Below are 55704 nucleotides of genomic sequence, written 5' to 3' on the forward strand. Positions count from 1 at the left end.
TATCTGTCGCCTGTAGCCATGGAGAAACTGGCGGCGTGAAACCTAAAGCGGTGTCCACTTTTACTTGACCAGTTCAGCCCGGCTCCTACAGGGATAGGCGCAGCAGGCTTGCCTTGGCCTACAGGTCGCAGGCCGCGACTTCCTGGGCGAGGCCAAGAAACGCTGCGGGCAGGCGGGCCTGGCGCCGTTCTTTCAGGCAATAGAGGTATTCGTACATGTGCGGAGCGCCCTCCAGGGTCAGCACGCGCAATTCCGGGTTATGCGGCACTTCATGGCGGGCAATGATGCTGATGCCGATGTTGCGCAGCACCCCCTCGCGAATCGACTCGCGACTGCCGATTTCCAACAACGAACCCGCCTTCACCCCGGCATCGGCCAGCATCTGTTCAGTCAGGCGACGCGTCGTGGAACCAAGTTCACGCATCAGCAGGCAATGCCCGCTCAAGGCGCTGAGCGGCACAGACCCGCGATTGGCCAACGGATGATTGCGATGCACCGCCACCACCAGCGGGTCGGTGCCAAGTACCCGCCGCACCAACCGGGCATCTTCGAGTAACTGCGAGGACGCCGCGAGGTCCACCCGGTAGTCTTCCAGTAACTCCAACACCTGTTGGGAATTGCCGATTTCTACCGAAACCTCAACCTGCGGCAAGCGTTCACGGAAGATCTTCACCAAGTCGAGAATGTAGTACGGCGCCGTCGCGGCGATGCGCAGGGTGCCCTGGGCCTGGCCGCTGTTACGCAGGAAGAACTCGATGTCCGCTTCCTGCTGCAACAGCACCTTGACCATCGGCAACAGACGCGCACCGTCGTCACTCAAGGTCAGACGACGACCGCCACGGTAAAACAACTCAACCCCGTACTGGCTTTCCAGATTGCGGATCTGCGTGGTCACGGTCGGTTGGCTGAGCCCGAGCTTCTTCGCCGCCAGGGTAATGCTGCCCAACCGCGCGACCATGTAGAACGCTTTCAACTCGGCACTCAACATACATCCTCATTTTCTCAGCAGACGTAGACCGTTGAAGACCACCAACAGACTGACGCCCATATCGGCAAACACGGCCATCCACATGGTCGCCATGCCAGCAAAGGTGATGCCCAGGAAGATCGCCTTGATCCCCAGCGCCAGCACGATGTTCTGCTTCAGAATCGCCGCGCTGTTGCGCGAGAGCCTGACGAAGGCCGGGATTTTGCGCAAGTCGTCATCCATCAACGCCACGTCGGCCGTCTCGATGGCCGTGTCGGTGCCGGCTGCAGCCATGGCAAAGCCAATTTCGGCCCGTGCCAGTGCCGGAGCATCGTTGATACCGTCGCCGACCATGCCCACCCGATGACCTTTGCTGTAGAGGTCTTCAATGGTCTTGAGCTTGTCGGCGGGCAACAGGTTGCCGTAGGCCTGATCAATGCCCACCTGGGCGGCAATGGCCTCGGCGGTATGCGGGTTGTCGCCGGTCAGCATGACGGTGCGGATGCCCAGTTCGTGCAATTGAGCGATGGCCTCACGGCTGCTGTCCTTGACCGTGTCGGCCACGGCAAACAACGCCACCGGGCCGGAGCCGTCAAGCAACAACACGACACTTTTGCCCTGACGCTCCAGAAGATCGAGACGGGCTTCCAGTTGCGGCGAGCACAGGCCAAGGTCTTCTACCAGCCGATGGTTACCCAGGTGGTACAAGGTGCCCTCGACCAGCCCGCGAACCCCTCGCCCCGGCAGAGCCTGGAAGTCATGAACCTCATGCACGACGATGCCCTGCTGTTCGGCCTGCTGCGCTACCGCATGGGACACCGGGTGGTCGGAACGGGCGGCGAGGCTGGCGGCGATGCGCTGGGCGGCGCTTTCGAACAGTGGATCGAGCAGTTGGAAATCGGTCTGCACCGGTTTGCCGTGGGTTAGGGTGCCGGTCTTGTCCAAGGCCAGGAAATCAAGCTTGCGACCGCCCTCCAGGTACACGCCCCCCTTGATCAGAATACCCTTGCGCGCAGCAGCGGCCAGGCCACTGACAATCGTCACCGGGGTAGAAATCACCAAGGCACAAGGGCACGCGACCACCAGCAAGACCAAGGCCCGGTAGATCCAGTCGAACCACGCGGCTCCAGTGAACACTGGCGGTACGACCGCTACAAGCAGGGCAAGGGCAAACACCACCGGGGTGTAAATGCGCGAGAACTGATCAACGAAGCGCTGCGTCGGCGCACGCGAACCTTGTGCCTGCTCCACGGCCTTGATGATCCGCGCCAGGGTCGATTGACCGGCGGGCGCTGTTACACGGAACTCCAAGGCCCCACCCTGGTTGATGGTGCCGGCGAACAGTTTGTCGCCCGGCCCTTTCTCGACGGGCAGGCTTTCGCCGGTGATCGGCGCCTGATCGACGCTGGATTGCCCCAGCAGTACCTCACCATCCAAACCGATACGCTCACCGGGACGAACCCGTACACGAGCGCCCAACGCCACGTGTTTGACCTCCATCTCCAGCCACTGGCCATCAGCCTGCTGCACGGTGGCGCGGTCAGGGCTCAACTGCATCAAGCCGCCGATGGCGTTACGCGCACGGTCCAGCGAGCGGGCCTCGATCAGTTCGGCCAAGGTAAACAGGAACATCACCATCGCCGCTTCCGGCCACTGACCGATCAGCACTGCACCGGTCACCGCGATGCTCATCAGGGCGTTGATGTTCAGGTTGCGGTTTTTCAGGGCGATCCAGCCCTTCTTGTAAGTACCCAGGCCGCCGCTGAGGATCGCCACCAGCGCGACCAGTGCCACCACCCAGTTCGGCGCGACCGCCGTGAAATGAATGACTTCCGCCACCAGGGCCGCGACGCCAGAAAGCGCCAGCGGCCACCAAGGCTTCTTCGCCGTTACACGCGGCTCATCCTGCGCCTCGGCGTTCTCTGTCAGCGGTTCGGCCTGCATGCCCAGGCCAGCGATGACCTGCTCGATAACCTTTGCCTCAACCAGGGTATGCCGCACGCCAAGCACGCGGTTGATCAAGTTGAATTCCAGTTGCTCGATCCCCGCCAGTTTGCCCAGCGCGTTCTGGATCAGGGTCTGTTCGGTCGGGCAGTCCATGGCCTCGATCCGAAAGCGGCTCAGGCGAGCGTTGGCACTGCTCGCCTCGCTCAACTGAATCAGCGCCGGCGCCTCGGCAGCCGAGCAACAGGCATGGCCGTGCGCTTGATGGCCATGAGCGTGGTCATTGTCGTGGTCATCATGCGCCTTATGGGCGTGGTTGTGGCTGACAGGCTGGTGCATACGGTTCATCCCTAAAGGTCCTGTTGCCAAGTACACACCCTGTAGCCACTATAGGGTCAAGCAATCTGCCGGGGAATGTGCAATGAAAATCGGTGAACTGGCCAAAACGACTGACTGCCCGGTGGAAACCATCCGCTACTACGAGCGCGAAGGCCTGCTGCCAGAGCCTGCGCGCAGCGAGGGTAATTACAGGCTCTACACCCAGGCGCATGTCGAGCGCCTGACCTTTATCCGCAACTGTCGAACCCTCGACATGACCCTGGATGAAATCCGCAGCCTGCTGCGTTTGCGCGACAGCCCGGAGGCTCAGTGTGAAAGCGTCAACGCGCTGATCGATGAACATATTCAGCACGTCAAGGCACGGATCGACGGGTTGCTGGCCTTGCAGGAGCAGTTGCTGGAACTGCGCCAGCATTGCCACGCCCAAGAGGAACAGTGCTCGATCCTGCAGCATCTGGAGGTCAACGGGGCGGTCACCGCGCCGGGCGCAGAGCATTCACACGTAGGCCGCAGCCACGGCCACTGATGGCCCTCACAGTGCCTGGGGATTAACCGCCAACTGCGCCTTGACCGCCTCTGCCTGCTGGCGCAGGGCGTCCTCGAACAGGCTGACCAACTGTGACGGTGGCCGATGCAGGGGTTTGACGATATTCACGGTAAAGGGAATCGGCACCGTGAAGGGACGGATCTGCACACCCTGGCCAACGAAGTCCAGGGCGGTCAGCGGGTTGACGATCGCCAGGCCAATCCCCTCGCGGACCATTGAGCACACCGATGCCGCACTGTGGGTGTCCAGTACCAAGCGCCGCTCGACCTGCGCTTGCCGGAAGATTTCGTCGATCTGCTGCCGGTAGGTGTCCAGTGTGGACAGGCTGATAAAGGGTTGCCCGGAAAAGTCGGCGGGCGCCAGGCGTTGCTTTTCCAGCAACGGATGCCCGTTGGGCAATACACAGACCTCATCCACAGTCATCAGCGGCGATAGCACGGTGCCAGGCGGCGTGCTGCTCACCTCGGTCAGGCCGATGTCGTGCCGCTGCGCGGAGAGCCATTCTTCCAGCAAAGGCGATTCTTGCTGGCTGATGGTGACACTGGCCTTGGGGAACTGCGCCAGAAAGCGCTGGCAGGTCTTGGGCAGCAGCGACTGGGAAAACACCGGCAGGCAAACAATCGACAACTGCCCCTGCTCGAACTCGCGCAGGGCGTCCACCGTATTGAGAATGCGATCAAGGCCAAAGTAGGCCCGCTGCACTTCCTCGAACAGCGCCAGCGCCTGTGAGGTCGGTCGTAATCGACCGCGGGCCCGCTCGAACAGCTTCAAACGGGACAGTTGCTCGAAGCGCGCCAGTTCACGGCTGACGGTCGGCTGCGAGGTGTGCAGCATGGCGGCGGCCTCGGTCACGCTGCCCGAGGTCATGACCGCACGGAAAACCTCAATGTGACGCAAGGAGATGGACATGGGCCGCTCGGGAGATCGAAAGCCATATCATAAATGAATAACCTCACGGCAAATTGATATTTTATGCCGCCCCCACCTTTCTCCATGATGCAGGCCATCCACGCCCCGCCACGCCGGGGCCGCGCCAAACCCCAGGGAGAACATCATTGGAACACGCCGCCGCACAACGTCCAGGCCCATGCCGGACCACCGCCATCACCGATAGCATGCTGACCCGGTTGGTCGCCGAACACGGCACCCCACTGTGGGTGTACGACGCCCAGGTAATTCGTCAGCGCATCCAGCAACTGGCGGGCTTCGACACCATCCGCTTCGCCCAGAAAGCCTGCTCGAACCTGCATGTATTGCGCCTGATGCGTGAAGCGGGGGTAGCGGTTGATGCCGTGTCACTCGGTGAAATCGAGCGCGCACTCAAGGCCGGCTTCAAAACCGGCCGCACCTCAGGTGCTGCCGAAGTGGTGTTCACCGCCGACCTGTTCGACCGGGCCACCCTGAACCGCGTGGTAGAAACGCAAATCGAGGTCAACGTGGGCTCGATCGACATGCTTGAGCAACTGGGCGAGCGCTCCCCTGGGCACCGGGTCTGGCTGCGCATCAACCCGGGCTTCGGTCACGGCCATAGCAACAAGACCAACACCGGCGGTGAAAACAGCAAGCACGGAATCTGGCACGAGCAGCTGCAAGAGGCGCTGGCCCAGGTTCGCAAATATCAGCTGCATCTGGTCGGCCTGCATTTCCATATCGGCTCGGGCGTGGACTACTCCCACCTGCAGCGAGTATGCAGCGCCATGGTGGAACTGATTGGCCGCCTGGACCACGACATCGAAGCGATCTCTACCGGTGGCGGGCTGTCGGTACCTTACCGCGATGGCGAGCAGGCCGTAGACATCGCGCACTACCTCACGCAGTGGCGTGAAGCCAAACAGCAGATCGAGCAGCAGTTGGGTCACCCGGTGCGCCTGGAAATCGAGCCGGGTCGTTTTCTGGTGGCCGAGTCCGGCCTGCTGGTCGCTGAAGTACGCGGGACCAAGCCGATGGGCGGCAACCACTTCACACTGGTCGATGCCGGCTTCAATGACCTGATGCGCCCCTCGATGTACGGCAGCTACCACGAGATTTCACTGATTCCACAGCCTGGCACCGCGCAGGCGCCGCGTCCGCCGCGCGCTACCGTGGTAGCAGGCCCGTTGTGCGAATCCGGTGATGTGTTTACTCAGCTTGAAGGCGGCATTGTCGAATCGCGCCTGCTGCCGTCGGCTCAGGTGGGGGATTACCTGGTGTTCCATACCGCCGGTGCCTATGGCGCGTCGATGTCGTCGAACTACAACAGCCGCGGGCATGCCGCTGAAGTACTGATCGACGGCGAGGCCTGTCGGTTGATCCGCAAACGCCAAAGCCTTGAGTCGTTGCTGGCGCTTGAACTGGACGCCTGAGGCTGTAACCAAACACAACACAGGCCGCAATGGCCTGTGTTGTGAGGCGGCGGTCAGACCGCCATTGGCGCGGTCATCGGCGCATGGTGCTCGTAGCCTTCAAGGCTGAAGTCGCTCGGCTCGATCAGTTCCAGCCACTCGGGCTGGTAAACGCCCGTCTTGGCGAATTCCGGCACACGGTCGGAGATCACCAGCTTCGGCGCGGCCAGTGGTTCGCGCTTGAGCTGTTCGTTGAGCATGTCCAGGTGGTTCTCATAGACGTGCGCATCGCCGATGAAGTAAGTGAACCAGCGTGGCGTGTAACCGGTCAGACGGCCCACCAGCGACAGCAGTGCAGCGCCTTCGGTGAGGTTGAACGGCGTGCCAAGGCCCAGGTCGTTGGAGCGGATGTAGAGGGTCAGGGAAATTTCCTTGGTCTCGACATTCGGGTGGAACTGGTACAGCAAGTGGCACGGCGGCAGGGCCATCTCGTCAAGCTGGGCACAGTTCCAGCCGTGGAACAGGATGCGTCGGCTGCCTGGGTCATTGATGATGGTGTCGACGCACTGGCGAATCTGGTCAATGGCCTTGTACAGCACCACGAACGCTTCACCGTCTTCCTCGGCCTCGGCAATCGTCTGGAAGCCCTGGCTTTGAGCGAGCGCGATGGCAGCCGGGTTACTCAGCGCAATACGCTTGTACGCCGGCCACTGGCGCCATTGCACGCCGTAGATTTCACCCAGGTCGTCGGCACCCTGACGGAACGGGTTGGCCAGCCACTGCGCATTCTCGTTGGCGTTCTGGTCCCAGACCTTGCAGCCCAGTTCGCGGAACTGCGCAGCGTTCTTCACCCCGCGCAGGAAACCGACCATCTCGCCAATGGCTGACTTGAACGCCAGGCGGCGGGTAGTGATGGCCGGGAAGCCCTCCTGCAGGTCGAAACGCAGCATGGCACCGGGGAAGCTGATGGTGCGGATGCCGGTACGGTTGCCCTGCAGGGTGCCGTGCTTGATCACGTGGGCGACCAGATCTAGATATTGCTTCATGACTTACCTGTTTCAAAACAGGCAGAGGCGCACCCCTGCCTTACACATTTAAAGCGCAGCGCCCTTGGCGGTCGGCGCGCGGCGATAGGCCCACCAGATCAACCCGATACCACCGAGGATCATTGGTACGCAAAGCAGTTGGCCCATGGTCAACCAACCAAACGCGATGTAGCCCAGTTGCGCATCGGGCACGCGGACGAACTCGACGATGAAGCGGAAGATGCCGTAGAACAGCGCGAACATACCGGAGATGGCCATCGTCGGGCGTGGTTTGCGCGAATACAGCCAGAGAACCAGGAACAATGCCACACCTTCCAGTGCAAACTGGTAAAGCTGCGACGGATGGCGCGGCAATTGTGCCGGATCACTGAAGGGCGGGAAGACCATGGCCCACGGCACATCGGTCGCCTTGCCCCACAATTCGCCGTTGATGAAGTTGCCGATACGCCCCGCACCCAGGCCAATCGGTACCAGCGGTGCAACGAAGTCCATCAGCTCAAAGAACGACTTGTTGTTACGCTTGCCGAACCACAGGGCCGCCAGCATGACGCCGATAAAGCCGCCATGGAACGACATGCCGCCCTTCCAGACTTCGAAAATCAACGCGGGATTGGCCAGGTACGCACTCAGGTCATAGAACAGTACGTACCCCAAGCGGCCACCGACAATCACCCCCATGGACAGCCAGAACACCAGGTCGGAAAGCTTTTCGCGGCTCCAGGTCGGGTCGAAACGCTTCAACCGGCGCGATGCCAGCAGCCAGGCGCCGCCGATGCCGATCAGGTACATCAGGCCGTACCAGTGGATTTTCAGCGGCCCGATGGCCACGGCCACGGGGTCGATATTCGGATAAGGCAGCATCAAACGTCCTCTATTCTTAAAGCAAAAAGCTCAGGCCGACACAAAACAACAGTGCGGCAAACAGCCGTTTCAGCAGGCGGGGCGACAGCTTGTGGGCCAGCCGCGCACCAAAACGGGCAAAAAACATACTGGTCAGGGCAATACCCAACAGCGCCGGCAAATACACGAACCCGAGACTATGCGCTGGCAACAACGGGTCGTGCCAGCCCAGAACCATGAAACTTAGCGCACTGGCCAGGGCAATCGGGAAGCCGCAGGCCGATGAAGTCGCCACCGCCTGCTGCATCGGCAGGCTGCGCCAGGTCAAAAACGGCACGGTCAGCGAGCCGCCGCCAATGCCGAAGATCGCCGAGGCCCAGCCGATCACACTGCCGGCAGCGGTAAGGCCGGCTTTGCCAGGGATACTGCGGCTGGCCTTGGGCTTGAGGTCCAGCGCCATCTGCAGGGCAATGATCAGGGCGAACACACCAATGATCTTTTGCAGGTTCGGGCCCTGGATCGCCGAGGCGGTTTTCGCACCAATGCCGGCGCCGATCAGGATCCCAAGGGTCATCCAGATGAAGATCGGCCACTGCACCGCGCCTTTGCGATGGTGTTCGCGAATGGCATTGACCGAGGTGAAGACGATGGTCGCCAATGAGGTGCCGACCGCCAGATGGGTCAATACCGAGGCGTCAAAGCCCTGCGCGGTGAAACTGAAGACCAATACCGGCACGATAATGATGCCGCCACCAACGCCGAACAGCCCGGCCAGCACGCCTGCACAGGCACCCAGCACTAGATAGAGCAGGAATTCCATTGTCGCCCCCGGAAAATTCTGTCCGGCATGGTAACGGAAGCCGGGGTAATGGCTCCAGTGGCTCGCAGCGAAGGCTCTGTTACAGTGAGTGAAAACCCAGGAAAGTCCAGCCATGTGCCTGATCGTTTTTGCCTGGCGACCGGGGCATCCCCAGCCGCTGATCGTTGCCGCCAACCGCGATGAATTCTATGCCCGCCCTGCCCAACCGCTCAGCCATTGGGCCGATGCGCCAGGGGTGTATGCCGGCCGCGACCTGGAAGCCGGTGGCACCTGGCTGGGCGTCGGACCTGCCGGTCGCTTCGCCGCACTGACCAACATCCGCGACCCCGACCAGCCTCTGGGCCAGCGCTCACGGGGCGAGTTGGTGTCGGGGTTTCTGACCGGCACGCAGCCTATCGAGGCCTATCTGGATCAGGTGGCCAGCCGTACCTCGGAGTACAGCGGCTTCAACCTGCTGCTGAGCGATGGGCAACAGTTGGCGTACTTGAGTGCGCGGGAGGCCACCCCTAGGCTGCTGGATACCGGCGTCTATGGCCTTTCCAATGCCGGGCTCGACACACCCTGGCCCAAGTTGCTCAAGGCCCGTGCTGCACTGCAGGCTCAATTGCATGAGCCTCAGCCAGAGGCATTGTTGACGTTGCTGGCCGATGGCCAACAGGCGGCAGAGAGCGAACTGCCGGAAACCGGCGTAGGCATGGCCACGGAGCGGCTGCTGTCGAGTGTGTTCATTGCCAGCCAGAGCTACGGCACACGGGCCAGCACGGTGCTGCTGGTGTCGGCAGATGGTTCGCGGCAGTTGGTAGAGCGCAGCTTCGGGCCCTTTGGCGGGCATTTGGGCGAGGTGGCATTGCACCTATGACCCTATGAAATGCGAACCTATGAAATGCGCGGTGCCTGAGAGACAGGCAGCGCGCAAGGTTATAGCGATGACACGGCGTAGCAGCCCCTACAAGGTCTTCGGCGACGCCGGGTTGATCATCCGCGCCAGGCCCAGGTTCTTCAGGGCCAATTGCAGCGAGCTGTGGATAACTTGCGGGTTGTCGATCTTCATGGCCTGGGCCAACAGGTCCTTGGACTGGCTCAGGCTGATCTGACGCAGCATCCACTTCACCTTGGGCAGGTTGGTGGCGTTCATCGACAGGCTGTCAAAGCCCATGGCCATGAGCAGCACCGCCGCCGCCGGATCACCGGCCATCTCACCGCAGATACTCACCGGCTTGCCTTCGGCATGAGCGTCGTTGACAACGTTCTGCAACGCTTGCAGCACCGCCGGGTGCAGGTAGTCGTACAGGTCGGCAACCCGCGGGTTGTTGCGGTCGACGGCCAACAGGTACTGGGTCAGGTCGTTGGAGCCGACCGACAGGAAGTCCACCATGCGAGCCAGTTCGCGGGTCTGGTAGACCGCCGCAGGAATCTCGATCATCACCCCCACCGGCGGCATCGGCACATCGGTGCCTTCATCACGCACTTCGCCCCAGGCGCGGTGGATCAGGTGCAAGGCCTCTTCCAGCTCATGAATACCGGAAATCATCGGCAGCAGAATGCGCAGGTTGTTCAACCCTTCGCTGGCCTTGAGCATGGCGCGGGTCTGCACCAGGAAGATTTCCGGGTGGTCGAGGGTCACGCGGATACCGCGCCAGCCGAGGAAGGGGTTGTCTTCCTTGATCGGGAAATAGGACAAGGCCTTGTCGCCGCCGATGTCCAGGCTGCGCATGGTCACAGGCTGCGGATGAAACGCCGCCAGTTGCTCGCGGTAGATCGCCAGCTGTTCCTTCTCGCTGGGGAAGCGCTGGTTGATCATGAACGGGACTTCGGTGCGGTACAGGCCGACACCCTCGGCACCGCGCTGCTGGGCGCGGGCGACATCGGCAAGCAGGCCGGTGTTCACCCACAGCGGCATGCGATGGCCGTCGGTAGTGATGCACGGCAGCTCGCGCAGGGCGTCGAGCCCCTGAGCCAACTGGCGCTCCTCTTCCACCACCTCGGCATACTGCTTGCGCAGTACCTCGCTGGGGTTGGTGTAGACCTCGCCGTGGTAGCCGTCGACGATCATCTGAATGCCGTCGACCTTGGAGTACGGCAGGTCGACCAGGCCCATGACCGTCGGAATACCCATGGCCCGGGCCAGGATCGCAACGTGGGAGTTACCCGAACCCAATACCGAGACCAGGCCCGCAAGCTTGCCCTCAGGCACTTCGCCAAGCATGGCAGGGGTCAGTTCTTCGCTGACCAGAATCGTGTTGTCGGGATAGACCAGCGTCTGCTGGCGGGCCTCCTGCAGGTAGGCCAGCAGTCGCCGGCCCAGATCCTTCACGTCGGAAGCCCTCTCCCGCAGGTAGTCGTCGTCCATCAGCTCGAAACGGCTGACGTGCTCGCCGACCACTTGGCGCAAGGCGCCCTGGGCCCACTGGCCGGTCTTGATCACCTGCACGACTTCACCGCCCAGGGCAGCATCTTCGAGCATCATCAGGTAGACGTCGAACAACGCCCGCTCTTCTGGGCGCAACTGGGTAGCCAGCTTGGCCGAGAGGGTGCGCATGTCGTTGCGCACGCCTTCAAGGGCGTTGTTGAACAGGCTTAGCTCGGCGTCGATGTCCGTGACGGTCTTATCCGGCACGACGTCGAGGTCGGCCGGCGGCAGCATGACCACGGCGGTACCGACCGCTGCACCCGGCGAACCCGGCACACCGACGAATTTGGCTTCCTGGATACCTTTGCCTTGGCGGCCCAGGCCACGGATCGAACCTGTCGCCTCGGCATGGGCGATAACCCCGGCAAGCTGCGCGCTCATGGTCACGAGGAAGGCTTCTTCGCCCTCATCGAACTGGCGGCGCTCTTTTTGCTGGATAACCAGAACACCAACCACGCGACGGTGGTGGATGATCGGCGCCCCGAGGAACGAGGCAAAGCGTTCTTCGCCCGTTTCGGCAAAGTAGCGATAACGCGGGTGATCGGCGGCGTTTTCGAGGTTCAGCGGCTCTTCGCGGGTGCCCACGAGGCCGACCAGGCCTTCGTTGGGGGCCATGCTGACCTTGCCGATAGACCGCTTGTTCAGGCCCTCGGTGGCCATCAGGACGAAACGGTTGGTTTCGGGATCAAGCAAGTAGACCGAGCAGACCTGACTGCCCATGGCCTCTTTGACGCGCAAGACAATAATCCCCAACGCCGTTTTCAGATCCTTGGCGGAGTTAACTTCCTGGACGATCTTGCGCAGCGTATTGAGCATGGCTCGGGGTCGAACTCCGTCGTCAGTCGCGCGCCAACAGGCGCGGTGCAAGCTCTTTGAGAGCGCGGCGGTAAACCTCGCGCTTGAATGTCACCACCTGGCCCAGCGGGTACCAATAACTGACCCAACGCCAGCCATCGAACTCCGGTTTCCCGGTCAAATCCATCCGCACTCGCTGCTCATTGGACACCAGGCGCAGGAGAAACCATTTCTGTTTCTGGCCGATACACAGCGGTTGGCTGTGGGTACGCACCAGGCGTTGGGGTAAACGATAACGCAACCAGCCACGGGTGCAGGCAAGAATTTCAACATCATGTCGTTCAAGCCCCACTTCTTCGTTCAGCTCGCGGTACAAGGCCTCTTCTGGTGTTTCCTCGGGGTTGATCCCGCCCTGGGGAAACTGCCAGGCATCCTGGTTGATACGACGAGCCCATAGCACCTGCCCGGCATCATTCGTCAGAATGATCCCGACATTGGGGCGAAAACCATCGGGGTCGATCACGGCAGCAACCTCGCAAACGCATGTCCCCGCATTGTTCCACAAAGCCCACAAGGCCAGCAACGCGCCTGCGGACCTTATGTGCATCGATGTGAAAAGTCCGTATTCTTAAGGACTTTTCAGATGTTATGCGAGTGACTGCAATGCGCCTGGCTTTATTCGATCTGGACAATACTCTCCTTGGCGGTGACAGCGATCACGCATGGGGCGATTACCTCTGCGAGCGCGGCATTCTCGACCCTGTCGAGTACCAGAACCGCAACGATGCCTTCTATCAGGACTACCTGGCCGGCAAGCTGAATCTGAACGACTACCTGAACTTCAGCCTGGAAATCCTCGCCAAAACCGAAATGGCGCAACTCGACGAATGGCACCGCGACTTCATGCGCGACTGCGTTGAGCCGATCATCCTGCCCAAAGCCCTTGAACTGCTGGAAGAACACCGTAGCGCAGGCGACAAGCTGGTGATCATCACCGCCACCAACCGTTTCATCACCGGCCCGATTGCCAAGCGCCTGGGCGTACAAACCCTGCTGGCCACCGAATGCGAGATGATTGATGGCCGTTACAGCGGGCGCAGTACCGATATACCGTGTTTCCGTGAAGGCAAAGTGACACGCCTTAATCGCTGGCTGCTGGAAAACGGCTTCAGCCTGGAAGGCAGCCATTTCTACAGCGACTCGATGAACGACCTGGCGCTGCTGGAAGCGGTCGAGCACCCGATTGCGGTCGACCCGGACCCGAACCTGCGCGCCGAAGCCGAAAAGCGTGGCTGGAGAGTCATCAGCCTGCGTGACTAAGGGCTGAAGGCAATCAATCGCCAGCACGTCCTGCACCCAAGTAGTGCAGGGTGTGCTGGCGACAGGCGCGACGATTACACCGGTTTAGCGACCATCAGGCCGATGATGCTGAGGAAAATAACCGCGCTCAGCGCTGCCAGTATCACGACCGAGCGTCGACTGGCTGTGGCCTTGCCCAGTCGCCCTACCAGCAGCAACCAGCACACGCACCCCAGCAGGTAGAGTACGGCCCCGCCAAGCAGCCAGGCCTGTTCCAGCGGCCAACCAATCAGGTGCACCAGCCACCAGCCACTGAAGGGCAGGCTGAACAGGCTCAGGCCCATCAGAATCCAGACGAACAACCAGGGCCGCTGCAGGCTCGTCGCCGAGCCGGCTACCGTATTGGCGCGCTGACGCCACGCCTGGAATACCAGCCCCAATGCACACCCCAGCGACAACGCCGTCGCCAGGCCATGCAACATTTTCATCACGCTTAAAGTTTCCATACGAAAGCATCCCACCCCATCAAAGCACCGTCTTGAGCGTAGCAGCCTCAGCCAAGGAACAGCCGGTACGCCTGGTTCTCGGTTTCATCCCAGTAGGGGTAGCCGATCTTGGCCAGCGCTGCGGGCACCAGATGGCGCTCTTCGTCCGGCACCTGCAAACCTGCAACCACACGGCCATCGGCCGCACCGTGGTTACGGTAATGGAACATCGAGATGTTCCAGCGCCCACCCAGTTTGTTGAGGAAGTTGAACAGCGCACCCGGACGCTCCGGGAACTCGAAGCGCAGCACCATTTCATTGCTGACACCAGCTGCATGACCTCCGACCATGTGCCGGATATGCAACTTGGCCAGTTCGTTGTCGGTCAGGTCGAGCACCGGGAAGCCCTGCTCTCTCAGGCTTTGCAGCAAGGCGCTGCGCGGGTCGGTGTCAGGATGGGTCTGCACGCCAACAAAAATATGGGCTTCGCCCTCGGCGTGGTAACGGTAGTTGAACTCGGTGATCTGGCGCTTGCCAATGGCCTCGCAAAACGCCTTGAAGCTGCCCGGCTGCTCAGGGATGGTCACGGCAATGATTGCCTCACGCCCTTCACCCAGCTCGGCGCGCTCGGCCACATGGCGCAGGCGGTCGAAGTTGACGTTGGCACCGGAGTCGATGGCCACCAGCGTCTGGCCGCTGACACCGCGCAGTTCGACGTATTTCTTGATGCCCGCCACACCCAGGGCGCCCGCAGGTTCGGTGATCGAGCGGGTATCGTCGTAAATATCCTTGATCGCCGCACAGATCTCGTCGGTACTGACGGTAATGACCTCGTCGACGTAGTCTTTGCAGATCTCAAAGGTGTACTGGCCGATTTGCGCAACTGCCACGCCATCGGCGAACAACCCGACCTGCGGCAATACCACGCGCTCACCCGCAGCCATGGCGGCTTGCAGGCAATTGGAGTCATCCGGCTCGACGCCGATCACCTTGATCTCCGGGCGCAGGTACTTCACGTAGGCCGCGATACCGGCAATCAGGCCACCACCACCGACCGGAACGAAGATCGCGTCCAACTGGCCCGGGTGCTGGCGCAGAATCTCCATGGCCACGGTGCCTTGGCCTGCGATGGTGTGCGGGTCGTCGTAGGGGTGGATGTAGACGAAGCCCTTCTCATCGACCAGTTTCAGCGAATAGGCCAGCGCTTCGGGAAAGGAATCGCCATGCAGCACAACCTTACCGCCACGCGAGCGCACACCTTCGACCTTGATCTCGGGCGTGGTCTTGGGCATGACGATGGTTGCCTTGATGCCCAACTCCTTCGCCGCAAGTGCTACACCCTGGGCATGGTTACCCGCCGACGCGGTGACCACGCCACGGGCGAGTTCCTCGGGGGTCAGTTGGGCCAGCTTGTTGTAGGCGCCACGAATCTTGAAGGAGAACACCGGCTGCAGGTCTTCGCGCTTGAGCAGCACGGTATTGCCCAAGCGCTTGCTCAGCTGCCCGGCACGTTGCAATGGCGTTTCGACAGCGACGTCATAGACGCGCGAGGTGAGGATCTTCTTGACGTACTGTTCGAGCATCGGGAAAGCATCACTGGGCGGCTGGGACAAGGCCTGGGAGTCTACCCCAGCGCCCTGTCGGGCGACCACCGCCAGCCTAGGGTTTTAGCCGTTATACTAGGCAACCTCAGATACTCCTCCCCGCTTCGGAGCCCGCATGACCCAGGACCAACTCAAACAGGCTGTCGCCCAGGCCGCTGTCGATTTCATTCTGCCCAAGCTCGATGACAAGAGCATCGTCGGCGTCGGCACCGGCTCGACCGCCAACTGCTTCATCGACGCCCTGGCCAAGCACAAAGGTGCCTTCGACGGTGCCGTTGCCAGCTCCGAAGCCACCGCTGCACGCCTGAAAGGCCATGGTATTCCGGTGTATGAGCTGAACACCGTCAGCGAGTTGGAGTTCTATGTCGACGGTGCCGACGAAAGCAACGAGCACCTGGCCCTGATCAAGGGCGGCGGCGCTGCACTGACCCGCGAGAAGATCGTTGCCGCCGTGGCCAAGACCTTCATCTGCATCGCTGACGCCAGCAAGCTGGTTCCGGTACTGGGCGCCTTCCCGCTGCCAGTGGAAGTGATCCCGATGGCCCGCAGTCACGTTGCCCGCCAACTGGTCAAACTGGGCGGCGACCCGGTGTACCGCGAAGGCGTGGTAACCGACAACGGCAACATCATCCTCGATGTGTACAACCTGCAGATCACCAACCCGGTGGAACTGGAAAATCAGATCAACGCCATCGTTGGTGTCGTCACCAACGGTCTGTTCGCCGCGCGCCCTGCCGACCTGCTGCTGCTGGGTACCCCGGAAGGCGTAAAAACACTGCGTAACTGATACACCCGTCAAGCTCAGGCCGGCCCCCAACGATGGTCGTTTACGGGGCCGGTTGCTTCTTGAAGATGTAGAACAGGTTGGGTTCACTGACCAGGTAGAGCGTCCCGGCATCGTCCAGGGCAATACCTTCTGCCTGCGGCACGCTCTGCTGCAACCCTTGAAAACCCTTGTGCAGAGACAAGCTGTTCAACGGTTTCCCTTCAGTATCCAGCTCCAGCACCAGTTTCGATTCGTCCGACAAGGCCAGCAAATGGCCGCTGCGCTCATCGAACACCAGGCTCGACAAATCACGCATGAACAACCGTGAATCACGCTGGCGATCCTGCACTACATGCACGGAATAAGGCTGCCCGTCGCCCTCATGAGGGAACCCCTGCACCTCGTAGATCAACATCGGGTCGCGCTCCTTGGCCACGAACAGACGCTTGCCTGCCGAGTCATAGGCCAAACCCTCGAACCCTTTGTTGCCGTTCAGACCAACCCCCAGAGACAGCTGCTCAGCGGTACTGGCATCCAGCACGCGGGTGTCATCATTCAGTTGAACAAGGATCAGCCGCTGTTGGCGCTCGTCGGTGATGACATAGCTGCCAGGCCCGACATACTCAACGGCTTCCGGGTCGCCGAAACCAATCAACGGCAAGCGCCTCACGATGACGCCATCCAGCGACAGCTCTATCAGTTCTGAACGCTTGTTGGTGACACTGAACAGGCTTTTACGATCAGGGTCGTAGGTCAGTGCAGAGAGGTCATCGTCCAGCCCCTCGATAGGCTTGGCTTCAAGTACGACCTGATAGCGATCCAGGCCAATACCGTGCTCGACCGGCTGCCACCAGGTCTTGAGGTTGAACCAACCGCGCTCGAGCAATCGATACTCGTGCGCCGCCAAAGCCAACAAAGAAAGGGCCGACAGGCTGATAAGCAAAGCAAGCAGAGGTAAACGGATAAAACGTCGCATTCAGGCAGACTCAACAAAAATCGACCTAAAGCTAACCATACCCACCTGAATCGAAGCTTAAAGCACCAGGGCAAGCACGCTTAGTGCTTGCGGAAGCGATAGAACAGGTTCGGCTCGCTGACCATATACAGCGTGCCCTGCTCATCCATGGCAACCCCTTCAGCCCGTGGAATACGCTTTTGCAAACCGTTGAAGCCGCCCTGCAGGGTCATGAAGCTGACCTGTTGGCCCTGCTGATCCAGCTCGAGCAACATGTTGGAGTCGGCCGACAGCACCAGCATATGGCCCGTACGTGGATCGATGCCAAGGGCAGATACATTGCGCAGATCGAGTTCGTCGCTGGACAGCGACTGTTTCTGACCGCTCAATTGGCCCGAACTATCGCTACTCCAGGTGAACAACTTTGGTGGCCGCTCCTCACCCAACACCAACCGTTGGCGTTTTGGCTCCCAGGCAACCCCCTCGAACGCCTTGTTCTGATTCTTCGACGGCCCAAGGTCGTATTGCGGGAAGTCGGCGCTGTTCAGCGCCTTGGTATCGGCATCGACCCGGATGATGGTCACGGTATGATCGCGCTCATCAACAATTGCCATGCGCCCACCCTCCAGCACGGCAACCCCCTCGGGGTTGCTCCAGCCATTGAGGGGTATTTTGCGCAGCACATCACCGTCCAGCGTCAGTTGAACCAGGAACGGGTTCTTGCCCATCACCGCGAACAGGGTTTTGGTTTGCGGGTCGTAGGAGACATCTGAAGCTTCGTCATCTTCCATGCCAGGCAGCACCTTGGCATCAATGTCGGCGTGGTAGTCCGGCAACCAGACGCTAGCCCGTTGTTCTGCCGGGCTCTCGAAACGCTCTTTGATCCAGAGCAGGCCACGGTCATCCCAATGCATGGCATAGGCCACGCCATAGCCGATGACCGCCGCAGTCGCCAACCAGGTCGACCAACGCAACATAAAAGGACGCTTGCGTACAGACGGCAGAGAGTCGCCGGAAGGAAACGGTGTGGTCATCGAGGATTCCTGCTTGTTTTTTACCGATTTAATAGCACAGCACCGGCAGGTTCACGTGAACCAATGCGCAGGCATTATCCGGATGACTTGTGAAAAAATCGGTAAAAGCAGGCTGACTGTAACGATAAAGCAGGTGGCAGCCATTACGACTGCCACACAGATCCGGCGTACCGGCGCTCAGAGTACCTTGCTTTCGAAACGGCTGATGCCAGGCAGCTCCAGCACCAGTTCGTCCCCCTGATTCAGCGGGCCGACGCCTGCTGGCGTACCGGTGAGGATCACATCACCGGCCTGCAGGGAAAACTGTGCCGCCATGTACTGGATCATCGGAACAATCGGATTAAGCATCAGCTCGCTGTTGCCATCCTGGCGTACCTCGCCATTGATGCTCAGACGAATGCCGATATCGGTCAGGTCCTCGAAGGTACTGGCCGGCACGAACGGTGCCAGAACGCAGGCGCCATCGAACGACTTGGCCAACTCCCAGGGCAAGCCCTTTTCCTTCAGCTTGGACTGAACGTCACGCAGGGTCAGGTCCAGTGCCGGGGCGAAGCCGGAGATCGCATCGAGCACTTCTTCCTCGTCGGGCTGGGTCGACAGCGACTTGCCCAGCAACACGGCGATTTCCGCCTCGTAGTGCACCGAACCACGCTCGGTCGGGATCTTGAAGCCACCCTCGAGCGGCACGACACAACTGCCGGGCTTGATGAACAACAAGGGTTCAGTCGGTACCGGGTTATTCAGTTCCTTGGCATGTTCGGCGTAATTACGGCCAATGCACACCACCTTGCCCAACGGGAAGTGAATACGCGTGCCGTCTAGATACTGGTGCTGGTAGCTCATTGCCGACTCCTGGCGCTGTTAATCACTTTTGGGGGAAACGCGTCACTCGACCGGGAAGATCTTGCCCGGGTTCATGATCCCATTCGGGTCGAAGGCGGCCTTAACCGCCTTCATGTACTCGATTTCCACGGGCGAACGGCTGTAGGTCAGGTAGTCGCGCTTGGTCATGCCAACACCGTGCTCGGCAGAAATCGAGCCGTTGTACTTCTCTACTATTTCGAAAACCCATTTGTTGACGGTAGCGCACTTGGCGAAGAACTCGTCCTTACTCAGGTTTTCCGGCTTGAGGATGTTCAGGTGCAAATTGCCGTCGCCGATGTGGCCATACCAGACGACTTCAAAATCAGGGTAGTGCTCGCCGACAATCGCATCGATATCCTTCAAGAACGCCGGCACTTTCGATACGGTGACCGAGATGTCGTTCTTGTAGGGCGTCCAGTGCGAGATGGTCTCGGAGATGTACTCACGCAGTTTCCAGAGGTTTTTCAGTTGTTGCTCGCTCTGGCTCATCACACCGTCGATTACCCAGCCTTGCTCCACACAGTGCTCGAAGGTTGCCAGGGCGTCGTTGGCCACCTCTTCGGTGCTCGCCTCGAACTCCAGCAAGGCATAGAACGGGCAGTCGGTGTCAAAGGGTGCCGGCACATCGCCACGCCCCATGATCTTGGCCAGGGCCTTGTCGGAGAAGAACTCAAAGGCAGTGAGGTCCAGTTTGCCCTGGAAAGCATGCAGCACCGGCATGATCGAGTCGAAGTCCGGGGTGCCCAGGACCATCGCGGTGAGATTCTTCGGCGCGCGGTCCAGGCGCATCGTGGCTTCAACCACAAAGCCCAGAGTGCCTTCAGCCCCAATGAACAACTGACGCAGATCGTAACCGGTGGCGTTCTTGATCAAGTCCTTGTTCAACTCAAGCAGGTCGCCCTTGCCGGTGACGACTTTCAGGCCAGCCACCCAATTACGGGTCATACCGTAGCGAATAACTTTGATACCGCCGGCATTGGTGCCGATATTGCCGCCAATCTGGCTTGATCCTGCTGAGGCAAAGTCAACTGGGTAGTACAGCCCCTGGTCTGCCGCGAACTGCTGCAGTTGCGCGGTAATCACCCCAGGCTGGCAGACGACCGTACGATCACCGGCGTTGAAACCGAGAATCTGGTTCATGTAGTCGAAGGCCACTACCACTTCGCCATTGGCCGCCACGGCTGCGGCGGAAAGCCCGGTTCGCCCGCCTGACGGCACCAGCGCAACCTTGCGCTGGTTGGCCCAGCGGACGATGGCCTGTACCTGTTCGATGCTCTTCGGAAACACGATGGCCAGCGGTGCCGGCGCAAAATGTTTGGTCCAATCCTTGCCGTACGTATCGAGGGAAGCAGCGTCGGTCAGTACCTTGCCAGGTTCAACCAGAGTCAACAGCTCATCAATCAGCGCAGGATTGGTCATCGATAGAACTCTCGAACAATTCATAGTCACCCTGAGGACTCTTCACGTGCCAGGGATGGGCGTATCAAGGGGTCGTTATGCTAGCATATGCCCCCCGCTAATCGTGCTTCAGGCCGATCTGCGACAGCTTCTCTTCCCTGCCATTTTTTCTCCGGGACACAGGTTTACGCAGATGAGCAAGACTTCTCTCGATAAGAGCAAGATCAAGTTCCTTCTCCTCGAAGGCGTCCACCAAACTGCCGTGGACGTCCTTAAGGCCGCCGGGTACACCAACATTGAGTACCTCACCGGCTCTCTGCCCGACGCCGATCTGAAGGAAAAGATCGCCGATGCTCACTTCATCGGTATCCGCTCGCGCACTCAGCTGACCGAAGAGGTTTTCGACTGCGCCAAGAAACTGGTCGCTGTCGGCTGTTTCTGCATTGGTACCAACCAGGTCGACCTCAACGCGGCTCGCGAACGCGGTATCGCCGTGTTCAACGCACCTTACTCCAACACCCGTTCCGTTGCCGAACTGGTACTGGCCGAGGCCATCCTGCTGCTACGCGGCATCCCGGAGAAGAACGCGTCCTGCCACCGTGGTGGCTGGATCAAGAGCGCGGCCAACTCCTTCGAGATCCGTGGCAAGAAGCTGGGTATCGTCGGCTACGGCTCGATCGGCACCCAACTGTCGGTCCTGGCTGAAGGCCTGGGCATGCAGGTTTACTTCTACGACACCATCACCAAGCTGCCGCTGGGTAACGCCACTCAGGTGAACAACCTGCACGAGCTGCTGGGCATGTGCGACATCGTCTCGCTGCACGTTCCAGAAACTGCAGCCACCCAGTGGATGATCGGCGAGAAGGAAATTCGCGCCATCAAGAAAGGCGGCATCCTGATCAACGCCGCCCGTGGCACCGTGGTCGAACTGGACCACCTGGCTGCCGCCATCAAGGACAAGCACCTGATCGGCGCCGCCATCGACGTATTCCCGGTCGAGCCACGCTCCAACGATGAAGAGTTCGAAAGCCCGCTGCGCGGCCTGGACAACGTCATCCTGACCCCGCACATCGGTGGCTCGACTGCCGAAGCGCAGGCCAACATCGGCCTGGAAGTGGCAGAAAAACTGGTCAAGTACAGCGACAACGGTACGTCGGTATCCTCGGTCAACTTCCCTGAAGTGGCCCTTCCGGCCCACCCAGGCAAGCACCGTCTGCTGCACATCCACCAAAACATCCCGGGTGTTCTCAGCGAGATCAACAAGGTCTTCGCCGAAAACGCCATCAACATCTCCGGTCAGTTCCTGCAGACCAACGAGAAGGTGGGTTACGTGGTTATCGACGTAGATGCCGAGTACTCCGACCTGGCCCAGGAAAAACTGCAACAGATCAAGGGCACCATCCGTTCCCGCGTTCTGTTCTAAGCATCCTGCGGCATAAAAAAGGGAGGCCCTGATGGCCTCCCTTTTTTTGTGTGCCGTGTTTACTTGACGGTCACTGTGATCTTCTTCGATTCAACACTTGGCTTGAATGGCACGTGGAACTTGTCGCCCAGCACCAGTTGCAGCGTGTGCTTGCCTGGCGTCAAGGTGATCTGGGTTTCAGTCTGCGCCTTACCGAAATGAACAACATGCTCACCCGGCGGCAGCGGCTGATTGTCGGCCGGCAACACCGTGGCTGGCAGTACCTGGTCAGCAGCAGGCTCTTTGCTCACGTCGACCAACAGGTGGTGATGACCGGTATGCGGGGTATCATCGCCGGCAGGCTTGAGCGCCATGCCTTCGATACCAAACTTGACGGTAAAGGTCTTGTCCACCGTAGCCCCATCGGCAGGGGACAGAATGGAAACCTTGGCCCCTGCAGGCGGTTCCTGGCTTTTCAGGCCTTCGGCTGCCGCCACAACGGAGACGCCCATCAGCAGACCAGCAATGGCTGCACACGAAATCAGGCTTTTCATTCACTACTCCTGTGATTTACTTCACTAACAGAGGCTGCAAAATAGTGCGGCAGCAGCCAATAACCATAGATCAATTGGAACGCTCTGTGTTTGTCTGTGTTCCTACAAAATATTTTGTAGGAAACGTCTAACATCCACTACCGACCAAGGTCCTAGGTGGCGTTCGACCGCAGCATTTGCATAAAGTCGCGGCGAACAGATCTTCAACTGCCAAAATAAAACAGGGGCAACAATGCGTTTGACCATAGGGGTATTGCTTGCAGCCCTGCTCAGTACAGCAGCGCACGCGGAACTGATCGACGACGTTAACGACCGCAACGAACTGCGCATTGCCGTCCAGGCATCCAACCCACCGTTCAATTTCAAGGACAATGACCAACTGAGCGGCTTCGAGATTGAACTGGGACGCGCCCTGGCAAATGAACTGGACGTCAACGCTTCGTTTATCGTGACCGACGCTACCGACCTGATCATGGGCGTGGAAAGCGGCAAATACGACATCGCCCTCAATCAGATCAGCGCAACCCCTGAGCTCAAGGATCGCCTGGATTTCAGCGCGCCCTACAGCTACTCCAGCGCCCAACTTATCGTGCGCAAGGAAGAAAAACGCCCACTGACAACCCTTGATGCCCTGAAGGGGCACACCCTGGGCTTCGTTCAGGGCAGCCAGTTTGCCGAACAGGCGCGCGTCATTGAAGGCGTAGACCTGCGCGGCTATCCGGATACGCACCAGCCCATAAAGGACATGGCCGACGATCAGATCGACGCCGTCATCAGTGATCGTTTGCTGGTGCCCTATGCCGTGCGCGACAGCAAACTGCCCGTTACCGAAGGTGCAACTGTCGGCCCTGTGCTCAACCTGGCGATTCCCTTCCAGAAGGGTAACCCGGCTTTCCACAGCGCTCTGGACAGCGCACTGCAGCGCATCAAGAACGATGGTCGGTTGAGCGCGATGTCGGAAAAATGGTTCGGGATGGATGCCAGCAAACCGCCGAAGCCTTAAGCCTCAAGCGCATTCAATGCCTGTAATGCGGCGTCCAGCTCCAGCTCGCTGAAGACCTGAACGCCCTCGCGGCGCAGCAGTGCCGTGGTAACACCCTCGCCCGGCACCTTGGTGCCACTGAACGTGCCGTCATAGGTCAGGGCATTGCCACAGGACGGGCTACCGGACTTGAGCACGGCAATACGGATGCCGTGTTGCCGCACCAGCTGCAATGCCCGCTCGGCACCGGCCAAAAAGGCCGTACTGACATCCTCGCCATCGACGTTCACGACCACTACACGCCCCTCAAGTACGGCAGCGCCCTGGCCTCCGGGGATTTCCGCAGGTGGCCGCGGTGTCGGCAAACCACCTGCCACCTCGGGGCACAAGGGCACGACACGACCTTGCCGTTGCCATTGCAGCAGGCAATCCGGATACCCGCTGGCACGACCGTCATAACGCACCGGCTGGCCGAGCAGGCAGGCACTGACCAACACCTTGTGCATGTCAGAACGGCTCGTTGCCGCGTCGGCGAAACCAGCCCGTCAGGGACAGGCGATCACGAGTGGCCGGCAGCACCTCATGGGGAATGTCCCCGGAGAGGAACACCACCAGGCAACCGCCAGTTGGCTGTACATCATGCTCGACCCCACCTTTGAGGCTCATGCGCAGTTGTCCGCCGTTCTCTGGCAGCCAGGCTTCATTGAGGTAAAGCACCGCCGACACCATACGTCGGTCATCGTCGCGGAATCGGTCCAGGTGCTGGCGATAGAACGCACCTGGCGGATAGAACGCAAAGTGGCATTCAAAGTCCTCAAGCCCAAGGAACAAGCTGCGGTTCATTGCCTCGCGCAGGCTGTCCATCACCCCCAGGTACTGATCGCAAACCTCGGACTCACCGGGCTCGATCCACTGAATATGGTCGCCGCGAATGCCCTCGCGAACCTCCTGGGTAGCGCCGCGCCCGACGGCTGCCGGGGCTAGATCACCCTCGGTCTCACGCTTGCGGCACTCAGCCGCCAGCGCCCGCGTCAGGGTTTCTGGCAGGAAAATATTCTGCTGCGACCAGCCATGGCTGGCCAGGTCATCAACGATACGTAACAACAGTGGGTGATCAGAGGATATGCGCATGCCGCGCATAGTATCTATCTGCCAAAAAAATCGACAGCGCCACTTGGCTGACAGAACACATCGCGTCTCGACAAAGGCCCGCCAAGCCACGGACAATAGCGCTCTGCCGACAGGAGTCTTTAATGCGTCGTTTGTTTTTTCTGCTGCTATTGAGCTGCACCATGCCTGTCTGGGCAGACAGCCTCGACCAACTCTACAAGGTCGCCGGCTGGCCTGAGCAGCGCGCCCACTTTACCGATGCCCTCGATGCCGCCCAGCAGCGCTACCAAAACAGCCTGCCGCCTGCGGTGTTTCAAGCATTGGTCAACAACAGCAACCAGCGTTTCGAGCCAAAGGCTGTAGACGCGCGCGCCGCCGCCCAGTTACGCGCCAACCTGAGCAATCCGACACCGGCCCTGGCGTTTTTCCAGTCGCCGCTGGGACGCAAGATCGTCGCTGCCGAGCTGCTGGCCACCCGCCGCGACCAATTGGCCAAGAATGCCAAGGGCTTGCCGCGTATTCAGGCCAGCGATACCCGCCTGCTGATCATTGGTCACCTGGCCAAGGCCCTGCCGGCCCGCGAAGCCGGTGCCGAAGTCAGCCTGGCGATTGCCGGCGTGGCGGCGGACAGCCTCAGCCAGATGATTCCGGGACTGCTCGGTGGTGGTCAGGCTCAGGGCATGCTTGACGGCCAGCGCGCACGGCTGATGGAGCAGATCGGCAACGACCTGAACAACACCCTGCTCTACGTCTACCGCGACCTGTCGGACCCGGAGCTGGAAGAGTTCGCCAGTTTCGCCGAGTCTGCAGAAGGTCAGGCCTACTACAAGGCCGCCCTCGCGGCGATCCGAGCCGGCCTGGCGGTCGGCCAGAACAGCGCCGACCTCAAGTAAGGTGCTCGCCAATGAACGCGAAGTAGCGCTGGCGAATCGTCGGCAGTTCATTGGCCAGGTGGTGTCGCGCCTCGGGCAGCATCAGCACCTGAGGCTGGGCGAATTTCTCCCGTAGTACCAACAGGTTATGCGGCCAGTCAACGGTCATGTCCGACTGCCCCTGAATGATCAGCGGCCGACGCGTACTCGGCGGCGCCGCCTCGATACGCTTGACCCATTCAATCAGTGCTCCAACCCAGGCCGTGGGCAAACGCCGCGGCTGCAAGGGGTCTGCCAGCAGGAACGGCAGAAACGTCGGGTCGTTGGTGTTCTCGCTGAAACGCCGCTCAATGCCCTTCACGAACGGTCGCAACAGGTAGTAGCTGAACCTCGACCAGCCCCAGGCGCGAGGTCGCACCAGCGGTGCCAGCAAAATCACCCGGCCCTGGATCGGGCTGTCATCGCCGTGATTCAGTACATGGTCGATCACGATGGCGCCGCCCGTACTTTGCCCGCACAGGTGCCAGGGCTGCGGCAGGCCTAGTGCGGCCGCTTGCGCGAACAAGGCCTCAAGCACCTGTTGATACACCGCGAAGTCATCGATACTGGCCCGCTCGCCACTGGACAGGCCATGCCCGGGCAGGTCACAGGCAATCACACTGAAGCCCTGGTCCAGCGCCCAGTCGATGACATGCCGGTACAAGCCCATATGGTCGTAGAAGCCGTGCAACAGGATAAGTGTCGCCACCGGGGCCGGCGCCAGCCAGACCTGGCCGACCACGTCATAGCCGGCCACCTGGAATCGCCCCAACCAGCGCTCCACCGGTACCGGGCGCGCCGGCAGGTCCAGACCATAAAAGTGCTGATACGCCGCCGCCTGCGCTGACAGCGGCTGACGAGCCGATAGCGGCTGCAAGCTGGCGCGCAAAGCATCTGGCTGGAACGAAGCGGACATAGCGGGCATCCAGGCACAAAAACAAAGGATTGATCCACGATATTCATCTGTCGTCACTGGCATGGCAAGCTATGCGCCCTTTTGTGGACCCATGGACATGCCTCGACCACGTGCAAAAACGCTGTTAACCGGCCTGACCCTGCTGCTTTGCGCAGCCATCCTGTGGTGGGCCTATGACAGCTTCCAGAGCCGCTACCTGCGCACGTTCGACAACCAGACCGCACTGTTTGCCGGTGACAACCTGCACCTGCCTGCCGACCTCGCCGGCTCCGGGCCGATCCGCGTGGTGCACTTCTGGGACCCGGCCTGCCCGTGCAATGTTGGCAACCAACAGCACCTGGGTGAGTTGATCGCACATTTTGCGCCCCAAGGCGTAGCCTTCTATGCGGTACAGAAAGCAGGCAGCCACGGCCAGTTGCCGCCCAACCTGAGCGCCCTGAAGCCCTTGCCGACACTGCCAGGCGCTGAACAGCTGCCCGCCAGCCCAGCCGTGGCGATCTGGGACCGAGACGGCAAGCTGGCCTACTTCGGCCCTTACAGCGAAGGCGCGACCTGCAATTCGAGCAACAGCTTTATCGAGCCGATTCTGCAGGCGCTGAGCCAAGGACGCTCAGTCAGCGCCACGCACACCTTGGCAGTGGGCTGCTACTGCCCATGGGGCGCCTGATTTCTCACCCCCCTTGCCGATGGGTTGAGTTTGCAACGTCTATCCTCTGTCCGAAAACACACGCGCCCGTTGTTGAAGCCGTCACTCGCCACACACAAGGAGTCTCGATGAAACGCAGCCTGAGCTTACTCGCCGTCACTCTCACGGCACTGGCCGCCGGTGGCTTCTGGTATGTACAGAGCAAATTGCCGCAACGTCAGGGCGAGGTAACCCTGGCCAACCTGCAAGCCCCCGTCAGCGTACGCTATGACGAGCGTGGCGTACCGCATATCCGAGCGCGTAACGAGACCGACCTTTACCGAGCACTGGGCTACGTACATGCCCAGGACCGCCTGTTCCAGATGGAAATCATGCGCCGCCTGGCCAGAGGTGAACTGGCCGAGGTGCTCGGGCCGAAACTGGTGCCAACCGACACGCTGTTCCGCAGCCTGCGCATCCGCGACCAGGCCAAACTGATGGTGAGCCGTCAGGACAAACAATCGCCCGCCTGGATAGCCCTGCAAGCCTACCTGGACGGCGTTAACGCCTGGCAGGCCTCCCACCCCAAACCGATAGAGTTCGACATACTGGATATCACGCCACGCCCCTTTACGGCCGAGGACACCCTGAGCATCGCCGGCTACATGGCGTACAGCTTTGCTGCCGCCTTCAGGACCGAACCGGTGCTCACTTATATCCGCGACCAACTGGGCCCGGACTACCTGAAAATCTTCGACCTGGACTGGCACCCTGAAGGCGCGGTACAGGCAGCACCCAAGCTCGCTGCCGCCGACTGGCAAAGCCTCAACCTGCTAGCCCAACGCAGCCAGCAGGCACTGTTTGACGCGGGTATCCCGCAATTCGAAGGCAGTAACGCCTGGGCCGTGGCCGGTAGCCACACCCGTAGCGGTATGCCGCTGCTGGCAGGCGACCCGCATATCAGTTTTGCCGTGCCAGCCGTGTGGTACGAAGCCGAGCTGTCCGCACCCGGCTTCAATCTGTACGGCTACCACCAGGCGCTGAACCCCTTTGCCTCGCTGGGGCATAACCGCGAGTTCGGCTGGAGCCTGACCATGTTCCAGAACGACGACCTCGACTTGATCGCCGAACAGGTCAACCCGACACAGCCCAATGAGGTTCGTATCAACGGCCAATGGCAAGCGCTGACACGTAGCGAAGAGCAGATCATGGTCAAGGGCGAACAACCGGTGACCCTCGCACTGCGCAGCTCACCGCATGGGCCAATCGTCAACGACGTGCTAGGCAAAACCGCCAGCACCACCCCGATCGCCATGTGGTGGACGTTTCTCGAAAGTGAAAACCCGATACTGGATGGTTTCTACGAAATCAACCGCGCCAATACCCGGGACAAAATGCGCAGCGCTGCCGCGAAGATCCACGCGCCAGGCCTGAACCTGGTCTGGGCGAATGCCCGTGGCGACATCGGCTGGTGGGCCGCCGCCCGGTTGCCGATCCGTCCGGAGGGCGTCAACCCGGCATTCATCCTCGATGGCAGCAGTGCACAAGCCGACAAGCTCGGCTTCTACCCGTTCAGCGCCAACCCCCAACAGGAAAACCCGGCCAGCGGTTATATCGTCTCGGCCAATGCCCAGCCACAGTCACCGACCGGCATGCCCATTCCCGGCTATTACAACCCGGCCGACCGTGGTCAACAGCTGGCCCACCACCTTGCAACCGACCAAACCCAATGGGATATACACAACAGCCAGGCATTGCAGTTGGGCACCACCACCGGCTATGGCCCGCGCACCCTCGCACCACTGTTGTCGGTACTGCGAGAAGTCGCCGAGGGGGAACAGGAAAAGGAACTGGTCGAGCAACTGGCCGCCTGGCCTGGCGACTATCCACTGGACTCGATCAGCGCCACCGTGTTCAACCAGTTCCTCTATGAGCTGAGCCGCGCCGCCCTGCACGATGAGCTGGGCGACCTGTGGTTTGACACCCTGATCTCCACCCGTGTCATTGACGCAGCGCTACCGCACCTGGCCGCTGACCCTGACTCGCCGTGGTGGGAGCATAGGGGCAGCAACGAACATGGCAACCGCAAGGATGCTGTTGCCCAAGCCTGGCATAACAGCCTGGCGCACCTGCGCAAAACCCTTGGCAACGACCCGGCAAGCTGGCAATGGGGCAAAGCACACACCTTGACCCACGGTCACCCGCTGGGCCAACAGAAACCGCTGGACAGGCTGTTTAACGTAGGGCCGTTCAATGCCCCGGGCAGCCATGAAGTGCCGAACAACTTCTCGGCGAAGATTGGCCCGGCACCATGGCCGGTGACCTATGGCCCCTCGACACGCCGCCTGATCGACTTTGCCGATGCCGGCCAGTCCTTGAGCATCAACCCGGTTGGGCAAAGTGGCGTGTTGTTCGATACCCACTATGCCGACCAGGCCCGGGACTACATGGACGGGAAGTACCAGCGGGCGCAAATGGGGGTGATCCCGGCGAAGAGCATATTGCATCTGACACCGGAACCCTGACAGCCCTGCGACCAGCAAGTCGGTAGAGGCCAGCCTTGCTGGCCGCTACACCTCGCGGGAATGACAGCGACGAAAGCGTGCTTCCAGATTACGATCGGGCATGGCATGGCTGCGCAGGGCGTTCAGGGTCTGCTCGACATAGTCGCGGGTGCTGCCATACCGCCCCTTGGCCTGGGCAAAGATCTGGCTAAGCAACGTATCCGGCAGATTGCCGGCGTAACACGGCAAGTGCCGCTCCAGGACAAAACCCAGTGCCTGAACCTTGCTGCCGTCATCCAGTCGGCAACTCAGCCAATGTGGCCGATAGGCCGGATAGGGCATTTCTCGCTGCCAGAGCGCCAGCAACGAATCGTGCAGATGCTCTTCCGGCAGACGGTAGGCAAACCCGCTGCAGGAGCCGCCGCGGTCCAGGCCAAAGACCAGCCCTGGGCACTCCGGCGTGCCACGGTGCTCATGGGACCACAGGTAGAGGCCGCGATGATAACCATGCACCCGCGCCCGACGCCGCTCCTCGGCGGAGCACTCTGGACGCCAGATCAACGAACCGTAGGCAAATAGCCAGACCGGCCCCCCTTGATGCAAGGCCATGGTGCGATGAACCGAGTGCAGAAGTTGCTCTTGAGTCAATTGCGACCCGAAATCAAGCAAGGGAGGATATGCCACATTCACAGATGCAGTTTCAATTGCCGACATAGCCGTCGCCAGAATTCCCCGTGAGTTAATTAGGTAACTCACTCTAAAACAAATACACAGTCCGTGCAGTTACCGTACGGCAGATAGCCCACGAAAAACAAGCCCTCAAACGGTCTGAAAGAGCCGCTTTACAAGTGTTTCAGCAAGTAATAGCAGACACTTGCAAGTGCCGCGAAAGTTAATTTCAGCCCCTGCAAAAATGGCCTTTCATAATGGCAAGCGACAATAACGGTTAGTTAGTAAGGCGCGCTATTGCAGCGCGCCTTGATCCCGTTAGCCGTTTCGCGGCGCATAGGCGAAGACATCGGCACGCATTTGATGCGCATCCATGCCGGCACTCACCAAAGCATCGAGCGTGGCATAGATCATGGCCGGCGAACCGCTGGCGTAGACCTGTACCGAAGACAGTTCGGTAATGTCTTCACACACGGCTTCGTGCAACAGGCCGCAGCGTCCCTCCCAGCCACACAGGTCACTGACGACCTTGTGCAGGTACAGGTTAGGTAGCTGCTGCCACTCGTCCCAGTGCTCAAGCGCGTAGAAATCTTCTGGACGACGCACACCCCAGTACAGGTGCACCGGGTACTTGAAACCTTGCGCGCGGCAATGCTCGATCAGGCTGTGCATCTGCGCCATACCGGTGCCCGCAGCGATCAACACCAACGGGCCTTCCGGCAACTCGGCCAAGTGCGTATCACCGAACGGCAGCTCAACGCGGGCCATGCCCTGACGCTGCAGTTGGGCAATCAAATCACGCGCACTGTTCTCACGGGCCAGCACGTGCAACTCCAGATCACGCCCACAATGTGGTGCCGAGGCCAGGGAAAAAGCCGACTTCTCGCCGTTTTCCCGCTCGATCATCAGGTACTGCCCAGCGTGATAGCGCGGTGGCTTGCCGGCAGGCGCACGCAGGCGCACGCGCCAGACGTCACCGCCAAGCTCGACACACTCACTCACCTGGCAAGCCAGCTTGCGCACTGGCAGCTCGCCCAGCGCCAACACACCGTCCCATAGCAAGGTGCAATCCTCGAGGGGTTCGGCAATACAAGTGAACAGTTCGCCGTGATCACGCACCTGCCCTTCCTGGCGCACACGACCGTCAACCAGCAGTGCGGCGCAGACATGGCAGTTGCCATTGCGACAGCTCTGTGGGCAGTCGTAACCGAGACGCTGCGCCGCTTCCAGAATCCGTTCTCCGGGTTTGATCGTCAATACCGCACCGGAAGGCTGCAACGTTACCTGCATCAGTCTATTCCCAACTGGTTCCACAACTCATCGATTCGCCGTGTGACAGCCTCATCCTTGACGATGACGCGGCCCCACTCACGGGTGGTCTCGCCTGGCCACTTATGGGTTGCGTCCAGGCCCATCTTCGAACCCAGCCCGGAGATCGGCGAAGCGAAATCCAGGTAATCGATTGGCGTGTTGTCGATCATCACCGTGTCGCGCTTGGGGTCCATGCGCGTGGTAATGGCCCAGATCACGTCATTCCAGTCGCGGGCATTGATGTCATCATCAGTGACGATAACGAATTTGGTGTACATGAACTGTCGCAAAAACGACCACACACCCAACATCACCCGCTTGGCATGCCCCGGGTACTGCTTCTTCATGGTCACTACCGCCATGCGGTAGGAACAGCCTTCCGGCGGCAGGTAGAAGTCGGTGATCTCCGGAAACTGCTTCTGCAGGATCGGGACGAACACTTCGTTGAGTGCCACACCGAGAATCGCGGGCTCATCCGGCGGCCGCCCGGTATAGGTGCTGTGGTAGATCGGCTTGGTCCGGTGGGTGATTCGCTCGACGGTGAACACCGGGAAGCTGTCGACTTCGTTGTAATAGCCGGTATGGTCGCCATAAGGCCCCTCTGGGGCCATTTCACCAGGATGAATCACCCCTTCCAGGATGATCTCGGCGCTCGCCGGCACTTGCAGATCACTGCCACGGCATTTGACCAGCTCGGTGCGGTTGCCCCGCAGCAGGCCGGCAAAGGCGTATTCGGAGAGGGTGTCGGGAACCGGGGTCACAGCGCCGAGAATGGTTGCCGGGTCAGCGCCCAAGGCCACCGCCACCGGAAATGGCTTGCCCGGGTTCTTATCGCACCACTCACGGTAGTCGAGCGCACCGCCTCGGTGGCTCAACCAGCGCATGATGACCTTGTTGCGGCCAATCACCTGCTGACGATAGATGCCGAGGTTCTGGCGATCCTTGTTAGGCCCGCGGGTAACCGTCAGGCCCCAGGTAATCAGCGGCGCGACGTCGCCTGGCCAGCAGGTCTGCACCGGCAGCATGCCCAGGTCGACATCATCACCCTCGATAACCACTTCCTGGCAGACCGCGTCTTTGACGACCTTGGGTGCCATCGACACGACCTTCTTGAAGATCGGCAGTTTCGACCAGGCGTCCTTCAAGCCTTTCGGTGGCTCTGGCTCCTTGAGGAAAGCCAGCAACTTGCCGATTTCGCGCAGCTCGCTGACCGACTCGGCACCCATGCCCATGGCCACGCGCTCAGGCGTGCCAAACAGGTTGCCAAGCACCGGAATATCATGCCCGGTAGGTCGCTCGAAGAGCAGGGCCGGGCCTTTGGCCCGCAGGGTGCGGTCGCAGACTTCGGTCATTTCCAGGACAGGAGAAATCGGAACCTGGATGCGCTTGAGTTCGCCACGCTGTTCCAGGCCGCGGATAAAGTCGCGCAAATCGCGATACTGCATGCGTAAGCCTCATGTTGGCCGTATCGGACGGGGTGGCAAAGTGTAGCCTTATACCCGGTCGGCCAGAATAGCCAATGTGCAGATAGCAAAAAGCCGGGTTTCCCCGGCTCTTGCGACCTGCTCGAATTTACTTGCGCTTCATCGAGAGGAAGAACTCGTCGTTGGTCTTGGTCTGCTTGAGCTTATCGATCAAGAACTCAATGGCCGCAACTTCGTCCATCGGGTGCAGCAGCTTGCGCAGAATCCACATGCGCTGCAGTTCGTCGTCGGCGGTCAACAGCTCTTCGCGGCGAGTACCGGAACGGTTGATGTTGATGGCCGGGAAGACGCGTTTTTCAGCGATCTTGCGGTCCAGAGGCAGTTCCATGTTACCGGTGCCCTTGAACTCTTCGTAGATCACTTCGTCCATCTTCGAACCGGTTTCAACCAACGCAGTGGCGATGATGGTCAGCGAACCGCCTTCCTCGATGTTACGCGCAGCACCGAAGAAACGCTTTGGCTTCTCCAGGGCGTGGGCATCGACACCACCGGTCAGTACCTTGCCGGAGCTCGGGATGACGGTGTTGTAGGCACGGGCCAGACGGGTGATGGAGTCGAGCAGGATGACTACATCCTTCTTGTGCTCGACCAGGCGCTTGGCCTTCTCGATCACCATTTCAGCCACTTGTACGTGGCGGGTTGGCGGCTCGTCGAAGGTCGAGGCAACCACTTCGCCACGCACCGTGCGCTGCATTTCGGTCACTTCTTCCGGGCGCTCGTCGATCAGCAGAACGATCAGGTGGCACTCGGGGTTGTTACGGGTGATGTTGGCCGCGATGTTCTGCAGCATGATGGTCTTGCCCGCTTTTGGCGGTGCGACGATCAGGCCGCGCTGACCTTTACCAATTGGCGCGCAGAGGTCAATGACCCGGCCAGTAAGGTCTTCGGTGGAACCGTTACCGGCTTCCATCTTCAGGCGCACGTTCGGGAACAACGGCGTCAGGTTTTCAAACAGGATCTTGTTCTTCGCGTTTTCTGGACGGTCGAAGTTGATGGTGTCGACTTTCAACAGTGCGAAGTAACGCTCACCTTCTTTCGGTGGGCGGATCTTGCCAACGATGGTGTCACCGGTGCGCAGGTTGAAGCGGCGGATCTGGCTAGGCGAAACGTAGATATCGTCGGGGCCGGCCAGGTAAGAGGCATCCGCCGAACGCAGGAAACCGAAACCGTCCTGGAGAATCTCCAGCACGCCATCACCGGAGATTTCCTCGCCGCTTTTCGCATGCTTTTTCAACAGGGAGAAAATCACATCTTGCTTGCGCGAACGGGCCATATTTTCTATGCCCATCTGTTCGGCCATTTCGAGCAGATCGGTAATCGGCTTTTGCTTGAGTTCAGTCAGGTTCATAAGGGGAGTGACGTAATCATGTAAGAAGGGAGAATTAAGCTTCTGGCTTAATGAAGCCGCGCCGCAAAGAAGGCGACAGGATCGCGTACTGATTCGAATTGGGGATGCGTCGGCGACGGCGTGCAGAGGGCACCGAAGAAACAGTGCGAGGCCGAATGTACCACTTGCTTTTTCTGGCGTCTAGTCACCGAGCAAAGAAAAGCCCCGACAAATGCGGGGCTTTTTTGACTCAGATATTGGCGTCCAGGAAGGCCGCCAGCTGAGACTTCGACAGTGCGCCGACCTTGGTGGCCTCGACGTTGCCGTTTTTGAACAGCATAAGGGTAGGAATACCACGCACGCCGTGCTTGGCTGGCGTTTCCTGGTTTTCGTCGATGTTCAGCTTGGCGACGGTCAGTTTGCCCTCATAAGTGGCGGCGATGTCGTCCAGCACTGGAGCGATCATTTTGCAAGGGCCGCACCATTCAGCCCAGTAGTCCACCAGCACTGGGCCCTCAGCCTTCAGCACTTCCTGCTCGAAGCTGGCGTCAGTGACGTGTTTGATAAGATCGCTGCTCATGGAAGTCTCCAAGGTCGTAAGCAAAAAAACGTCGCCCATCATAGCCGCCCAGATGGCGGACAGGAAGTCGCAGGCGATTGAGTGTAACTATAGTTGTGGATGACTTTGCATATCGATTTGTCACAACAACGTCACATTCCCCCGTGCAACCTGCGCCATATCAAGCCTTCCTACACTGCGCGTTGGCGTCAGCGATGGATCATGTCAGGATTGGCGGGTTAAAGACCGAGAACCCATGATCATGCCGCAAACCACAGCCAAGAACCTGTCCTTGATCGCTGCTATCGACCTGGGCTCCAACAGTTTTCATATGGTCGTCGCCAAGGCCATCCACAGCGAGATCCGCATTCTTGAGCGGCTCGGTGAAAAGGTTCAGCTGGCCGCCGGCATCAATGAAGAGCGCCAGCTCAGCGAAGAATCCATGCAGCGCGGGCTCGATTGCCTCAAGCGCTTTGCCCAGCTTATCAACGGTATGCCTGACGGCGCCGTACGTATCGTCGGTACCAACGCCCTGCGCGAGGCCCGCAACCGCGGTGAGTTCATCCGCCGTGCCGAGGCCATTCTCGGCCACCCGGTCGAAGTCATTTCCGGTCGCGAAGAAGCCCGCCTGATTTACCTGGGCGTCTCCCACACCCTGGCCGATACGCCGGGTAAGCGCCTGGTTGCCGATATCGGCGGCGGCAGTACCGAATTCATCATTGGCCAGCGCTTCGAGCCGCTGCTGCGCGAAAGCCTGCAAATGGGCTGTGTCAGCTTCACGCAGCGCTACTTCCGCGACGGCAAGATCACGCCCGCTCGTTATGCCCAGGCCTACACGGCAGCACGGCTGGAGCTGATGAGCATCGAGAACGCCTTGCACCGCCTGACCTGGGATGAAGCCATTGGCTCGTCCGGCACCATCCGCGCCATTGGCCTGGCCCTGAAATCAGGCTGCCAGGGCTCGGGCGAGGTTAATGCCGAAGGGTTGGCGTGGCTCAAGCGCAAGCTGTTCAAGCTCGGCGATGTCGAGAAAATCGACTTTGAAGGGATCAAGCCAGATCGCCGGACCATCTTCCCGGCAGGCCTTGCCATCCTCGAAGCCATCTTCGACGCCCTGGAACTGCAGCGCATGGATCACTGCGAAGGTGCTCTGCGCGAAGGCGTGCTGTACGACCTGCTGGGCCGCCATCATCACGAAGACGTGCGTGAACGCACGCTCGGCTCGCTGATGGAGCGCTACCACGTCGATCAAGGCCAGGCCGCGCGCGTCGAGCGCAAGGCCCTGCATGCCTTCGATCAGGTAGCGGCGGCCTGGGATCTGGAAGACGGCATCTGGCGTGAACTGCTGAGCTGGGCAGCCAAGGTACATGAGGTGGGCCTGGATATCGCCCACTATCACTACCACAAGCACGGCGCCTACCTGATCGAGCACTCGGACCTGGCCGGGTTTTCCCGCGAAGACCAGCAAATGCTGGCGCTACTGGTACGCGGTCACCGGCGCAATATTCCCAAGGACAAGTTTGCCGAGTTCGGCGACGACGGCGTCAAGCTGATTCGTCTGTGCGTGCTGCTGCGCTTTGCCATCCTGTTCCACCACATCCGTGGCACTCAACAGATGCCGCAAGTCACCCTGCATGCCGCAGGCGATAGCCTCGACGTGGAGTTCCCGAAGGGCTGGCTGGAGCAGAACCAGCTGACCCAGGCCGACTTCGCCCTTGAGGCGGAGTGGCTGGCCCGGGTCGGCTTCGTCCTCAGCGTACGCTGAGGACCGGGTTGCTCAGGCGCTCAAGCAGAGTCGCCTGGGCACTGCGCGGGTTCTGGTTGCCGGTTGGCATGCTGCGTACGTAGCGGCCGTCCGACTGCAGAATCCAGGCGTGGGTGTTGTCGGTCAGGTAGCCTTCCAGCTCCTTTTTCACCCGCAGGATCAGCTTCTTGCCCTCGACCGGGAAACAGGTCTCCACACGCTTGTCGAGGTTGCGCTCCATCCAGTCGGCACTGGAAAGGAACATCTGCTCCTCGCCACCATTAAGGAAGTAGAACACCCGCGTGTGCTCAAGGAAGCGACCGATGATCGAGCGCACATGGATGTTATGCGACACACCGGCGATACCTGGGCGAAGGCAGCACATACCGCGCACCACGAGATCAATACGCACCCCGGACTGGCTTGCCTTGTACAACGCACGGATGATCTTCGGATCGGTCAGCGAGTTGAACTTGGCGATGATGTGCGCCGGCTTGCCGTCGAGGGCAAACTGGGTTTCACGCGCGATCATGTCGAGCATGCCCTTTTTCAGGGTAAACGGCGCGTGCAGCAGCTTCTTCATGCGCAGGGTCTTGCCCATGCCGATCAACTGGCTGAACAGCTTGCCGACGTCTTCGCAGAGGGCATCGTCAGAGGTCAGCAGGCTGTAGTCGGTGTACAGGCGGGCGTTGGCAGCATGGTAGTTACCCGTACCCAAGTGCGCGTAGCGAACGATCTCACCGGCTTCGCGGCGCAGGATCAGCATCATCTTGGCGTGGGTCTTGAAACCGACCACACCGTAGATCACCACGGCACCTGCGGCCTGCAGGCGGCTGGCCATCTGCAGGTTTGACTCTTCATCGAAACGCGCGCGCAATTCGATCACCGCTGTGACCTCCTTGCCGTTACGCGCCGCGTCGACCAGCGCGTCAACGATTTCCGAGTTGGCACCACTGCGGTAAAGCGTCTGGCGCACGGCCAGGACATGAGGGTCCTTGGCGGCCTGGCGCAACAGATCGACCACCGGAGTGAACGACTCGAAGGGGTGCATCAGGAGAATGTCCTGCTTGCTGACCACGCTGAAAATATTCTCGCTGTTCTGCAACAGCTTGGGGATGGCCGGAGTGAACGGCTTGTATTGCAACTCAGGATGGCTATCCAGGCCGGTAATGCTGAACAGTCGGGTCAAGTTGACCGGCCCATTGACCCGGTACAGCTCGCTCTCGCTCAGGCTGAACTGCTTGAGCAGGTAATCCGACAGGTGCTTGGGACAGGTATCGACCACTTCCAGACGTACCGCATCGCCGTAACGACGCGAGAACAGCTCGCCACGCAGGGCCCGCGCCAAGTCTTCGACGTCCTCGGAATCGAGCGCCAGGTCGGCGTTTCGGGTTAGTCGGAACTGATAGCAGCCCTTCACCTTCATGCCCTGAAACAGGTCATCGGCGTGGGCATGAATCATCGACGAGAGGAACACATAGTTGTCGCCCGGGCCGCCGACGTCTTCCGGCACCTTGATGACTCGCGGCAGCAAACGCGGTGCCGGGATGATCGCGAGGCCGGAATCGCGACCAAAGGCGTCAATCCCTTCAAGCTCGACAATGAAGTTCAGGCTCTTGTTCACCAGCAACGGGAACGGGTGCGTCGGGTCGAGACCGATCGGTGTAATGATCGGAGCGATCTCGTCGCGGAAGTAGCGCCGTACCCAGGTCTTGAGCTTGGTGTTCCAGTAGCGACGGCGGATGAAGCGGATCTGGTGCTTCTCCAGCTCCGGCAGCAACACGTCATTGAGGATCGCATACTGGCGGTCGACTTCACCGTGAACCAGCTCGCTGATGAGCGCCAGCGCCTGATGCGGCTGCAGGCCATCGGCACCCGCCTGTTCACGGGCAAAGGTAATTTGCTTTTTCAGGCCCGCTACACGAATTTCGAAGAACTCATCCAGGTTACTGGAGAAGATCAGCAGGAACTTGAGCCGCTCCAAGAGTGGATAGGACTCGTCCAGCGCCTGTTCCAGCACTCGAATGTTGAACTGCAGTTGCGACAGTTCCCGATGGATATACAGGCTACTGTCGTCCAGGCCCGGAATGGCGATTGCCGGGGCAGCGGCCACCACAGGGGCCTCGACCACGGGCGCTTCCACCACAGGTGCCAGAACCGCTGCCGGCTCTGGCGGTGTTTCTACCATCGGCTCAGGCACTGGCTGGGCATCCTTCATAGCAGCGTCATTAAGCACTTCGTTATTCATCTAGCGTTCCTGAAGGGCGTTACTGCCCTCTCATCAATTGAGCAGCGCGAACAGCGAAATAAGTCAGGATGCCATCAGCACCTGCTCGTTTGAAAGCGGTGAGCGACTCAAGGATAACCCCTTCGCTGAGCCAGCCATTCTGAATGGCTGCCATGTGCATGGCGTACTCGCCACTGACCTGGTAGACGAAGGTCGGAACCTTGAACTCTTCCTTGACCCGGTAAAGGATATCCAGATACGGCATGCCGGGCTTGACCATTACCATATCAGCACCTTCGGCCAGGTCGGCGGCCACCTCATGCAAGGCTTCGTTGCTGTTGGCAGGATCCATCTGATAGGAGGCCTTGTTGGCCTTGCCCAAGTTAAGTGCCGACCCGACCGCATCGCGGAACGGGCCGTAATAGGCGCTGGCGTACTTGGCCGAATAGGCCATGATCCGCACATTGACGTGACCAGCCAGTTCCAGCGCCTCGCGAATCGCCTGGATACGACCGTCCATCATGTCAGAGGGCGCAACCACCTGCGCACCCGCTTCGGCATGGGACAGTGCCTGACGCACCAGGGCATCGACGGTGATGTCGTTCTGTACATAACCTTCTTCGTCGAGGATGCCGTCCTGACCATGGGTCGTGAACGGGTCCAGCGCGACGTCGGTGATCACACCCAGCTCAGGGAAACGTGCGCGCAATGCACGGGTTGCACGCTGGGCAATACCCTCGGGGTTCCAGGCCTCGGCAGCGTCCAGCGACTTCTTCTCGGCCGGCGTGACCGGGAACAGCGCCAGCGCCGGAATGCCCAGCTTGACCCATTCGTCGGCTGCCTCGAGCAGCAGGTCGATGCTCAGACGCTCGACACCGGGCATCGACGCGACTTCTTCACGGCGATTCTCGCCGTCCAGCACGAATACCGGCAGGATCAAATCATCGACAGTCAGAACATTTTCGCGAACCAGACGACGGGAAAAATCATCGCGACGGTTGCGACGCAGGCGGGTGGCAGGAAACAAACGGTTAGCGGGGGTAAAGCTCACGGCAGACTCCTGAGCCCGCGCAGGCGGGCGAGCGCGACAGTTATAAGCAGCCATTATGACGCGTGTATGACAGCTATGGGCAACCCTGCGACTTGAGGACGCAGACATTGTCCTTGTAGGAAATGTTCACGTCGAGACACATTTGGACACTTTCCCGAACGCGCTCGAAGGGGTAGGCTGCGCGTTCATTTCGCCCAGCTTCCAGAAAATGCTCCAACAATTCCTACAGGATTTCGGCTACTTTGCCCTTTTTCTCGGTACCTTTTTTGAAGGTGAGACCATTTTGGTGCTTGCCGGATTCCTCGCGTTCCGCGGATATATGGACATCAATCTGGTGGTGTTAGTTGCTTTCTTCGGCAGCTACGCCGGCGACCAGCTCTGGTACTTCATGGGCCGCCGGCACGGGCGCAAGCTGCTGGCGCGCAAGCCGCGCTGGCAACTGATGGGCGACCGCGCACTGGAACATATTCGCCGTCACCCGGACATCTGGGTACTCAGCTTCCGCTTTGTCTACGGTTTGCGTACCGTCATGCCAGTGGCCATTGGCCTGTCCGGCTACCCGCCACACCGCTACCTGCTACTCAATGGCCTCGGTGCCGCCATCTGGGCTGCGGCACTGGGCGCAGCTGCGTACCACTTCGGGGCCATCCTCGAAGGCCTGTTGGGTAACGTGAAGCGTTACGAACTATGGGTGCTCGGCGGTTTGCTGCTGCTTGGTGGAGTTTTGTGGTTGCGTCGGCGCTTCAGGGCCGCTCGTATTGCCAGGAAAGAAGCGGCTGACGCGGTGCAAGCCAATATGGCGGCTGGTGTGGAGGCCGATCAGGGCGAGGACACTGACGCCGCTGTAAGCGAGCAGCATGAGCCACCCCGGCGTCGTAACAGCCCATAACCCCACCTGCCCGGCCAGCGCCATGGCCGGCAGATTCAGTAGCAACCGCGCGCATTCCAGCCGAAAGGCCCAGGGCCGATTCTCCAGCACGGCGCCCAGTGCATACAAACCCAACGCCGTCAGGCACCAGCCCAGGCCAAGCGCCGCCAGCGACAACTGCTCACCCTGCGCCAGCAGGTAGCTGCCAAAGGCGACGTAAACGGCAAACTGCACCACCCCGTACAGTTGCATTGGCCAGCCCAACGGGACCTCGAACTTCTGGAAACGACTCAGGTCCTGCTTGGCATGCGGATAACGCCGAGCCACATCGACCGGGCGCCAGCCAGTCGGCATGAACCAGATTCGCACCGCGTCCCACCAGCGCTCAGCGCGCCGGGCGTCTGCCCACAACTGCGCATAAACCTGCAGGTTGGCCCAAAGCGGGTTCCAACTGGCCAGGGGCGTGGTCACACCGAAAACAACCGGTTCCTTGTCGTCTTCCTCACAGAACGTGCCGAACAGGCGATCCCAGAAAATGAACACACCACCATAGTTACGGTCCAGGTACACAGGGTTCTGAGCATGGTGTACACGGTGATTGGACGGTGTAACAAACACCCACTCAAACCAGCCGAGCTTGGGAATATGCCGGGTATGCACCCAGAACTGGTACAGCAGGTTCAGCGCCGCGACGCTGACAAATACCAGCGGTGGCACGCCCAGGACAGCCAACGGCAAATAGAAGATCCAGGAGAAAATGAAGCCGGTACTGGTCTGGCGCAAAGCAGTGGACAGGTTGTAGTCCTCGCTCTGGTGGTGCACCGAATGTGCCGCCCAGAGCACATTGCGCTCATGCCCGAAGCGGTGCAGCCAGTAGTAACAGAAGTCATAGCCAACAAAGGCCAGCCCCCACACCCAGAAGCGCTCAGCCGGCAGGGCAAACAGCGCCAGATGCTCCCAGGCCACGGCGTACGTTACCAAGCCAACGCCCTTGGTCAGCAAACCACTGGTGGTCGACAGCACACCTGTGCTGAGACTATTGATAGCATCGGCCACGCGGTAATTGCGCATGCCCCGCCAATGGTCGGCCAGCAGCTCCAGCGCAATCAGCACAAAGAAAAAAGGCACCGCATAGAGGATGAAATCCATGGCCCGTCCACCGTCAGGTTGTTCACCCAGATTAGGCCGGGTTCGCTGGAATCCCTATGGCGACAACTGCCAAATTAGAGGACATTTAGCGCCTCGAATCGGGAGGAGTAAGCATGACTAAAAAAGTTGCAGTAATTCTGTCCGGCTGCGGCGTCTACGACGGTGCGGAAATCCACGAAAGCGTGATCACCCTGCTGCGCCTCGATCAGCGCGGTGCCCAGGTACAGTGCTTTGCACCCAACATTGCCCAGATGCATGTGATCAACCACCTGACCGGCGAAACGATGCCCGAATCGCGTAACGTGCTGGTGGAGTCGGCTCGCATTGCCCGCGGCAGTATCAAGGACCTGCAAGAGGCCGATGCCAAGGACTTCGATGCCCTGATCGTGCCCGGTGGTTTCGGGGCAGCAAAGAACCTGTCGAATTTTGCCACCGAAGGCGCAGGCTGCCACGTGCACCCAGACGTGCTGGCCGTGGCCGAAGCGTTCGCCGAAGCCGGTAAACCGGTGGGGCTGATCTGCATTTCGCCGGCCCTGGCAGCCAAGATCTATGGCCCGGGTGTGATCTGCACCATCGGCAACGATGCCGGCACCCGCGCAGCGATCGAAAAAATGGGCGGCACCCACCAGGAATGCCCGGTTGATGAGATCGTCGAAGACACTGCACGCAAGCTGGTAAGCACCCCGGCCTACATGCTGGCCCAATCGATCAGCGAAGCAGCCGCGGGTATCAACAAGCTGGTGGACCGGGTGCTGGAGCTGGCCTCGCAGGACGACTGAGTCGCCCTACCCCGGAAACTCGCGTGCCAGGCGCGTGAGGATGCGGTCCAGCGAGTTGGCGAATGCCTGCTTCTCGCGATCACCGTAAGGCGCCTGGCCACCCCCCACCTGGCCCTGCTCACGCAGATCGGTAAACAGGTTACGCACCGCCAGGCGCTCGCCCATGTTGTGTGGGTCAAACTCACGCCCACGTGGGTCAAGCGCGGCGACACCCTTCTTGATCAGGCGATCGGCCAACGGCACATCGCTGCAAATCACCAACTCGCCTGGAACCGCATGTTCGACGAGGTAATCGTCGGCAGCATCCGGGCCACTCGGCACCACGATCAGCCTGACACACGCAAACGCGGGCTTGATCTGGCTTTGCCCAGCGACCAACACCACCTCGAGTTGACGCTTGAGGGCGAATTTGACGACCTGATCCTTGGCTACCTTGGGGCAGGCATCGGCATCGATCCAGACACGCATGGTTAAATTTTCCGGAAGAACAGGCGAACAGTATCCCTGCTCGCCTGTTCGGCTTCAAATCAACTGACCTGCACCCGGCGCTTTTCAGCCAGGCGGCTGCGCCCATACAGTGTCGCAACCGCCAGCAGCGCCACAGCCTGGGCCGCCAGCGAATAGGCGTCAGCGTGAATGCCCAGCCAGTCGAACTCAAAGAACGCCACAGGCCGAGTACCGAAGACACCGGCCTCTTGCAGCGCCTTGACCCCATGCCCGGCAAACACCACCGAAAGGGCGCAGAGCAGGCCGGCATTGATGCTGAAGAACAGCGCCAACGGCAGCTTCGCCGAGCCACGCAGAATCACCCAGGCCAAACCAACCAACAGCACCAGTGCCGTGGCCCCACCGGCCAGCACCGCGTTGTGCCCCGCCGGGCCCGCTTGCAGCCAGAGGGTTTCGTAAAACAGCACGACCTCAAACAGCTCGCGGTAAACCGAAAAGAATGCCAGCAAGGCAAAGCCAAAACGCCCACCGCCACTGACCAGGCTGCTCTTGATGTAATCCTGCCAGGCAGCCGCATGACGACGATCATGCATCCACACGCCAAGCCAGAGCACCATCACACTGGCAAACAGTGCCGTGCAGCCTTCAAGCAGTTCGCGCTGGGCACCGCTGACATCAATCACATAGGCGGCCAATGCCCAGGTTGCCAACCCTGCCAGCAACGCCAGCCCCCAACCCATGTTCACCCCGCGCACCGCTGCGGCCTGGCCGGTGTTGCGCAAAAAGGCAATGACCGAGGCCAACACCAGAATGGCCTCCAGGCCCTCGCGCAGCAGAATCAACAGACCGGAAACAAAGCTCAACGACTGGCTCAGGCCGCCGCCACCGAGCAGTTCTTCGGCTTTGGCCAGCTTGCTCTTGGCAACCTCAAGCTTCTGGGCAGCCTGAGCCACTGGCAAACCGTCCTGCAGCGACTGCCGGTAAGCCATCAACGCCCGCTCGGTGTCCTTGCGCGCGTTGGTGTCGAGGTTATCAAGCGAGCTTTCGACCAGTTCGAAGCCCTCCAGGTAGGCGGCAACGGAAAGGTCGTAGGCCTGTTCGCGATCACCGGCCCGGTAAGCTGCCAGGCTCTTGTCCAGCGTACTGGCGGTATAGCCCAACAGCTGAGAGGCGCCACGCTGCACCTGCGGCGGCTGGGCTCGCTGGGCGCGGAACACGGCGACGGCCTCAGCCCCTTCGTTGGCCTGGACCTCCAGAGGGGTATGCCGCGCCAGATCAGCGAGGTTGAATTTCCTGTCACTCTTGGCCTTGGCCGGGTCGGCGGTGAAGCCTGCGATGTAGGCAGCCAAATCCCAACGCTGACGCTCATCAAGCTGATCGGCAAACGACGGCATGTCCGTGCCTTCGATACCCAGGCCGAGGGTGTTGTAGAGGTCAAACAGGCTCAAGCGATCCAGCCGTTCGCTGCTGGTCAGGTTGGCAGGCGGCGGCGTCAGGCCTACACCTGCCGGGCCGTCACCCACACCGTTGTCACCATGACAGACAGCACAATGCTGGGCATACAACGGGGCGCCACGAACAGGGTCAGGCGTGATGACCGGTGCCTGGCTTACCTCGTACGCCGCCGCCAACTGAGCCCCCAATTGCCGGGCCTGAGTGGCCACCACGGTTGCTTCCTCACGCTGGCTGACCGCCTCACGCAATTGCGCCACACCCTGCTCCAGTGCCTGGCGCTCAGGACGCTGCGGCAGCGCACTGATCAAACCCTGCAACACCCCCAGGAATTCAAGCTGCTCACGGTACTCAGAAGGGTCAACCACCTTCCCTGCCTCAACGGTTGCCGGGTAATCGGCGCCAATGTAATCGAGCAGGTGCAATGCCTGGGCGGCGCCCTCAACCGTACCGGCAAACAGAGAGGTGCTGCTCAATGCCAACACTGGCCAAAGCAGCCAGGCAAGTAAACGGAAGCGGGAAGTCATGAGCGAATCTCGAACAAGAATGCGTGGCATTACATTGTTCACTTCCATTGATTCACACTCAAGGCTTGCGAAGGTCTGCCTTGAAAAAAATTGTCACAAAATCAGGGGTAAACGCCCTGCGTGTAATCCGCCGCCCGTCGAGTCGTATTCTCTGATGGCAAAACAGGAAGACCCCGAGTCAAAACGCCATTAATTAGCCAGCAAATTGCGCTTATAATGCCGCGCCATTTCATATAGCGAATGGAAATTTAGGCTCCTCTGTTAATGAGGATTTGGAACTAGCCGTTCAAAGGGATAACAGCCTCCCGCCTGTTGTGGCTCTTCATTGATCAGGGAAGAAGGTTTCAGATGGCATCCCGTGTCCTTACCGTCGCATCACTCTGTGCGATCGTCCAACTCACTGGTTGCGCGGCTTTTCGCAACTACGACAGTGAACTCCAACAAACCAACCAACACTTGAGCAGTGGCAACGTCGATGCGGCCCTCGCTTTGTTGGAAAAAAACAATAAAGGCGAAGACAAGGACCTGCTCTACTACTTCGAGAAAGGCGAACTGCTGCGCTCCAAAGGCGATCTGGCGGCCAGCCAACAGGCGTGGCACCAGGCCGACAATGTCGTGTTCAAATGGGAAGAGTCGGTAAAGCTGGACACCGGCAAGTACCTGGCCCAGTTCGGCAGCTACCTGGTCAATGACAAGGTGCGCCGTTATGAAGGCTACGACTACGAAAAAGTCATGCTCAGCACCCAGATGGCGCTGAACCTGCTGGCCCTGAATGACTTCGATGCTGCCCGTACCGAAATCAAGAAGACCCATGAGCGTGAAGCGGTCATTGCCGAACTGCGCGACAAGGAATACCTCAAGCGCGAAGAAGACGCCGAGAAAGAAGGCATCAAGACCGAGTACAAAGACCTGCAGGGTTATCCGGTTGCCGCGCTCGACGCGCCAGAAGTGGTCGGTTTGAAAAACAGCTACCAGAGTGCCTTCAGCCACTACCTGTCCGGTTACGTCTATGAAGCCTTGGGCGAACGTGGTCTGGCCGCGCCTGGCTACCGCAAGGCTGCCGAATTGCGCCCGAACACCCCACTGTTGGAGCAGGCGCTTCTCGACCTGGACAAACCTGCGGCCAAAAACAACGACAGTGACGTGCTGATCGTGGTGCAAAGCGGTCTGGCGCCAGCCCGTGACTCGATTCGCGTGCCGTTGCCACTGCCCATCAGCGGTAATCTGGTGATCACCCCGCTCTCCTTCCCGATTATCAAGGAAGACACTTCCACTCCGCGGTTTTCGCAGATCGGGCTGGACAGCAACACCCTTGAGCTGACGGCCCTGAACAGCACCACCGCCATGTCTCGCCGCGCCCTGCGCGATGACATGCCCGGTATCATCCTGCGCACCAGCGTGCGTGCGATCAGCCGCGGTGTCGCCCAGAAGCAGCTCAACGACACCAACCCGCTGGCCGGTCTGGCCGTCGGCATCGCCTCGGCTGTCGTCGAAGGTGCCGACACCCGCACCTGGCGCACCCTGCCAGACGATACCCAAGTGGTCCGCGTACGCATGAGCCAGGGCGAGCATACCCTGAGCCTGCCTTCGAACCTGGGCGGCACACAGGTCAAGGTCAAAATCGAGCGGCCCTATCAGGTTGTGACCCTGCGCGTGGTCGGCAGCCAGGTCTACGCCGGCGGCCCTGCTACCCAAGTCATCCCGAACACCGCTGCCCAGGCTGTCGCCAGCATCAAGTAACCCAAAGGAAGCGCCATGCGAATCAAACTCCTCGCCGCCTTGACCACCGTTGCCCTGCTGGCCGGCTGCGCGACCCCGCCGCCACCAGCACCCGGCAGCGCCGCCAGTAAAGTCGTGGTCATGGGCAAGTTGAAAAACATTGAGGTCGGCCAGATGCGGGTTGCCCGCGAGAACGGCTTTCTCACCGTCAAGGTGTCACTGAACAACACCAGTAGCAGCAACAAGGCGATGTTCTACCGCTTTGCCTGGCTGGGTAACGATGGCTTCCCTGTAGCCGACGAAGAAGGCTGGAAAACCCTGACCCTGTACGGGTCGCAATCCAGCATTCTGCCGGCCATCGCGCCCGTGCCACAAGCCACCGACTTCCGTCTCGAAGTCCAGTCGCAGTAATTCGATTTTCAGGAGATCCATTTTATGTTCGCACGTTTTTCGATCCTCGCCGTTGTCGTCGCCCTGGCCAGCGGTTGCGCCAACAACTCCCCTGTTCTGGGTGGCAAGAACATTGGCTACGGTGACAGCAAGGCCGTCGAGCTGGTCACCAACGAGTTCGGCTCCACCGACTTGCAAATGATCGCCGAGAGCATGACCCGGTCACTGGCACAGTCCGGCATCCTTCAAGGCCGCCCTGTCGTGCAGGTCTACGATGTGAAGAACAAGACCAGCGAGTACATTGATACCCGCGAAATCACCACGTCGATCAAGACCCAGCTGATGAAGTCCGGCACTGCACGCTTCGCCAGCGACAACACCCAGATGCAAAGCCAGGTCGACCAACTGAAACTGCAGAACCAGAGCGGTCTGTACAAGAAAAACACCGTGGCCAAGACCGGCAACATGATCGCGGCCAAGTACCGTCTGGAAGGCTCGATCAGCTCGATCGTCAAACGCAGCAGCGACTACAAGGACGTCTTCTACAAGTTCAGCCTGCAATTGATCGACGTCGAAAGCGGTCTGGCCGAGTGGATGGACGAAAAAGAAATCCGTAAGACCACGGAGCGCTAAGCAATGCGTGCATGGATTGCAAGCCTCGGCCTGGCGTGTGCGTTCAGCGCACACGCGGCCCCTAAAGTCGCGGTCACCGACCTCGCCTATCAGGAACGTGTGGAGGAATACATCCACACCGTTTCCGCGCAACAGAGCTCCAACGCAAGCATGTACTCGGCCAACAGCTCATCGAGCTACAACGAGTACGAGAGCAGCCAGAGCTACGTCGAGCAGACCGAACTGCGCAAGTTCAGCGGTGACATCAAGGGTGAGATTCTCAAGACCGGAATGTTTCAGCTGGTACAAGGCACACCCTATACCGCCAAGGCCAAGGAAGACGTCTACGACGTCATCAAACGGATCAAGAACGGTAATTTCAAGGGTGCTGACTATGTGCTGTTCGGCACCTTGTCGGACATCGACTTCCAGCGTGATATCACCTCGCTGGATCGCACTGACAGTTACTCCGCAGTGCTCGGCCTGACCCTGGTCGCCGACTTCAGCCTGATCAACACCAAAACCTTCGAAATTACCTCGGCGTTTACCGCCATGGGCGAAGGCCAGGACACCAAGCTGGTCAATGGTGACGATGTGCGGGTCACCCTGAACCGGCCACGTGTGGTCCGTGAAGTCTCCAAGGAGCTGGGCATGGATGTGGCTCGGCAACTGAGCGAGCAGCTTGGCCAGGCAATGCCGGAACACGAGCGGCGCCCGATGCGCAACAACCTGCCGCCGGACGAACCGGCGCAGATCCTGCGCTAAACAACAAGAAAGGCGACCCTGGGGTCGCCTTTCTTGTTTCTACCGGGGCAGTTGGCGCCCGGAACTCAGACCGGCGCCCGACGCAGGGTCGCCAGCAGCGCAGCAGCGCCCACGAACAAGCCGGCAAAGGTACGGTTCATGCGCCGCTGCTGCTTCGGAGTACGCAGCAAACGCAGCACCCGTGCCGCCAAGCCGGTGTAACCCGCCATGACCAGCAGGTCGACCGCCACCATGGTGGCCGTGATGATCAGGTACTGCGGCAGCAGGTCCAGGTGCGGGTTAATGAACTGTGGCAGTACCGCCAGCATGAAGACCAGCGCCTTGGGGTTGCTGATGTTCACCAGAAAGCCGCGGAACACCAGGCTCAGTGGCTTGCCAATCGGCCGCACGGCGGCGTTGTCACTGAGGTCGGCGGGCAACGCACGCCATTGTTTGACGGCCAGGTAGACCAGGTAGCAGACCCCGAACCACTTGATGAACTGGAAGGCCGTGGCGGATGCCGCCAGCACCGCCCCCACGCCCGCGGCGATGATCGCAATCTGCATGATCAACCCCAATTGCAGGCCCAGCGCATTCCAGTAGCCCCGCCAGAAGCCATACTGCAGGCCACAGGACATCGAGGCAATGGCGCCAGCGCCCGGAGACAGGCTAATCACCCAACATGCAACAAAGAACGCCAACCATGTTTCCAGCGACATGACACACCTCAGCGGGGACTCTAGTACAAAGCCCAACGCTAATGCGCCGCTGGAAAAAACGCCACGGTTTTTTTGACCGCCGATCAGTTGCCCTTCGGCGCGTCCTCACCCACCAACGGTAGTGCATCAGCGCCGCGCCAACGCCGTACCGACTTCTGGAAGAACTGGCTGTTGGGCACCTGCACCAGTGCACCGCCAGTCTCGGGCAGCTCGACCAGCGTGGTGAACAACAGGTTGATGGCAATGACACGGCCTTTGACACCCGGCTTGTCAGTGGTATCCACCAGCTCGACCACATCACCCAGACGGAACGGCCCAACAGTGAAGATCAGCACCGCGCAGAGCAGGTTGGACAGCACACTCCACATGGCAAAGAACGCGACTGCTGCGACGGCGACAAACCCCGACAGTGCGGTCCAGAGCACGGTGGCCGACACCCCCAGACGCTCCAGCACGACAATCAGTGCGCTGCCCATGATCAGCCAGCGCAGGCCACCGCGCAGCGGCATTATCAACTCTGGCGGCAACGGGTAACGTTGCGCCAGCCGGCTCAAACAGCGTGCGACCACACGCTGCAGGAAAAAGGCCGCGACCAGGATCAGCAGGATCTGCAAACCGAGCCACAAGGGCTCGATCCACTCCACCGGCAGCAACTGTCGCAACGCCGCCATCACGACAGTGCCTCCAGCTCCGCCTGCATGGTCTCCAGCACTTCCAGCGCCTCCATCCAGGCCTCCTCCAGCTCGGCCTCACGGCCCTTGAGCTGGGCCTGGCGGGCCAGCAGCTCACGCAACTCATCCTTACGGGCAGCTTCGTAAAGGGCACTGTCGCCGAGGCTGGCTTCGACTTTCGCCAACTGCTCATGCACGGTGCCCAGCTCACGCTCGAGCTTTTCCGCTTCGCGCTTGTGCGGCGCCAACTGCTGGCGCAGCGCTGCCGCCGCCTGACGCTGGGCTTTCTTGTCGGTCTTGTCGGCGTTGGCCGGTGCACTGCTGACCGGGGCATTACGCTGACGGTACTCCGCCAGCCAGCGGGTGTAGTCGTCCAGGTCTCCATCGAAGGTGTCGACCTTGCCGTCGGCCACCAGCAGGAACTCGTCGGTGGTGCTCTTGAGCAGGTGACGGTCGTGGGATACCACCAACACTGCACCGCTGAACTCCTGCAATGCCATGGTCAACGCCAGGCGCATTTCCAGGTCCAAATGGTTGGTCGGTTCGTCGAGCAGCAGGAGGTTCGGCCGCTCCCAGGCAATCAACGCCAGCGCCAAGCGGGCTTTCTCGCCACCGGAGAAATTCAGTACCGGCTCGTCGAGTCGACCACCACGGAAGTCGAAACCACCCAGGAAGTCGCGCAAGGTCTGCTCACGCTCGGTCGGTGCCAGGCGTTGCAGGTGCAGCAATGGGCTGGCTTTGCTGTCCAGCGAGTCGAGTTGGTGCTGGGCGAAGTAGCCCACCACCAGGTTCTCACCGCGCACCAGGCGTCCAGCCAGCGGCTCAAGCTCGCCTGCGAGGTTCTTGATCAGGGTCGACTTGCCCGCACCGTTAGGGCCAAGCAAGCCGATGCGCGCACCTGGCGCCAACTGCAGCTTGACCTTCTCCAGAATGGTTTTATCGCCATAGCCCAGCCGCGCTTCAGAAAGGTCGAGCAAGGGGCTGGAGATTTTCTCTGATTCGCGGAAGGTGAAGTCGAACGGCGAGTCGACATGGGCCGCCGACAACTCCTCCATCCGTTCCAGGGCCTTGATCCGGCTTTGTGCCTGACGGGCCTTGGTGGCCTGTGCCTTGAACCGGGCGATGTACTTCTCCATGTGCGCACGTTGGGCCTGTTGCTTCTCATAGGCCTGCTGTTGCTGCGCCAGGCGTTCGGCACGGGCACGCTCGAACGCGCTGTAACCACCCCGGTAGAGGGTCAGTTTGCACTGCTCGACATGGGCCACATGGTCGACCACCGCATCAAGGAAATCGCGGTCGTGGGAGATCAACAGCAAGGTGCCGGGGTAACCCTTGAGCCAGTCTTCCAGCCAAAGGATCGCATCCAGGTCAAGGTGGTTGGTCGGTTCGTCGAGCAGCAACAGATCGGACGGGCACATCAGCGCCTGCGCCAGGTTCAGGCGCATCCGCCAGCCACCGGAGAAGTCACCTACCCGGCGTTCCATCTGCTCATTGCTGAAGCCAAGGCCCGCCAGCAACTTGCGGGCACGGGCATCAGCCGTGTAACCGTCGGCACTGTCGAGTTCAATATGCAGGCGCGCCACAGCGGTACCGTCGTGAGCCGACTCCGCTGCCTCCAGATCGCGCTGGATGGTGCGCAGGCGCTCATCACCATCGAGCACATAGTCCACGGCCAGGCGCTCGAGGGTATCGACCTCCTGACGCATGTGCGCGATGCGCCAATCGCCCGGCAGCTGACAGTTACCGGCGTCGGGCGTCAGCTCACCGCGCAGCAATGCGAACAGGCTGGATTTACCGGCACCATTGGCGCCGATCAGGCCGGCTTTCTGGCCGGGGTGCAGGGTGAGCTCAGCGCCTTCTAGCAGGCGCTGTGGACCACGCTGTAAAGTGAGGTTCGATAGTCTGATCATAATGGCCGCGAAGTCTACCAGCTTCGCCGCCAACTGGCGCGAGTGGGACCATGTACACCGACCTGTGGAATTTTGCCGTGAGCCTCTATGCCCGTCCGGGGGTGGAAGCGGCCTGCCTGAGCCTGCAGCACCAGGGGGGGAATGTCTGCCTGCTGCTCTGTGCTACCTGGCTGGAAGCCCGTGGTGTAAAGCCCGATGCCTCCCGCGTGGCACAGTTGCAACAGTTGGCCGAACCCTGGCACCGCCAGGTGGTGACGCCACTACGCTCACTGCGCCAGCAATGGCGCGAAGCAGCAAGCCTGGACCCAGCGCAGGCTCGCCTGCGCGAGCAACTCAAGGCACTGGAGTTGGCTGCTGAACGCGAGCTGCTAGAGCGCCTGCAAACGGCCTCGCAGGCGTGGCCAGCCGCAGAAGTGGCTGAGTCGGACTGGCTGGAACGGCTGTCGCCGGATGGCGTTAAAGCGTACCGCGACGCGTTGCAGAAGCTACGCGTCGCGGCAGCAAGCACTCAAGACGCGGTCGACGGCGACTGAGCAGCAGGGGCTACCGGGCTTGCAGGTGCAGCCGGTTGTGCAGCGGCGGCTGGTGCTGGCGTGGCCGGACTTGCAGGCTTGGCAGCGACAGGCTTGGCTGGGGCTTTGGCAGCAGGTTTCGCAGCCGCTCGAACTGGAGCCTTGGCCGCGGCTGGTTTGGCGGCAGGCTTGGCTGGGGCTTTCGCAGCGGCAGCTGGTTTGGCAGCGGCCTTGACTGGCGCCTTGGCGGCGGCAGGCTTGGCAGCAGCGCGAGCGGGGGCTTTGACCGCAGCAGGCTTGGCAGCAGCAGTTTTAGCGGCAGGTTTGGCCGGGGCCTTCACCGCTGTGGCTGGCTTGGCTGCAGCTCGGGCAGGTGCCTTGGCGGTCGCAGGTTTGGCCGGCGCTTTGGTTGCAGCCGGTTTGGCAACTGCTTTGGCAGTGGTCGGTTTGCTGGCGGCGGTAGCGGTAACCGCTGCCTTGTCGCTACGCAGGGTCAGGACTTTGCTGGCAGCCTCTTTTACTTTACCCACGCCCTGGGCAAGCTTCAGGCTTTCCTGAGCATCGCGCTTGAGCTCAAGGATATAGGTGCGGGTTTGTGCCTGACGCTCCTTCAATGCATCGAGCAATTCCTCAAGCTCCGCTACGGCATTCTTGGCCTTGTTCTGTGCCTTGGCCTTGCCTGCAGTGGCAGCGTCCTGAAGTTTGAGGCGCGCTTTATGAAGTTTTTCCTGTGCCTTGCCACGTTGTTTTTCCAACTTGGCCAACAGTTTTTCTGCATCAGCCAGCGCTTGCGAGCAGGCGTTTTCCAAATGCTCAAGCAGGCTGCTGGAGAGTTGATGGAGCAGGTGTAACGGCGTACTTACTGGCTTCTTATTGGCCGACATGGCTTACCTCCTGGCTGATGTAGTTGCGGCTCATACTAGTCTTCTGCTGCTATCGCCGCTAGGGCATGTTGACCGTAATGGATGCGCCGCGTTGCATGCCTGGGCAAAGTGCGTATCGTTGCCGCTGGAGGCAAGTGTAGATGCTGCTGGAAACACTGCCGATAAAGCCTTGGACAATACCTTCAGGCTGGCATAATTGTGCTTCTCCGAAACCTGGACCCTTGCCATGCCGCGCTACTTTCTACTGCCGTTTCTTGTCTTGCTGTCACCGGCCATGGCGCAGGCAGATGGCAATGCCAACGACGCTCATGACCTTGCTTACAGCCTGGGCGCCAGCCTCGGAGAACGCCTGCGCGAAGAAGTCCCGGACCTGCAACTCAAGGCATTGATCGACGGCCTGCAACAGGCCTATCAGAACAAGCCACTGGCCCTGAGTAAAACGCGTATGGAGGCACTGCTCAGCCAGCACGATGCCCAGGCCAACGACGCCGCAGAACAGGCGCAGAGTGAACAGCTACTCGGTGTTGAACGCCGCTTCATGGCCACTGAACGTGCCAGGGCCGGCGTACGAGAGTTGCCGGAAGGTGTCCTGGTCAGCGAGCTGGTAGCAGGCACTGGGGCCAAGCCCACCAGCGGCGGCAAGGTTCAGGTTCGCTATGTCGGCACACTTCCAGACGGTACGGTCTTCGACCAAAGCGAACAACCGCAGTGGTTCAGCCTGAACAGCGTGATTGAAGGGTGGCAGGTGAGCTTGCCGCAGATGGCGACAGGCTCAAAATGGCGGCTGGTCATTCCTTCAGCGCTCGCATATGGCGCTGAAGGTGCCGGGGACTTGATTGCGCCGTACACGCCTCTGACGTTCGAGATTGAACTGCTCGGCGTAGCAAATTGACGGTTCAGGCCTGAACCGCGCCCTCTTCCTTGTGCGCGTTGTGCAGCACCTCGATCAGGCAGTCTTCCAGCTCAAAACGCTCATGCAACAGGCCGCCCAGTTCCTGGAGTTTCTTGGCGAAACGCTCGGGGTCGTTGCAGTTGCCTTTGTCGCAGTGATCGTTAAAGGCAAGGGCAATCTGGGTAATGTCGTCGATACGCGGGCTGATCTGTTCGGCCAACTCCAGGCTGCGGTTATCACCAAAAGCCTTGGCCTCGCTGACCAGTTGCTCCTGCACCTCGAAGTGCCAGGCCGACACATAGTCCACCAGCACCGCACAGAAATCCCGATTCATGTCCTTGTCGGCGAAGGCCGGCTTTGCATCGCGCAGCTTACGGAAGGCTTCCACCAGTTCCGCCCGCTCCTCCAGCCAGCGGTCAATCAGCCGATGAACCCCACCCCAGCGTTCCTGAGCATTCTGACAACTATCGAGCATGGCGATCTCTTCCCTTCAGGGTCGTGCTGCACTACACCGCGTCACGCATTGTTGTGACCGGTTGAAAGCAGCAAACCGGCATAGCGTAGTTTTTTTGTCTGCGTGCTGGGGAGATTATTCCCGTGCGCCCATGCCTTCAAGGTACGCAGGCGACAAAGTTCATACAAGTGTTTAATCCTGCGACGTAGCGCCGCTCATCTACAAAGCTGTTCCAGGTCAATCGAATCAGCGACTTGCGATACTGCCGAGCATGCTGCCAAGGGGTCAGAGGCGTGCCATTCGCCTACGGACCATCCGTATACGCAGGCCAACAAACGTCACGGTCAGGGTAAAAAGCGTCAAGACCATGAACGCCAGCAGGCTCCATTCAGGAACACTCAGGTCCATGAAGGTCCAACTGATTCGCACGCAGTCCGGGCTCCCCAGCAGCATGGCCTCCAGCACCTGACTCCAGGACCGTGTGTAGACCAGGTAGCCCAAGGGCGGATGACACTCCATTTCAGGCACGAATGAAGCACTTTGCAGCCAGATATGCCGGGCCGCCAGCAAGACCCCGAGCACGGCACACACCAAGGCCACAGCAGCGTAGCGACACAGCCCACGCAGTCGTGGTCGCTGCAGTAACGCGCCCAGACAGACAATGGCGAACAACGACAGCAGGATGCGCTGGCTCAGGCACAAGGGACACGGCACCAGGCCGAGACCTAACTCCAGGTAGAACGTCCCCCCCAATATGGCCAGAGATGCCACAAAGGCCAGGAGGAACAAGGAGCGCAAACGAACCAACGGCATGAAGAATTCCAAGAGCGGAATGAAGGGGCATCAACGGTAGAGGAAAGCCACAACCCCTTTCAATACGAGCCCTTCGGGACTCTTCGCCAACAAAAAGCAGAAAGTACGGCAAACCAGAAGGGACTGGAGAGAGGCCGCCGAAGGCACAATAAACCACACGCTGTAGGAACAATTACCCAGTCATACAGGCCCGCCGTGCCAAGCGGGCCTGTACGCTTCGTTACTAGCTGCGAACACCCTCAGGCAAGGGCAGCGCCAGCAGACGCTCATCCAGCAGCACCAAGCCTTCCTGAAACAACTGATTGCTGCGCTCGGTATCACCCAACCCCGCCAGCAAACGCGCCAGCTCGGC

The 55704-nt window shown here is 60.3% G+C and carries 53 protein-coding genes and 1 pseudogene (1 of these 54 only partly in view); 19 read left to right on the forward strand and 35 right to left on the reverse strand.

Annotation, left to right across the window (positions count from 1 at the left end; translation table 11 throughout):
• Positions 1-118 precede the first annotated feature (118 nt).
• Together CYD26_RS17860 and CYD26_RS17865 are read right to left on the reverse strand one after the other, a co-directional pair.
• Positions 119-988 (reverse strand): LysR family transcriptional regulator, encoded by an 870-nt coding sequence (locus CYD26_RS17860; protein WP_065757991.1) that lies wholly within the window; start codon positions 986-988, stop codon positions 119-121.
• 6 nt (positions 989-994) lie between these two features.
• On the reverse strand, positions 995-3250 hold the full coding sequence (locus CYD26_RS17865) for a heavy metal translocating P-type ATPase (protein ID WP_102053247.1): 2256 nt from the start codon (positions 3248-3250) through the stop codon (positions 995-997).
• 82 nt (positions 3251-3332) lie between these two features.
• On the opposite strand from CYD26_RS17865, the gene cadR reads away from it, so the two are divergent.
• The gene (gene cadR / locus CYD26_RS17870) at positions 3333-3776 is read left to right on the forward strand and encodes a Cd(II)/Pb(II)-responsive transcriptional regulator (RefSeq protein WP_065757992.1); all 444 of its coding nucleotides are present in this window, start codon (positions 3333-3335) and stop codon (positions 3774-3776) included.
• Positions 3777-3782: 6 nt separating this feature from the next.
• Here cadR and CYD26_RS17875 read toward each other — a convergent pair whose 3' ends face one another.
• Positions 3783-4706 carry a LysR family transcriptional regulator gene (locus CYD26_RS17875; RefSeq protein WP_065757993.1) on the reverse strand — a complete coding sequence of 308 codons (924 nt, stop codon included), beginning with the start codon at positions 4704-4706 and terminating at the stop codon, positions 3783-3785.
• A 194-nt stretch (positions 4707-4900) separates the two neighbouring features.
• On the opposite strand from CYD26_RS17875, the gene lysA reads away from it, so the two are divergent.
• Positions 4901-6139 (forward strand): diaminopimelate decarboxylase, encoded by a 1239-nt coding sequence (gene lysA / locus CYD26_RS17880; protein WP_218060837.1) that lies wholly within the window; start codon positions 4901-4903, stop codon positions 6137-6139.
• 53 nt (positions 6140-6192) lie between these two features.
• Here lysA and CYD26_RS17885 read toward each other — a convergent pair whose 3' ends face one another.
• The 3 genes from CYD26_RS17885 to CYD26_RS17895 are packed head-to-tail and all read right to left on the reverse strand — an operon-like array spanning position 6193 to position 8824.
• On the reverse strand, positions 6193-7164 hold the full coding sequence (locus CYD26_RS17885) for a thymidylate synthase (RefSeq protein ID WP_102053226.1): 972 nt from the start codon (positions 7162-7164) through the stop codon (positions 6193-6195).
• 48 nt (positions 7165-7212) lie between these two features.
• Positions 7213-8025, reverse strand: a complete 813-nt coding sequence (gene lgt / locus CYD26_RS17890) for a prolipoprotein diacylglyceryl transferase (RefSeq protein ID WP_102053227.1) — start codon at positions 8023-8025, stop codon at positions 7213-7215.
• A gap of 16 nt (positions 8026-8041) precedes the next feature.
• Entirely contained in the window at positions 8042-8824 is a 783-nt protein-coding gene (locus CYD26_RS17895) for a sulfite exporter TauE/SafE family protein (protein WP_099773310.1), read from the reverse strand.
• A gap of 112 nt (positions 8825-8936) precedes the next feature.
• On the opposite strand from CYD26_RS17895, the gene CYD26_RS17900 reads away from it, so the two are divergent.
• Complete coding sequence (locus tag CYD26_RS17900) at positions 8937-9683, forward strand: NRDE family protein (RefSeq protein ID WP_102053228.1); 747 nt, start codon at positions 8937-8939, stop codon at positions 9681-9683.
• Positions 9684-9770: 87 nt separating this feature from the next.
• On the opposite strand, the gene ptsP is transcribed toward CYD26_RS17900, so the two are convergent.
• Both ptsP and CYD26_RS17910 read right to left on the reverse strand, forming a co-directional pair.
• Entirely contained in the window at positions 9771-12050 is a 2280-nt protein-coding gene (ptsP, locus tag CYD26_RS17905; RefSeq protein ID WP_065757998.1) for a phosphoenolpyruvate--protein phosphotransferase, read from the reverse strand.
• A gap of 22 nt (positions 12051-12072) precedes the next feature.
• Positions 12073-12552, reverse strand: a complete 480-nt coding sequence (locus CYD26_RS17910) for an RNA pyrophosphohydrolase (protein WP_065757999.1) — start codon at positions 12550-12552, stop codon at positions 12073-12075.
• Between the two features lie 140 nt (positions 12553-12692).
• On the opposite strand from CYD26_RS17910, the gene CYD26_RS17915 reads away from it, so the two are divergent.
• Positions 12693-13349, forward strand: a complete 657-nt coding sequence (locus CYD26_RS17915; RefSeq protein WP_102053229.1) for an HAD family phosphatase — start codon at positions 12693-12695, stop codon at positions 13347-13349.
• Positions 13350-13423: 74 nt separating this feature from the next.
• Here CYD26_RS17915 and CYD26_RS17920 read toward each other — a convergent pair whose 3' ends face one another.
• The gene (locus tag CYD26_RS17920) at positions 13424-13834 is read right to left on the reverse strand and encodes a DUF2269 family protein (RefSeq protein WP_102053230.1); all 411 of its coding nucleotides are present in this window, start codon (positions 13832-13834) and stop codon (positions 13424-13426) included.
• Positions 13835-13881: 47 nt separating this feature from the next.
• Positions 13882-15396, reverse strand: coding sequence for a threonine ammonia-lyase, biosynthetic (gene ilvA, locus CYD26_RS17925; RefSeq protein ID WP_102053231.1), 1515 nt, complete (start codon positions 15394-15396; stop codon positions 13882-13884).
• A gap of 136 nt (positions 15397-15532) precedes the next feature.
• On the opposite strand from ilvA, the gene rpiA reads away from it, so the two are divergent.
• Entirely contained in the window at positions 15533-16204 is a 672-nt protein-coding gene (gene rpiA, locus CYD26_RS17930; RefSeq protein WP_065758003.1) for a ribose-5-phosphate isomerase RpiA, read from the forward strand.
• A 40-nt stretch (positions 16205-16244) separates the two neighbouring features.
• On the opposite strand, the gene CYD26_RS17935 is transcribed toward rpiA, so the two are convergent.
• From CYD26_RS17935 to CYD26_RS17950, 4 genes are all read right to left on the reverse strand, one after another.
• Entirely contained in the window at positions 16245-17159 is a 915-nt protein-coding gene (locus CYD26_RS17935) for an SdiA-regulated domain-containing protein (protein WP_099773306.1), read from the reverse strand.
• Between the two features lie 80 nt (positions 17160-17239).
• Positions 17240-18172: an SdiA-regulated domain-containing protein gene (locus tag CYD26_RS17940; RefSeq protein WP_102053232.1), complete on the reverse strand. Its 933-nt coding sequence runs from the start codon at positions 18170-18172 to the stop codon at positions 17240-17242.
• Between the two features lie 177 nt (positions 18173-18349).
• On the reverse strand, positions 18350-19015 hold the full coding sequence (locus CYD26_RS17945; RefSeq protein ID WP_065758006.1) for a fumarylacetoacetate hydrolase family protein: 666 nt from the start codon (positions 19013-19015) through the stop codon (positions 18350-18352).
• 42 nt (positions 19016-19057) lie between these two features.
• The gene (locus tag CYD26_RS17950) at positions 19058-20455 is read right to left on the reverse strand and encodes an FAD-binding oxidoreductase (RefSeq protein ID WP_102053233.1); all 1398 of its coding nucleotides are present in this window, start codon (positions 20453-20455) and stop codon (positions 19058-19060) included.
• Between the two features lie 172 nt (positions 20456-20627).
• On the opposite strand from CYD26_RS17950, the gene serA reads away from it, so the two are divergent.
• On the forward strand, positions 20628-21857 hold the full coding sequence (serA, locus tag CYD26_RS17955; protein ID WP_065758008.1) for a phosphoglycerate dehydrogenase: 1230 nt from the start codon (positions 20628-20630) through the stop codon (positions 21855-21857).
• 59 nt (positions 21858-21916) lie between these two features.
• Here serA and CYD26_RS17960 read toward each other — a convergent pair whose 3' ends face one another.
• Positions 21917-22390, reverse strand: coding sequence for a DUF4399 domain-containing protein (locus CYD26_RS17960; protein WP_065758009.1), 474 nt, complete (start codon positions 22388-22390; stop codon positions 21917-21919).
• Positions 22391-22622: 232 nt separating this feature from the next.
• Between CYD26_RS17960 and CYD26_RS17965 the strand changes: the two genes are divergently transcribed.
• On the forward strand, positions 22623-23393 hold the full coding sequence (locus tag CYD26_RS17965; protein WP_065758010.1) for a transporter substrate-binding domain-containing protein: 771 nt from the start codon (positions 22623-22625) through the stop codon (positions 23391-23393).
• Here CYD26_RS17965 and CYD26_RS17970 read toward each other — a convergent pair.
• Both CYD26_RS17970 and CYD26_RS17975 read right to left on the reverse strand, forming a co-directional pair.
• The gene (locus CYD26_RS17970; protein ID WP_065758011.1) at positions 23390-23878 is read right to left on the reverse strand and encodes a DUF523 domain-containing protein; all 489 of its coding nucleotides are present in this window, start codon (positions 23876-23878) and stop codon (positions 23390-23392) included. The genes CYD26_RS17965 and CYD26_RS17970 overlap by 4 nt on opposite strands.
• 1 nt (position 23879) lies before the next feature.
• On the reverse strand, positions 23880-24512 hold the full coding sequence (locus CYD26_RS17975) for a 2OG-Fe(II) oxygenase (RefSeq protein ID WP_102053234.1): 633 nt from the start codon (positions 24510-24512) through the stop codon (positions 23880-23882).
• Between the two features lie 113 nt (positions 24513-24625).
• Here CYD26_RS17975 and CYD26_RS17980 point away from each other — a divergent pair, with 113 nt between their 5' ends.
• On the forward strand, positions 24626-25375 hold the full coding sequence (locus CYD26_RS17980; protein ID WP_065758013.1) for a DUF2059 domain-containing protein: 750 nt from the start codon (positions 24626-24628) through the stop codon (positions 25373-25375).
• Here the strand turns inward: CYD26_RS17980 and CYD26_RS17985 are convergent.
• Positions 25368-26309, reverse strand: a complete 942-nt coding sequence (locus tag CYD26_RS17985) for an alpha/beta hydrolase (RefSeq protein ID WP_065758014.1) — start codon at positions 26307-26309, stop codon at positions 25368-25370. The two genes, CYD26_RS17980 and CYD26_RS17985, sit on opposite strands and share 8 nt — an antisense overlap.
• 97 nt (positions 26310-26406) lie before the next feature.
• Here CYD26_RS17985 and CYD26_RS17990 point away from each other — a divergent pair, with 97 nt between their 5' ends.
• Entirely contained in the window at positions 26407-26976 is a 570-nt protein-coding gene (locus CYD26_RS17990; RefSeq protein WP_178081720.1) for a DUF6436 domain-containing protein, read from the forward strand.
• Positions 26977-27083: 107 nt separating this feature from the next.
• Positions 27084-29459 carry a penicillin acylase family protein gene (locus tag CYD26_RS17995; protein ID WP_102053236.1) on the forward strand — a complete coding sequence of 792 codons (2376 nt, stop codon included), beginning with the start codon at positions 27084-27086 and terminating at the stop codon, positions 29457-29459.
• Positions 29460-29504: 45 nt separating this feature from the next.
• On the opposite strand, the gene CYD26_RS18000 is transcribed toward CYD26_RS17995, so the two are convergent.
• The 5 genes from CYD26_RS18000 to trxA form a co-directional block, all read right to left on the reverse strand.
• Positions 29505-30152 carry a gamma-glutamylcyclotransferase gene (locus CYD26_RS18000; protein ID WP_099773300.1) on the reverse strand — a complete coding sequence of 216 codons (648 nt, stop codon included), beginning with the start codon at positions 30150-30152 and terminating at the stop codon, positions 29505-29507.
• Between the two features lie 273 nt (positions 30153-30425).
• Complete coding sequence (locus tag CYD26_RS18005) at positions 30426-31397, reverse strand: CDP-6-deoxy-delta-3,4-glucoseen reductase (RefSeq protein ID WP_099773299.1); 972 nt, start codon at positions 31395-31397, stop codon at positions 30426-30428.
• Positions 31397-32863 (reverse strand): 4-hydroxy-3-polyprenylbenzoate decarboxylase, encoded by a 1467-nt coding sequence (gene ubiD, locus CYD26_RS18010; protein WP_099773298.1) that lies wholly within the window; start codon positions 32861-32863, stop codon positions 31397-31399. The genes CYD26_RS18005 and ubiD overlap by 1 nt, the downstream gene beginning before the upstream one ends.
• 127 nt (positions 32864-32990) lie before the next feature.
• Entirely contained in the window at positions 32991-34250 is a 1260-nt protein-coding gene (gene rho, locus CYD26_RS18015; RefSeq protein ID WP_065758020.1) for a transcription termination factor Rho, read from the reverse strand.
• Positions 34251-34479: 229 nt separating this feature from the next.
• Positions 34480-34809, reverse strand: a complete 330-nt coding sequence (gene trxA / locus CYD26_RS18020) for a thioredoxin TrxA (protein ID WP_099773297.1) — start codon at positions 34807-34809, stop codon at positions 34480-34482.
• A 241-nt stretch (positions 34810-35050) separates the two neighbouring features.
• On the opposite strand from trxA, the gene ppx reads away from it, so the two are divergent.
• On the forward strand, positions 35051-36553 hold the full coding sequence (ppx, locus tag CYD26_RS18025) for an exopolyphosphatase (RefSeq protein WP_102053248.1): 1503 nt from the start codon (positions 35051-35053) through the stop codon (positions 36551-36553).
• Here the strand turns inward: ppx and ppk1 are convergent.
• Together ppk1 and hemB are read right to left on the reverse strand one after the other, a co-directional pair.
• Complete coding sequence (ppk1, locus tag CYD26_RS18030) at positions 36540-38780, reverse strand: polyphosphate kinase 1 (RefSeq protein ID WP_065758022.1); 2241 nt, start codon at positions 38778-38780, stop codon at positions 36540-36542. The two genes, ppx and ppk1, sit on opposite strands and share 14 nt — an antisense overlap.
• Before the next feature lie 19 nt (positions 38781-38799).
• Complete coding sequence (gene hemB, locus CYD26_RS18035) at positions 38800-39810, reverse strand: porphobilinogen synthase (protein WP_065758023.1); 1011 nt, start codon at positions 39808-39810, stop codon at positions 38800-38802.
• A gap of 208 nt (positions 39811-40018) precedes the next feature.
• Between hemB and CYD26_RS18040 the strand changes: the two genes are divergently transcribed.
• A complete protein-coding gene (locus CYD26_RS18040; RefSeq protein WP_178081721.1) occupies positions 40019-40699 on the forward strand; it encodes a DedA family protein in 681 nt (226 codons plus the stop codon).
• 501 nt (positions 40700-41200) lie between these two features.
• Here the strand turns inward: CYD26_RS18040 and CYD26_RS25565 are convergent.
• Positions 41201-41827 (reverse strand): annotated as a pseudogene (locus tag CYD26_RS25565) (sterol desaturase family protein); the annotation flags it as partial.
• A 113-nt stretch (positions 41828-41940) separates the two neighbouring features.
• Here CYD26_RS25565 and elbB point away from each other — a divergent pair.
• Entirely contained in the window at positions 41941-42606 is a 666-nt protein-coding gene (gene elbB, locus CYD26_RS18050) for an isoprenoid biosynthesis glyoxalase ElbB (protein ID WP_065758025.1), read from the forward strand.
• A 6-nt stretch (positions 42607-42612) separates the two neighbouring features.
• Here elbB and CYD26_RS18055 read toward each other — a convergent pair whose 3' ends face one another.
• Both CYD26_RS18055 and CYD26_RS18060 read right to left on the reverse strand, forming a co-directional pair.
• Positions 42613-43074 (reverse strand): YaiI/YqxD family protein, encoded by a 462-nt coding sequence (locus CYD26_RS18055; RefSeq protein ID WP_102053238.1) that lies wholly within the window; start codon positions 43072-43074, stop codon positions 42613-42615.
• Between the two features lie 59 nt (positions 43075-43133).
• Positions 43134-45032 (reverse strand): cytochrome c/FTR1 family iron permease, encoded by a 1899-nt coding sequence (locus tag CYD26_RS18060; protein WP_065758071.1) that lies wholly within the window; start codon positions 45030-45032, stop codon positions 43134-43136.
• A 348-nt stretch (positions 45033-45380) separates the two neighbouring features.
• On the opposite strand from CYD26_RS18060, the gene CYD26_RS18065 reads away from it, so the two are divergent.
• From CYD26_RS18065 to CYD26_RS18080, 4 genes are read left to right on the forward strand one after another with little or no spacing between them, the layout of a single operon-like run.
• Positions 45381-46772, forward strand: a complete 1392-nt coding sequence (locus CYD26_RS18065) for a COG3014 family protein (RefSeq protein ID WP_065758027.1) — start codon at positions 45381-45383, stop codon at positions 46770-46772.
• A 15-nt stretch (positions 46773-46787) separates the two neighbouring features.
• Positions 46788-47162, forward strand: a complete 375-nt coding sequence (locus CYD26_RS18070) for a YcfL family protein (protein ID WP_065758028.1) — start codon at positions 46788-46790, stop codon at positions 47160-47162.
• A gap of 24 nt (positions 47163-47186) precedes the next feature.
• Positions 47187-47774: a penicillin-binding protein activator LpoB gene (gene lpoB, locus CYD26_RS18075; protein WP_065758029.1), complete on the forward strand. Its 588-nt coding sequence runs from the start codon at positions 47187-47189 to the stop codon at positions 47772-47774.
• Between the two features lie 3 nt (positions 47775-47777).
• Positions 47778-48518: a penicillin-binding protein activator LpoB gene (locus CYD26_RS18080; RefSeq protein ID WP_065758030.1), complete on the forward strand. Its 741-nt coding sequence runs from the start codon at positions 47778-47780 to the stop codon at positions 48516-48518.
• A gap of 65 nt (positions 48519-48583) precedes the next feature.
• Here CYD26_RS18080 and CYD26_RS18085 read toward each other — a convergent pair whose 3' ends face one another.
• The 3 genes from CYD26_RS18085 to CYD26_RS18095 all read right to left on the reverse strand — a co-directional run bounded on the left by CYD26_RS18085 (position 48584) and on the right by CYD26_RS18095 (position 51797).
• Positions 48584-49216, reverse strand: coding sequence for a LysE family transporter (locus CYD26_RS18085; protein WP_065758031.1), 633 nt, complete (start codon positions 49214-49216; stop codon positions 48584-48586).
• 83 nt (positions 49217-49299) lie between these two features.
• Positions 49300-49887, reverse strand: a complete 588-nt coding sequence (locus tag CYD26_RS18090) for a mechanosensitive ion channel family protein (RefSeq protein ID WP_065758032.1) — start codon at positions 49885-49887, stop codon at positions 49300-49302.
• Entirely contained in the window at positions 49887-51797 is a 1911-nt protein-coding gene (locus CYD26_RS18095) for an ATP-binding cassette domain-containing protein (RefSeq protein ID WP_102053249.1), read from the reverse strand. The genes CYD26_RS18090 and CYD26_RS18095 overlap by 1 nt, the downstream gene beginning before the upstream one ends.
• A 50-nt stretch (positions 51798-51847) precedes the next feature.
• Between CYD26_RS18095 and CYD26_RS18100 the strand changes: the two genes are divergently transcribed.
• Positions 51848-52330, forward strand: a complete 483-nt coding sequence (locus tag CYD26_RS18100) for a TIGR02444 family protein (protein ID WP_102053239.1) — start codon at positions 51848-51850, stop codon at positions 52328-52330.
• Here the strand turns inward: CYD26_RS18100 and CYD26_RS18105 are convergent.
• On the reverse strand, positions 52306-53193 hold the full coding sequence (locus CYD26_RS18105) for an AlgP family protein (RefSeq protein WP_102053240.1): 888 nt from the start codon (positions 53191-53193) through the stop codon (positions 52306-52308). The genes CYD26_RS18100 and CYD26_RS18105 overlap by 25 nt on opposite strands.
• A 226-nt stretch (positions 53194-53419) precedes the next feature.
• Between CYD26_RS18105 and CYD26_RS18115 the strand changes: the two genes are divergently transcribed.
• Positions 53420-54085 carry an FKBP-type peptidyl-prolyl cis-trans isomerase gene (locus tag CYD26_RS18115; protein WP_065758035.1) on the forward strand — a complete coding sequence of 222 codons (666 nt, stop codon included), beginning with the start codon at positions 53420-53422 and terminating at the stop codon, positions 54083-54085.
• 4 nt (positions 54086-54089) lie between these two features.
• Here the strand turns inward: CYD26_RS18115 and CYD26_RS18120 are convergent, their stop codons facing one another.
• From CYD26_RS18120 to CYD26_RS18130, 3 genes are all read right to left on the reverse strand, one after another.
• Positions 54090-54560 (reverse strand): Rsd/AlgQ family anti-sigma factor, encoded by a 471-nt coding sequence (locus CYD26_RS18120; RefSeq protein ID WP_065758036.1) that lies wholly within the window; start codon positions 54558-54560, stop codon positions 54090-54092.
• Between the two features lie 264 nt (positions 54561-54824).
• Positions 54825-55352, reverse strand: coding sequence for a disulfide bond formation protein B (locus CYD26_RS18125; RefSeq protein WP_102053241.1), 528 nt, complete (start codon positions 55350-55352; stop codon positions 54825-54827).
• 223 nt (positions 55353-55575) lie between these two features.
• A protein-coding gene (locus CYD26_RS18130; RefSeq protein ID WP_065758038.1) for a heme biosynthesis HemY N-terminal domain-containing protein crosses the window boundary here: on the reverse strand, positions 55576-55704 show its final stretch. It continues 1113 nt past the right edge of the window; 129 of the gene's 1242 nt are visible here — the last part of the coding sequence; its start codon lies beyond the right edge, outside the window; the stop codon is at positions 55576-55578.

It is taken from the genome of Pseudomonas sp. FFUP_PS_473 (genome assembly GCF_002858665.1).
GTDB classification, from domain to species: Bacteria; Pseudomonadota; Gammaproteobacteria; order Pseudomonadales; family Pseudomonadaceae; genus Aquipseudomonas; species Aquipseudomonas defluvii.

What these genes read in the sequence shown, in the direction of transcription:
- CYD26_RS17860 (WP_065757991.1), bottom strand. Translation starts at nt 988, where the DNA reads ATGTTGAGTGCCGAGTTGAAAGCGTTCTACATGGTCGCGCGGTTGGGC.
- CYD26_RS17865 (WP_102053247.1), bottom strand. Translation starts at nt 3,250, where the DNA reads ATGCACCAGCCTGTCAGCCACAACCACGCCCATAAGGCGCATGATGAC.
- cadR (WP_065757992.1), top strand. Translation starts at nt 3,333, where the DNA reads ATGAAAATCGGTGAACTGGCCAAAACGACTGACTGCCCGGTGGAAACC.
- CYD26_RS17875 (WP_065757993.1), bottom strand. Translation starts at nt 4,706, where the DNA reads ATGTCCATCTCCTTGCGTCACATTGAGGTTTTCCGTGCGGTCATGACC.
- CYD26_RS17885 (WP_102053226.1), bottom strand. Translation starts at nt 7,164, where the DNA reads ATGAAGCAATATCTAGATCTGGTCGCCCACGTGATCAAGCACGGCACC.
- lgt (WP_102053227.1), bottom strand. Translation starts at nt 8,025, where the DNA reads ATGCTGCCTTATCCGAATATCGACCCCGTGGCCGTGGCCATCGGGCCG.
- CYD26_RS17895 (WP_099773310.1), bottom strand. Translation starts at nt 8,824, where the DNA reads ATGGAATTCCTGCTCTATCTAGTGCTGGGTGCCTGTGCAGGCGTGCTG.
- CYD26_RS17900 (WP_102053228.1), top strand. Translation starts at nt 8,937, where the DNA reads ATGTGCCTGATCGTTTTTGCCTGGCGACCGGGGCATCCCCAGCCGCTG.
- ptsP (WP_065757998.1), bottom strand. Translation starts at nt 12,050, where the DNA reads ATGCTCAATACGCTGCGCAAGATCGTCCAGGAAGTTAACTCCGCCAAG.
- CYD26_RS17915 (WP_102053229.1), top strand. Translation starts at nt 12,693, where the DNA reads ATGCGCCTGGCTTTATTCGATCTGGACAATACTCTCCTTGGCGGTGAC.
- CYD26_RS17920 (WP_102053230.1), bottom strand. Translation starts at nt 13,834, where the DNA reads ATGGAAACTTTAAGCGTGATGAAAATGTTGCATGGCCTGGCGACGGCG.
- ilvA (WP_102053231.1), bottom strand. Translation starts at nt 15,396, where the DNA reads ATGCTCGAACAGTACGTCAAGAAGATCCTCACCTCGCGCGTCTATGAC.
- rpiA (WP_065758003.1), top strand. Translation starts at nt 15,533, where the DNA reads ATGACCCAGGACCAACTCAAACAGGCTGTCGCCCAGGCCGCTGTCGAT.
- CYD26_RS17935 (WP_099773306.1), bottom strand. Translation starts at nt 17,159, where the DNA reads ATGCGACGTTTTATCCGTTTACCTCTGCTTGCTTTGCTTATCAGCCTG.
- CYD26_RS17940 (WP_102053232.1), bottom strand. Translation starts at nt 18,172, where the DNA reads ATGACCACACCGTTTCCTTCCGGCGACTCTCTGCCGTCTGTACGCAAG.
- CYD26_RS17945 (WP_065758006.1), bottom strand. Translation starts at nt 19,015, where the DNA reads ATGAGCTACCAGCACCAGTATCTAGACGGCACGCGTATTCACTTCCCG.
- CYD26_RS17950 (WP_102053233.1), bottom strand. Translation starts at nt 20,455, where the DNA reads ATGACCAATCCTGCGCTGATTGATGAGCTGTTGACTCTGGTTGAACCT.
- serA (WP_065758008.1), top strand. Translation starts at nt 20,628, where the DNA reads ATGAGCAAGACTTCTCTCGATAAGAGCAAGATCAAGTTCCTTCTCCTC.
- CYD26_RS17960 (WP_065758009.1), bottom strand. Translation starts at nt 22,390, where the DNA reads ATGAAAAGCCTGATTTCGTGTGCAGCCATTGCTGGTCTGCTGATGGGC.
- CYD26_RS17965 (WP_065758010.1), top strand. Translation starts at nt 22,623, where the DNA reads ATGCGTTTGACCATAGGGGTATTGCTTGCAGCCCTGCTCAGTACAGCA.
- CYD26_RS17970 (WP_065758011.1), bottom strand. Translation starts at nt 23,878, where the DNA reads ATGCACAAGGTGTTGGTCAGTGCCTGCCTGCTCGGCCAGCCGGTGCGT.
- CYD26_RS17975 (WP_102053234.1), bottom strand. Translation starts at nt 24,512, where the DNA reads ATGCGCGGCATGCGCATATCCTCTGATCACCCACTGTTGTTACGTATC.
- CYD26_RS17980 (WP_065758013.1), top strand. Translation starts at nt 24,626, where the DNA reads ATGCGTCGTTTGTTTTTTCTGCTGCTATTGAGCTGCACCATGCCTGTC.
- CYD26_RS17985 (WP_065758014.1), bottom strand. Translation starts at nt 26,309, where the DNA reads ATGTCCGCTTCGTTCCAGCCAGATGCTTTGCGCGCCAGCTTGCAGCCG.
- CYD26_RS17990 (WP_178081720.1), top strand. Translation starts at nt 26,407, where the DNA reads ATGCCTCGACCACGTGCAAAAACGCTGTTAACCGGCCTGACCCTGCTG.
- CYD26_RS17995 (WP_102053236.1), top strand. Translation starts at nt 27,084, where the DNA reads ATGAAACGCAGCCTGAGCTTACTCGCCGTCACTCTCACGGCACTGGCC.
- CYD26_RS18000 (WP_099773300.1), bottom strand. Translation starts at nt 30,152, where the DNA reads ATGTCGGCAATTGAAACTGCATCTGTGAATGTGGCATATCCTCCCTTG.
- CYD26_RS18005 (WP_099773299.1), bottom strand. Translation starts at nt 31,397, where the DNA reads ATGCAGGTAACGTTGCAGCCTTCCGGTGCGGTATTGACGATCAAACCC.
- ubiD (WP_099773298.1), bottom strand. Translation starts at nt 32,863, where the DNA reads ATGCAGTATCGCGATTTGCGCGACTTTATCCGCGGCCTGGAACAGCGT.
- rho (WP_065758020.1), bottom strand. Translation starts at nt 34,250, where the DNA reads ATGAACCTGACTGAACTCAAGCAAAAGCCGATTACCGATCTGCTCGAA.
- trxA (WP_099773297.1), bottom strand. Translation starts at nt 34,809, where the DNA reads ATGAGCAGCGATCTTATCAAACACGTCACTGACGCCAGCTTCGAGCAG.
- ppx (WP_102053248.1), top strand. Translation starts at nt 35,051, where the DNA reads ATGCCGCAAACCACAGCCAAGAACCTGTCCTTGATCGCTGCTATCGAC.
- ppk1 (WP_065758022.1), bottom strand. Translation starts at nt 38,780, where the DNA reads ATGAATAACGAAGTGCTTAATGACGCTGCTATGAAGGATGCCCAGCCA.
- CYD26_RS18040 (WP_178081721.1), top strand. Translation starts at nt 40,019, where the DNA reads ATGCTCCAACAATTCCTACAGGATTTCGGCTACTTTGCCCTTTTTCTC.
- elbB (WP_065758025.1), top strand. Translation starts at nt 41,941, where the DNA reads ATGACTAAAAAAGTTGCAGTAATTCTGTCCGGCTGCGGCGTCTACGAC.
- CYD26_RS18055 (WP_102053238.1), bottom strand. Translation starts at nt 43,074, where the DNA reads ATGCGTGTCTGGATCGATGCCGATGCCTGCCCCAAGGTAGCCAAGGAT.
- CYD26_RS18060 (WP_065758071.1), bottom strand. Translation starts at nt 45,032, where the DNA reads ATGACTTCCCGCTTCCGTTTACTTGCCTGGCTGCTTTGGCCAGTGTTG.
- CYD26_RS18065 (WP_065758027.1), top strand. Translation starts at nt 45,381, where the DNA reads ATGGCATCCCGTGTCCTTACCGTCGCATCACTCTGTGCGATCGTCCAA.
- CYD26_RS18070 (WP_065758028.1), top strand. Translation starts at nt 46,788, where the DNA reads ATGCGAATCAAACTCCTCGCCGCCTTGACCACCGTTGCCCTGCTGGCC.
- lpoB (WP_065758029.1), top strand. Translation starts at nt 47,187, where the DNA reads ATGTTCGCACGTTTTTCGATCCTCGCCGTTGTCGTCGCCCTGGCCAGC.
- CYD26_RS18080 (WP_065758030.1), top strand. Translation starts at nt 47,778, where the DNA reads ATGCGTGCATGGATTGCAAGCCTCGGCCTGGCGTGTGCGTTCAGCGCA.
- CYD26_RS18085 (WP_065758031.1), bottom strand. Translation starts at nt 49,216, where the DNA reads ATGTCGCTGGAAACATGGTTGGCGTTCTTTGTTGCATGTTGGGTGATT.
- CYD26_RS18090 (WP_065758032.1), bottom strand. Translation starts at nt 49,887, where the DNA reads ATGGCGGCGTTGCGACAGTTGCTGCCGGTGGAGTGGATCGAGCCCTTG.
- CYD26_RS18095 (WP_102053249.1), bottom strand. Translation starts at nt 51,797, where the DNA reads ATGATCAGACTATCGAACCTCACTTTACAGCGTGGTCCACAGCGCCTG.
- CYD26_RS18100 (WP_102053239.1), top strand. Translation starts at nt 51,848, where the DNA reads ATGTACACCGACCTGTGGAATTTTGCCGTGAGCCTCTATGCCCGTCCG.
- CYD26_RS18105 (WP_102053240.1), bottom strand. Translation starts at nt 53,193, where the DNA reads ATGTCGGCCAATAAGAAGCCAGTAAGTACGCCGTTACACCTGCTCCAT.
- CYD26_RS18115 (WP_065758035.1), top strand. Translation starts at nt 53,420, where the DNA reads ATGCCGCGCTACTTTCTACTGCCGTTTCTTGTCTTGCTGTCACCGGCC.
- CYD26_RS18120 (WP_065758036.1), bottom strand. Translation starts at nt 54,560, where the DNA reads ATGCTCGATAGTTGTCAGAATGCTCAGGAACGCTGGGGTGGGGTTCAT.
- CYD26_RS18125 (WP_102053241.1), bottom strand. Translation starts at nt 55,352, where the DNA reads ATGCCGTTGGTTCGTTTGCGCTCCTTGTTCCTCCTGGCCTTTGTGGCA.